Genomic DNA, 49,657 nt, shown 5'->3' with positions numbered 1-49,657 from the left:
TTCCTCTGTTTAATTTTCAAAGACCATTTGTTTGTTTCGTCCCCGCTATCTCGTGGGGACAAGTAGTATCTTACCACATATATTTCGTCATTTTTCTACAAAAAGTCTATTTTCTGCACCTCACCACTAAAATACTCTTAATTTCTATTACTTTCTAAGTTTTCTTACTATTGATACACCTGGTTATGTATACCGTAGTTTATAATCATTTATTATCTAATTAATGAATTTTCTGTAATTTCTCCTATAAATCAACCCCTTATTACGACAATAAAAAGAACTCCAACCGTAGTTAGAGTTCTTTTTATTTATATGACTTGTTTTAAAGTCTCCCCAATCTTCTCATTAATTACGACCTCTGCTGCTCCATCGTATTGAGTAGATGTTTTATTAATTAATATTAGATGCTTCCCACTAAAATATTTAATTAGTCCTGCTGCAGGATATACCATAAGAGAAGTTCCTCCAATGATTAAAGTATCTGCTTTAGCTATAGCTGAAACTGCTCCATTAATAGTATCTTCATCTAAACCTTCCTCATATAAAACCACGTCTGGTTTAACAGTTCCTCCACACTTAGTGCACGTAGGCACTCCTTTTGAATTAACTATAAAGTCTGCATCATAAAATGAATGACACTTCATACAATAATTTCTATGAACTGATCCATGAAGCTCAAAGACATTTTTACTTCCTGCCATTTGGTGAAGTCCATCTATATTTTGAGTGACTACAGCTTTTAGTTTCCCAATCTCCTCTAATTTTGCTAAAGCTTTGTGGGCATCGTTAGGCTTAGCATCTTGATATATTAGTTTCTCTTTATAAAAAGCAAAAAATTCTTCAGGGTATCTCATGAAAAATGTATGTGATACCAATTGTTCTGGTGTAAATGTTCTATTTAATTTTTCGTTAAACAAACCATTTGCACTTCTAAAATCAGGTATACCAGACTCAGTAGATACTCCTGCTCCTCCAAAGAATACTATGTTATTTGAATTTTTAATTATTTCTTTTAGTCTTTCAATACTCATAATTTCACCTCAAGTTTTGTATACTATTTAAATTATACCACTTACAACCAATCCTATCACGAAACTTAACATATATAAAATAAAAACCTTTGTAATTCATTTATATGAACTACAAAGGCTTTAAAACTCCTGAATTTATGCTCGAAGTTTAATAGCTTTATCCTTAAAGCTTATTCCATTATTATTAAATAGTGCTGAAGTTCCTAATACATATATATCTATATTTCTACTCTTCAAATGTTCCATTGTAATGCTATTTATACATCCATCCACTTCAACAATCGGTCTCTTGGCACATTTTTTTAATATTTCATTTAATTTATCTATTTTATCTAAAACTTCATATCTAAATTTTTGACCCGCAAAACCTGGATTAACTGTCATCATTAATATCATATCAATCATAGATAAATATTTTTCTATCTTTTCAATAGGTGTTTCTGGGCTAATTGCTAAAGCAGGCTTTATTCCGTATTTTCTTATTAATGATATATCTCTTTCAACATCTTCACTTGCTTCAATATGAAAAGATATATACTCGGGTTTTAAGTATCCATACATTTTTATATATTTTTCAGGATTCACTGTTGCTAAATGTATGTCTAAAGGTATATTTGTATACTTCTTTATAGCCTCTAAAACATACGGTCCCATAGCTAAGTTATTTACGAATATGCCATCCATTACATCGCAATGTAATAAGTCTATTTTTGCTTCTTCTAATTTCTTTAGTTCATTATATAGCTCTATCTGATTTGCACACATTATTGATGCTGCTAATTTCAATATAGTACACCTCCCTATAGATTTCATATGATCATCTTATGCTATCTACCCAATGTCTCAAGCTCATATCCATCTTTGTTAAACCTATCAACGCTGGCTACTACCAATTGTTTATTTAGCATTTGATTTAATATATCATAAGGTATTGTTACTGTATGTGCTCCTGAAAAAATTGCATCATTTACTTGATTTGGATTCTTAAAACTTGCTGCAACAATTTTAGTATCTGTTTTACTCTCATCAATGTACTTTCTTATTTTGTTAATTACCTCATAAGGATTAATGTTGTTACTCTCCATTCTATTTACATAAGGAGCAATATAATCACAACCTGCGAGTACACTAATTATTCCTTGTTCAACTGAACATACAGCAGTGGCCAAAATAGGAGTATACCTATTTTCTCTTTTTATAGAAGTTATTACTTTCATTCCTTCAACTGTTGCAGGAATTTTTAGTACAATTCGAGTAGAATCAATCTGTAGAATTCTTTTACAGTCATTATAAATTTCATCATGAGTTTCTCCTACCGCTTGTACAAAAAGCATTTTAGGATAAGCTTCAAATATTTCATTTATAATAACTTCCCTGTTCTTTTTTTCCTTTAGTAATAATGTAGGATTAGTCGTAACCCCTTTAAAAAATCCTAAAGCTGATATCTCTTTTATCTCGTTTATATTTGCTGTATCTAAGAACATTTTTTTCTTCTCCTTATATCAATGTTATATTCTATCCTATATCTTTCATGTCTGATGAATCTAACATCTCATACTTTTCTATAAAAGGATTCAATATTTTAAGTATATCTTTAATACCACCTTTAGAATCAGATTCAATATTTAAAGGTAATACAGGTTCATGTAATGAAAGTCTTAATAATAGCCATCCATCTCCATTATTCTTATCACAATTAACCTTTAATCCTTCGTAATTCTTTTCTTCAATACTCCATCCATCTATTGATGATGCATACTCTTTTAACTCATTAATAACTTTTTGCCCATAACCCTTAAAGTCTTCAGTTTTTATTTTCAATCTAACATCGGAACTTTCCAATGGATTCTTAAGCCTATCAATTAATGTTGCTATGTTTTCTCCTTCTTCTTTTAACTTAGCCATTTTAATCAATATCTTGGCTATTAAGTATGCTCCATCATCAAGGAAATAATTTTCTTTTAAGGCAGCATGTCCTGAAGTTTCGATAGCTAATTGACTATCTTTTCCCTCTTCATTTAGTCTTTTGGACTCATTTATTACATTTCTATATCCTCTTTTAAATCTATGATGAACTCCGCCTAAATCAGTTATAAAATCTCTTAATCCATTAGATGTTACTGAATCTGTAACTATAATTGACTTTGGATGTTCTTCCAAAACTATTGCTGATATTAGTGCAATTAGCGCATTTCTATTAATCTCAGTTCCATCTGCGCTAACAATTGCAGCTCTATCAACATCTGCATCAAATATTATCCCAAGATCTGCCTTGCTTTTTAAAACCGCTTCCTTAATTGCTTTCATAGCCTCATTATTCTCTGGATTAGGAATATGATTAGGGAACATGCCATCAGGATTTAAGAATTGGCTTCCTTCTATATCTGCTCCTAGTTCCTCTAATACTTTATTTGCAAAAAAGCCACCTGCTCCATTTCCAGCATCAACAATTATTTTAAAGTCTTGTAGTGGCTTGTTATAATTACTCTTTGATTTCACATCACTTCTTATTTTATTTACTAATATATTTGCATATTCATCTATAAAACGGACAATTCTCAATACGCCTCTTGATGTATACATCATTTCTGAATCACATGCTATTTCTAATATTTCACTGATATCTTCTTTTTCACATCCACCTTTAGGAGTAAAGAACTTAAGTCCATTATAGAAATAAGGTAAGTGACTTGCTGTAATCATTATGGCTCCATCACATTTATAGTCATCTAAAATTGTTGTCATAAACATAGCTGGAGTGGTACTCATTCCGCAATCATACACATCACATCCAACATTAATTAGTAAATCAATTAAAGCTTCTCGTATTTCTGGCCCTGATAATCTTGAATCCATTCCTATAGCAATCTTAATCTTTTCATCATTATTTTTATTTTTTTTAATCCATTTAATAAATCCATTCCCTATAAATCTTACAGTTGTAGGTGTAAGATTTACTTTATGTTCTGAAGTTTCAATAGCTATTCCTCTAATATCAGTACCATTTTGAAGCCTTTTAAGCTCTTCCATCATAATAATCCCTCCTAGCTATTAATTAATATTCACCCTGTTCTATTTTTTCTACTAAAGCTAATCTTTCGCTATGACGTCCCCCTTGGAACTCTGCATTTATCCATGTATCTACTATATCTAGTGCTAGCCCTTCCCCAGTTACTCTTTCTCCTAAACATAAAATGTTAGTATTATTATGTTCTCTTGTTGCTTTAGCTGAGAATGTATCACCAACAACTGCTGCTCTTATACCTTTAAATTTATTTGCAGCTATAGACATTCCTATTCCAGTACCACAACATAATATTCCAAGATCGCATTCCTTTGATGTTACTGCTTTCGATACTTTTATAGCATATTCAGGATAATTAACACTTTGTGCACTATTAGTTCCAAAATCTTCTACTTCTATATTTTTTCCTGCTAAATATTCTTTTATAGCATTTTTTAGTGTAAATCCGCCGTGATCGCAGCCAATAGCAATTTTCATATATATCAACCTTCCTATTCTTACTAAGTTATTTTTCATTGTAAATACTATTTTCACGTAGTATAATTTATAAAAGAATAGGAGAATACTCGCAATATTCTCCTACCTTTATATTTTCTGATGTGGGGGCTATGGGATATTCTTAATTTCACTTATTACATTTTCAAACAAGTCTATATTTTGAGACAAGTCTTGTTTAAATAATGATGACCCTATAACAATGTCTCTAGCTCCACAATCTATAACCTCTTTAATGTTATCTAATGTTATTCCCCCATCTACTTGAATAGTAAAATCATAGTTTCCTTTTTTCTTAATTTCATTAAGTTCTCTAATTTTATCTAACGCTAATGGGATGAATGATTGTCCGCCAAAACCTGGTTCAACTGACATTATTAATACTCTATTTACTAGAGGATAAATATGTTCTAAACAACTTATTGGTGTTGCTGGATTTACTGCTACTCCTGCTTTAATACCAAAACTTTTTAAGTAATGAATACTTTTATACATATGAGTTGCAACTTCAGCATGTATTGTTATGCTGTTTGCTCCAGCTTCCACAAGTGGTTCAACAAATTTATCAGGATCTGTTACCATCAAGTGAACATCAAATTCAATATCTGTTAACTTTCTTAATGCAGCTACTTGATCTAATCCAAAGGATAGATTTGGAACATAATGTCCATCCATAATATCGATGTGTATTGCTTTGATATTTTTTTCATTAAAAACTTTAAAATCTTCTCCATAATTACATACGTTTGCTGACAATAATGATGGTGAAATTATTACTTCCATAACTTACTCCCCCGTTTTATATTTTATATCTCTATATTTTTAATTAACCTAAAACTATCTTTTTAACTTCATCTTTTAAATGTTCTTTTGTAAGTCCGTAGAATTCCATTAAATCTTTTGGTTTTCCTGATTGACCGAATGTATCATTCATTCCAAGTCTTTTTACTTTTGCTAAGTTTTCTTCACTTACAACTTCGCATACTGCAGATCCAAGTCCGCCAATTATGCTATGCTCTTCTATAGTTATTATTTTTCCAGTCTTTTTAGCTTCCGCTACAATTAGTTCCTTATCTATAGGTTTAATTGTTGCCATGTTAACTACTGATACGTCAATACCTTCTGCTTCAAGTTCCTTACTAGCTTCAAGAGCCATCTCAACAGTAATTCCAGTTGCAATAATAGTAGCTTTGCTTCCTTCTTTAAGTAATTCACCTTTACCTATTTTGAAGTTGCAACCATTTGGATGAACATCTTCAACAGCCATTCTACCAACTCTAATATATACAGGTCCGTAATATTCAGCAGCTGCTTTTATAGCTTCTTTTGTTTCTGCTCCATCACTAGGATTTATAACTACCATTCCAGGTATACTTCTCATTAATGATAAATCTTCTATAGCTTGATGTGATGCTCCATCTTCTCCAACTGTTATACCAGCATGACTTGCAACCACCTTAACATTTAACTTAGGATAAGCCACTGAATTTCTTATTTGTTCAAAAGCTCTTCCTGCTGCAAACATTGCAAATGTTGATGCAAATGGTATTAATCCAGTAGTTGCTAAACCAGCAGCTGTTCCAATCATATTAGCTTCAGCTATTCCCATATTAAAGAATCTTTCTGGTGCAACCTTTTTGAAATCTGCACTTTTAGTTGATTTTGACAAATCCGCATCTAGTACTACTATATTTTCATTAGTTTTTCCTAATTCTGATATAGCTTGGCCATATGCTTCTCTTGTTGCCATTTTCATATTAATTACCTCCCTTGATTTCCTTTAATGCTACAACTAATTCTTCCTTGCTTGGTGCAACTCCATGCCATCCTGCATTATTCTCCATAAATGATACGCCTTTACCTTTTACAGTCTTAGCAATAATCATAGTTGGTTTTCCTTTAACTGTCTTTGCTTCATCTATTGCATTTCCTATTTGTTCGAAGTCATGTCCGTCTATAACTATTACATTCCATCCAAATGCCTTAAACTTCTCATCTATTGGATTAATATTCATTACGTCTGAGTTTTTACCATCAATTTGTAGTCCATTGAAATCAAGAAATGCTGTTAGGTTGTCTAGTTTGTAATGAGCTGCTGCCATAGCTGCTTCCCACACTTGTCCTTCTTGACATTCTCCATCTCCTAAAATTGCGTATACTCTATATTCCTTATTCTTAACTTTTCCAGCTAATGCCATTCCATTTGCAGCAGATAATCCTTGTCCTAATGAACCAGTTGACATATCTATTCCAGGAATTGCTTTCATATCTGGATGTCCTTGTAATATAGAATTTATTTGTCTTAGTTTACCAAGCCATTCTTCTCCGATAACACCTTTTTCCATTAATGTTGCATATAAACCAGGAGCTGCATGTCCTTTTGCTAGAACAAATCTATCTCTATTAGGATCCTTTAAATCATTAACATTTATATTCATCTTTTCAAAATACAATACTGTTAATATATCAGTTATTGATAGAGATCCACCTGGATGTCCTGATTGAGCTTCTGTTATCATCACTAATATTTTTTCTCTTATTTTTTGCGAATGTATTTTCAATAAATCAGCATTCATAACAACACTTCCTTCTATAAATTAAGATCTAATAACTACTTTTATTTCATTGCCTTGCATTGCTGCATCTATTCCGTCTCTCCAGTTATCTAGGTCTACTATCTTTGTAACTAAAGTTTCTGTATCAACCTTTTTGTTCTTTAAAAGATCTAAAGAAATTTCCCATGAGCTTGGTTTTTGTGATCTACAACCAATGTATCTAATTTCCCTTTGAATAATTAATTCTTGGTTCATTTCATTTAGAGTTTTAGCAAATATTCCAACTTGTACGAAATCTCCTTTTTTCTTAACAAGCTTTAATCCTTGATTTACTGCATGTATAACACCTGAGCAATCAAAAACCTTATTAACTCCGTAATTGTTTGTTTTCTCCATTACGATTTTCTCTAAATCTTCTTGTTGTAAATCTACAGCTCTGTCTATTCCTAATTTAGTTGCCAAATTTAATCTTTCTTTATCCTTTGTAACTCCTGCTATGATTACATAAGCTCCTTGAGATTTTGCTACTTGGCTTAAAAGTAATCCTATTGGTCCTGGACCAAATACTAAAACTACGTCTTCTTTAACTACAGTTGTCTTCTCTAAAGCGGCATGTACACAACAAGCAAGAGGTTCTGTTAATGCTGCAGAAAGTGATGTTACATTGTCTGGAAGAACATGTACACTTTCTTCTCTTGAGATAACATATTCTGCAAAACTTCCGTTAACTTGAGTTCCAATTCCTTTTCTTGATGAGCATAGATTATAGTCTTTACTCTTACAGAAATCACATGTTCCACAAGTTTCGAATGTTGTTTCGCTAGTTACTCTGTCACCTACTTTAACACTCTTTACATCTTCTCCAACTTCTACTACTACGCCTGCAAATTCATGACCTAATACAACTGGAGTTTTTATATTTCCATATTCACCTTTGAAGGAGTGAAGGTCTGATCCGCATATACCACTATACTCAACCTTAATCTTTACTAAGTTCTTCTCTGCCTTTGGTTCTTCAATGTCTAACAACTCCATGTTGTCATATCCAGGTTTAGTTTTTGTTAATGCTTTCACTTTAATTCCCCCTTTAGCTTTGTACTATCATTATCTTGTTATATTCTTCTTTTCTTTCTTTAATCATTTCAAAAGCTTTTGCTGTATCTTCTAAAGAGAATCTATGTGAAATAAGCTCTTTAAGTTTTATTTTCTTTTGTTTTACATATTCTATACTCTTAACCCATTCTTGACCTGGGAATGGAGCTGAATATGAATTCCAGAAACCTTGTAATGTCAATTCTTTTCTAAATATTCCTTCAAAAGCTTTTTCTGATAATTCTATACCAGCATGTCCAATGCCTTGAAATCCTATTTTTCCTTTTTTCTTTGTTACTAGTAAACATTGTTCTTGAGTGATTTTAGAACCTGCACTCTCAATACAAATATCTACTCCTAAACCATTAGTTAATTCTAATATTTTATCTACAGGATTTTCTTTTAATGCATTTATTCCAATATCTGCACCTAAACTGATTGCTTCTGATATCTTTTTATCTGAAATATCTACTGCAATAATCTTTTCAACTCCTGTAACCTTAAGCCATTGTATTGTAAGTTGTCCTATTGTACCTGCCCCTAATACTGCAACTACATCACCTAGTTGAGGTTTAATATTAAGTACTCCATGTAGTGCTACTGCTAGTGGCTCTATCATAGCTGCTTCTTCATAATCAATGTCACCAATCTTTAATACATTTGCTGCCTTAACATTAGCGTATTCAGCAAAGCCTCCAAAAGATTGAGCTCCTAACATACCATGATTTTCACAAAGTGAGAAATGTCCTTTTTTACAATATTCACATTCATAACAAGGCTCGAATGGAATTGCGACTACTCTATCGCCAACTTCAACATTTGTAACATTCTTACCCTTTTCCACTACATATCCTGAGAACTCATGTCCTAAGATTGCAGGTAGAGGATATTTCCAACTCTTTAGTGCTCTTGGAGGATCTGACCCGCATATTCCTGCCGCCATAACCTTTATTTTAACTTCATCATCTCCATAAGGCTTTATGTCAATGTCTTCATACCTTATATCTCCTACTGAGTGCAATACTGCTGCCTTCATAATTTCCTCCTCCTAAATTTTTATTATTTTATATATTTAAAATCCTAGAATATAGCCTTAGCTACTTCAGCAAATTTTAATATTAACCAGTTAAATAAGTTACCACCCATATCTAAACTTGAAATTTGAGTTGCTCCGTTTGGCATATGGAAGTTTGCATTTGCCATCATTGAAGTGTGAACATCTGCAAAGTTAGTTGCCATAAATAATGATATAGCTATCAATATAGTTCCTGTAATTACAGAGTGAACAATGTTTCCTTTTCTAAATCCAACGATAAATGCCATATAGAAAGGTATAGTTGCTAAATCTCCGAAAGGTAATACTTTATTTCCTGGTAATACAACTGCTAATAATAGAGTAATAGGAACTAGTATTAATGCTGTAGCCATAACTGATGGATGACCAACTGATACAGCTGCATCTATACCGATATATAATTCTCTTCCTGCATACTTCTTTTGAAGCATATTTTTAACTGCTTCTGATATAGGAATTAAACCTTCCATTAATATCTTTACCATTCTTGGCATTAAAAGCATAACTGCTGCCATTGATATACCTGTTTTGAATATTGCTCCACCATCTTGACCTGCAAGTGCTCCAAGTATACATCCTAATATTAAACCCATCATCATAGGTTCTCCGAATATACCAAATCTCTTTTGAATTGATTCAGGATCAGCATGTAATTTGTTTATTCCAGGTATTTTTTCTACTACTTTTCCAATTAAGTATCCTAAAGGTGCAAAAGCTGCAGTAGATCCAGTTGGAAGTGATATACCTTCAAGTTCATAGAAATCTCTAACCATTGGTGCAGTTTTATCTGCTACAACTAAAACAATAATTTCATATAATACTGCACAAAGTATTGCAAACCACCAGCTACCAGTTACTATATATCCAGTTGCTCCTGCTGCAACAAAGTGCCAATAGTTCCAGATATCAATATCAAGAGTATTTGTAAGTTTAAAGAAAATCATTATTAAGTTTACTACTAAACATATTGGTATAAGAATAGCTGCTACTGGTGAAGCCCAAGCTGCTGCCGCTGCTGCTGGCCATCCAGCATCTATTACTGTTAGGTTCAAGCCAAATCTTGCAACCATGTCTTGAGCTACAGGTCCTAATGTTCCTGTTAAAAGTCCAGCTACTAAATTAATTCCTACGAAACCAATACCAATTATTATTCCTGATTTAAATGCTTTTTTGAAACCTGTTCCAAATATTAATCCGATAATTAAGATTGCGATTGGCAATATTGCCGTTGGTCCGATTCCTAAAATGTACTGAACAATTCCCATAAGTTTATCCATTATAATTTACCTCCTAAATTTTTATTATTTTATTTAAACTGTCTTTCTACTTTTATATAAAAAGACAGATTTAAATCGTTTTACTTTAGTTGATCCAATATTTGTTGATCTAACTTTTCAGTACCGATTCCAGTTATATATGCTGTTGCTTTAATAGCTGGAATACTATAAGTTGTTGGTAAAATTGTAGTTGAAACTATTAAATCTGCCTGATCTTGTAGTGCTGCTACTTCAGCTATTTTACATTGTCTTACTTCTGCATCAATTTTATTTTCTTTTACTAATCTTTCTACTCTGTCACAAACCACTGTTGAAGTTGCAATACCTGCTCCACAAGCTACTAAAATACGTTTTTTCATAATTAATTCCTCCTAAAATTTTATTTATACGTTTTCTAAAGTGATGTTAGATAATAATTCTTTTACTTGTTCCTCATCCTTTGCAGATATTATTTCCTTTACAACATCCTCCTTTTGAATTAAACCCATTAATTCTTTTAATACTTCTAATTGGCTATGTGGTTTATTTAAACCCAACATGAATATTAAACTTACTTCAGTCTCCAATGTCTCATCATCCATTTGCTTAAATCTTATTGGATTTTCTGGTACAACTACTGATATAAATTGATTTTTAACATACTCTGCTTCAGTATGAGGAATGGCTACACTGTAGTTAGATAATTTAATTCCTGTTGGGAAAACTTCTTCTCTTGACAATAATCCTTCTAAGAAATCTTCTTCAACGTATCCATACTTATAAGCTTCTTGATGCATCATCTGAAACATTTCATTTCTGCTTTTACATGGTAGATTTAGTTTTATCAATTCTTTCTTAATATAATTGCTTATTTCCATCTCTATTCTCCTTTCTAATCCAGTCACTATATTATTTAGCAATCTCCGTGCCAAGTTTTTGGCATCTTTTGATTTTATGAAAACATTTTCTTTATTTCTTTATTCGAATCTTTTGAACCTAGCTCTATTAAAAGGTTTTCATCTCTAATCATAGAAAATAATTTTCTTATTTCATCTCTGTTATTTTCTTTAAGTGCCAACATAAAAACTAAATCTACCATTACATCCTTATCCCACTGTATTGGATTTTTTAGTTTTGCAATTGATATGGCAGGTTTTATAACATTCTCTGGCAATCCATGTGGAATAGCTACCTTATTATTAAATATTCCACTTCCCATGGCTTCTCTTTTATAAATACTTAATGCAAATTTCCCATTTACATATCCTTTATTCTCTAGTGCTTGTGTCATTGTATCTATTACATCTTCCTTAGATAATGCATCTAAATCCAAATAGATAAGTTCTTCATTAATTAAATCCACTAAACTTTCTGCCTTCTCTTCTTCTTTTTCTTCTTCAATATATAAATCCATTAATTTTTCAATTCTACTAATTCCCGTACCACTTAATAAGCTTTCATATGAAATAAATGGTACATTCGATACTTTTGGATTAATGGTTCCACATACTGCTACTATTTCATATTCATCAGATAGTCTACTTACTTCCTCTTCTATATCATGTTGATCTATAAAACCTATTGGGAATATTTTTATTCCTGTATTTTTTCTATCAAGATGATTCTCAATAAACTTTTTAATATTTAAGGCATTTCCTTGCCCAGTTAAGCAAACTGTTACCAATGCTTTTTTCTTATTCTTTAAGAACTCTTTATTTGCAATCTCATTTTTGAAGGTTCCTTTATATATTTTTGCTTCATTTAATTCTTTAACAATATTATCTAAATTATCTCCCTCAATTGATGCCTTTCTTACAGCTTCTAATGCTATAAGCGTATCCACTCTTCCAATAGTTTTTGTTCTTATTCCTGTCACTTCTTGAACTACTGATGCGAATCCCCCAAGTGAACCCATGTCAACAAGCAATAAACATCCTTTTCCTTCATCCACCTGCTTTACTACCTTTATAGTTCTTTCTAAAGCATCTTCTGGTGATTCATCTAGTTCAATCTCAATACCAATAGCATCATCTACACCCAGTAATTGGTTTGCAACTTCAGCCATACCTTCAGCTACGTGTCCATGAGTAATTATTATTACCCTTACCTTAGGCTCTAAAATTAGCTCATCTGAACAGAATTTCTTAATATATAAAGCAATGTATCCACATTCGTCTTCTGGAATTTTTAGTTTTGTTGCTTTTTCTATCATCTTTCTAATCTTTTCTGCTATTTCAAATTCTTGAACCAGTTCATTTCTATTCTTATTGATATTTGATTTGATGATTTTCTTGCCAGTTAATATTCTTTCAATTGTAAAGTTAATGTGTATTGCAAGTGCAATAAAGAAACTCTTGTTTATTACCTGATACTTCTCTCTTACTATCTTAAGTATTCCTTCAGTTATATCTATAACTTCTGGTCTAACTATTGTTTTTAACTCATTTATGTTTAAAAGCTTTGCTATATTTTTATTATTCATTATCTTTCCAAGCTTATTTTCAACCTTCTCATGAAGTATTTCATCGATTTCCTCTACCTTAAGCCCCTGCTTTTCAAGAGTCTGATATTCATTTTCTATATATTGATAGATTTCATTTTCATTTACATATTGATTTATTTCATTTCTATAGCCTTCCATGTTTTTAATATCAATATATAGATCATCTGTAACCAAATTCATTACTGTCTTATTAGCTGTTCCACCTTTTAAGAATGAGCTTTTAATGAAATTACTTAAATCCTCTAAATCTATAACTACCTCATCAGTATTTTTAGACATATACTTAACATAACTTTTAGCACATATTACTTGTACATCACTTTTTAATTGTCCAATATTTCCTTGACAGTTATATAACATAAGACTCATTAAAACATCTCTGCAAACTAAAAGGTTTTTATTAATTCTATTTGCCTCTCTTACCAAAAACATTATTAGTATTTCTAATCTTTCTGATAGAGGTCTATCTATTAATTTAGGTAATTCTATAAGCATTGGAATTCTACGTCTAAATGTTAATAATAGATTTGATTCGGGGTTTTCTGTTGTTGCTCCTAATATTAGAACGTTTACTTTTCTTTCTGTATTAGTTTCCCCTAATCTTCTATACTTGCCCTTATCTATTAAATAGAATAGTATTTCCTGCCCTTCCGGTGGAAGTCTATGAATTTCATCTAAGAACAATATTCCTCCGTTAGCCTTTTCAACCAATCCATCTCTATCAGCATTAGCACCTGTATACGCACCTTTAACTACACCAAACAATTGAGAAATTAACAGGTTAGGATTTTCAGCATAATCTGCGCAGTTAAAAATTATAAATGGTGCATCTTTTGACTTTACATTATTACTGACTGCAAACTCATACATACATTCAGCTAACTCACTCTTACCTACTCCTGTTCCTCCATAAATTAATGTATGGAGTCCATTTGGTGGATATAGTATAGCCGCCTTAGCTAAATCTATTTTGTTTTTTAAACTTCCATTAGCCCCAATTAATTTGTTGAAACCTGTATCTTGCGTATGCATTTTAGGAACTAAACTTTCCTCAATTTCACTTATTTCTTTTTCCTTTGGAAGAAAATCCTCCTCGAATTCCTTTAATACTCTGGAAATAATGTTTCTTGAAATTTTGTATCCTCTATCTATCATTAATTCTGTTAATTTTCTTTCTGATACATTGGGACTTAATGATAATATTTCTTTCAAATCCTTGAGTAAAATATCTTTTCTTCTATCCCTTGAGTCTGGAATATTTTGTTTGTTTCTTTCATTTATTACTTTTATCCTAGGCATTGATAACATATCAGCAAGTTCTTGATCTGTATATGGATTTTTCTTATCCTCGCTGCTAATAATCTCGCTTATTTCCCTCATTTATTACCCCTCCTTTATTCATAATCTATAGGGAACTTAAAATTAACCCTCCTCTAACCTATAATATTCGACCAATTACGACTTTTTTTTGGTGTACTATAATTTTATCAGTTCTTACGATTTTTGCATTAACTTTTTGTTCATTTCTTGTTCATAATTTTACCATGTGCTATAATTTGCATAACAATTTATGCCACACTAAAAAATCAAGCAACATTTATGCCAACATAATGCTAATTGATAATTAATCAATGATTTCTTTTGAACACTTTATTCCACTTTCACTCTTTTAAAGCTTTTTCCATGTATTTTAACTTTTTTGATTATATAATATCATCAAATTTAACTTATTAATATATTGGTAATTTATCTTTTGCAATATTCTGAAAACATTATTAGCTTTTCATAATTATTGTTATATTTTCAACATATATGTTTATTCTTTAAGAAGGTGCTTCGAAAGTAATAATAGGGTCAATAGATGAATACTCTTTAAATAAAAGAACCAGCCTAACAATAAAAAACTGTTATGCTGGTTCCTTGATTTATAAATCAACCTCTTAATTTATAGATTCTCTTCCATCTTAATTATATAATTATCTTTATTTATATCACCTAAAAGCTTATTTATTCTATTACCTACTTTTATTCTTTCTTCTTTTATCCATTCATTATCTATTTCTATATTGAAATTCTTACCGAAGGAATAATATATGCCAACTTTTTGATAATATAATTCCCAATCTGTTAATTCATTTATAAAATTTCTAGGCTTACTTAGTTCTTTCTTATTCCCTATAAATATTTCATCTATATAGTTTAGAAAGGTTACCATAAGTTCTCTTTCACTAACGTCAAATGGAATCTTCATCAATTTCCACTCATCCATTTGAGATAACTTATAATATTTTATATTTTCTAGCTTAATTATATATTCGCTTATATCCATCTTTCTATAGATCTTGCCTTCTACGTCTCTAATGCTCCAAAGTGCAAGTTTATCTTTAAGTGGTATATTTTTAATATTAATTATAGCCTCACTTGGACCTAAAACTACTTCCCAAATATCTTCATCTTTAGTTTCGATATTATATCTAATAAAATCTATGTTATCACCATACGCTGATACATACCCTTCATTATATATTCCTTTTCTTCCTGCTCTCCCTGCAATTTGTTTTATTTCCTGAGAAGTCAGATTTCTAACTTGATTACCATCAAATTTCCTTGTATCCATAAATACAATTCTTTTTAGTGGCAAATTTACTCCCATTCCTATGGCATCAGTAGTTACAAGCACTTTATTATCACCATCTATAAATGCCCGATATTGCTTCTTTCTAACTTCTGGAGGCAAATCTCCATAAATAACACTAGCATTTACCCCATTGTCTACTAAATACTTAGCTAACTCTAGGACCTTCTTCTTAGAAAATACTACTAGCCCATCTCCAGCTTTAACATTCTTAAGCTTAAAGGATTTGTCTTCTACGATTAGTGGTATATCTCTTTTATATTCATAAAATTCATACTCATCACCACAGGATTTAATTATTTTTATTAATATATCTTTTGTATTTAATGCCCCACAAACATGAACTTCTTTGGCCTTTACTCCTAATATAGCTCTAGTCCAAGCAAATCCCCTAAAATCATCAGCGATCATTTGAATTTCATCTATGACTGCCAAATCATATTCTTCATCTATATTAAGCTTTTCAATAGTACAAGATAGATGGGTTGCTCCATCAATAATTTCTTCTTCCTCACCTGTAACTAGATTAGTTTTGACTCCTTCAATATTTAATCTTGTGAAATTTTCCAAGGCTAAAATTCTGAGTGGCGAAAGATATACTCCTTTTGTAGAATTTTTTAAAGATTGTAATGCATTATAGGTTTTACCAGTATTCGTTTCACCCAAGTGCAAGTAAAACTTTCTCTTTATTTTCCTAGTTTCCTTATATTCATCTTTAGGATCCGTCGGGAAAGCTTTATCAAATTCTCTTTCTAATATCCTCGGAATATGCTTAGTTAAAAGAACACTTAATATTCCTGACTTTATAAATCCATCATAATCTTCACTTACAGTCTTTTCAAAGCTAAAGTCCGTTCCATTTTTTCTATTATAATCTTCTATTATTCTTTTTGACACATATTTATATATTTCCATGTAATCATAATATACATCTTTATAACCTCTAAAGCCGTTGTCTTTCATTGATTTCAATTGCTTAATTTTTTTCCTTAAAGTAACTTCTTGTTCCATTAGACTATTATTGTTTGAGTTTTTTACTAGTTCTTCTATATGAATAATTTGGTCTTTTAATCTTCTGAATTCTCTATCCTTACTTTTTTTCAAAATTAAGCCCCCTTTTACGCAAAATTAGTACTCTTCTTTAGTTATAGATGTACATCAAATTCCTCAAATCCCTTTCAGCAATTTAGCTAGATAGTTTACAATTGATGATATACTCGTATTTCCTATAATATTACTATACACATTATAAGCCAATATAATTATGAATAGTGTTAAAAGAATATATATTATAATTAAGTATATTAACTCTCTCACGCTATTATATCTATTTTTAGCTTTATAGCTCCCCATAATAATCCCCCATTGTTTCGTTAATAATTTCAATAAACCTATTATAAGTTTATTTATACCTCATAACAAACTCATTAACTGGTTATTATAGGTTGCTCTTAACCATTTATTACCTTTTTATCTTTATTTACTATAAAATCCTTTGCTTTTCTTTCATTATTAGCATTCTTTTGCAATAACAAAAAAGTCCAACTATAATATTGGACTTTTTTGTTATATTATTCTTAATATCAATTTGTGTACATTATAAATCATTTAATAAATTAATTCCACTTTTCTTAATTAATGGCTTTAATACGATTGACACAGGTATTGTTATCACAATTGCTATTGATGTAGTAATTAATGAACTACCTAATCTCATAATTGCTCCACCATATCCATATAGAAATAGATTTAATATGAAATATCCACCTAATGATACTGCTCCTCCTAAAATAAATCCAATTACATTTACTAAATGATTATCTCCTTTTCTCCCCCCAGAAAAAGCAATAGCTCCAGCTAACAAACCCGTTAATCCTTTAATAGCAAAAGTAAATATTGATATACTTGCATATGCTGGATCTAATAAATCAAAAAGTCCTGAGCCAATTCCTCCCGCTAATCCTGCACCCTTTCCTAAAAAAATTGCTCCGATAAAAATTGCAGTGGTTCCTAAATGTATCATAGTCTTTCCACCTGGATAATAAATCGGAATGTTAATATATGTTCCAGCAAAGACTAAAGCTGCAAACATTCCTACTAGCACGATTCTTTTTGTTTTATTTTTCATTAAAATACCCCCTTTAAATTAATATACATTATATTCCAACTACCTATAAAAGCAAATGTATGGGTTCATTTGCAGCGACTACTTATATTATAAAAAAAAGATGAATCTTTCGATTCATCTTTTATCTTGTATGATCATAGTCTGTATCAATACTAATGTCAAAACTACCCTCTTCATTAATATTGTTAATCTTAACTAATATTTCTCTATTTTCCCCTGCAAATAATCTTTCATATATCTTATATTCATGTTTGTTCCCATTTGCGTCCAGGTGATACATCATTAAAGAAGTCTCATCTTCAATACCTGAAGTATTTATACCTGCACTATTTCCAAACCCTGCAACTATTTTTTTAATTCTAGGATCTTTCCACTTATATCCCTCATATGTGAAATATAAATCCTTCACAGCACTTTTAGTATTGTTATCTACAAATATTCTGATTTCTCCAACCTTCAAAAACACTTTTACCCCTCCATCTTTACACCTTTGTATACTTAATTATATATCATCTAATATATTCTGCATATAAACTAGTTAACATTTCATATGCACTATTAACTTCTTCTGGTATATCCACATGTCCTATAAATCCACTTCCTTTAGGACCATATCCCTTTTCATCATCTCTTAACCTTGGTATCTCTCCCATAATAAGAGATATAAATCTTTCCATATCCCAAAGTCCATAAATATTCTTATCTTCAAATTCAAGTTTTCCTTGAGTTTCCTTTATTAAAGGTATAAATGCTGCATAATTTATTAAAGTTACTCCTTCATCTTTCCATGCTTTTTTAAAACATTCACAAGTTCTTAACTGCATTGTTGGATCTTGCATTAGCAAAATTGTTTTTGGATTTAATTTCTTTCTTTTCAAAACTTCATAAGCTTCATCTGCATTGGCTCCACAATTAGTCGACTTATTTTCAATTATTATCGTTTCCTCTTCAATCTCTTGATATTTAACAATTATATCCTTTAATATGTCTGCCTCTGAACGATTTTCACTGTGTATATCTTTATATTTTTGGCTGTTTTTTATATTGTTTACTAAATACTTAGTAGAATGCCCCACTCCCCCTACTATCATTATTTCATCTGCTAAGTTATTTTTAAATGCTCTTGCACCCTCTTCTGCTATAAATGGAATTGCATTTCCTAAAATAATTAGTAAATCAACTTTTTTAGTCCCATACTTTTTTATCAGTTCGGCAGCTGATAATTCCTCTATATCTTTTGAGGCTAAAAACTTTATTATGGTATTAAATGCTTCGGCTATTTCTCTAACATCTTTACTGGACATACTTTCACCTTCTATTATTTAAGCTTCTCGAGATAATTCACTAATTCGTTCATTAACATTTTTTTCATAAAGCCCACCATGATAGCATATCACTTTTTCAATATCATACTTTTTAAGTTTCTCCAATGATTTATCGCTTAGATTTGTATCATAATTTATATTTGGAGATGCCTTAGATAAAACCCCATCATTTACAGTCAACAAATCTCCTGCAATAAGAACCTTATTTTTTTTGATATATAAACAAATATGCCCTGGCGTATGTCCCGGTGTATAGATTACTTCAGTACCTCCTACAAAAGTAAGCTCTTCTCCATCTTTTAATGTTTTATCTACCCTTACTTTACTCAAACTAAATCCTGCCTTAAGTTTTTCATACATACCTTTCATCTCATTTGGCATCGAACTTAAACTTTTCTCTAATTTAGCTAATTTAACTGGAGTTTCATCTCCTTGAATATACTTTTTCTCTTCTTCATGACATAAAACCTTTATTTCATTTTCTGAATTCTTAACTAAGCTTAAAGCACTTCCTATATGATCAATGTCTTGGTGAGTAAGTATTATAGTATTCAATCTATCAATATCAATTCCTGCTGATTCAATGGCTTCATTTATCTCCTTCATCTGACCAGGAAATCCAGTATCAACTAATATAACATTTTCTTCATCCCATATAAGTACTGGGTTAATACTACTTTCTCTTCCCATAACATTTGCTTTTATTTCTAACATCTCAATTCCATTTGCTATTTTCATTTAATCCCCTCCAGTTTCTCTTAAGCTAAAAAGTGAAATAATCTTAATACTTCATAGTAATCATTAGTAGTAAACTCTATAACCTTTGGGCTAACTAATTTTACTCCTGGATAAAAAGAATTTCTATATGCAGTTTCATGTTTCTGATATGCTATTTCAACTTTAAAATTACTCGGCAAAGTAATTCTACACAGGTTATAATCCTCTTTTAATGCTTTTTTGACTAAGCTTTTTGTAGCTTCTATTGCCTTTCTAGGATGAATACTTACGGCACTTCCTCCTATTCCCTCTTTAACAGCTAAAGTTTTGATATTTCCATTAGTTAAACTTACTTCTTCAATCAATCCTTTATCTCCACTAACAAAAACTACTGGAACATCATATAAGGCAGCTGCATATGCATTAATTAAAAATTCACTTACATAAATGTCATTTAATTTTATATGTGATATTGACGTATTTAGTGTATGTGCTAAGGGACTAGTCCCGCTACCCGCCCTTGAATGGTATCCTATAAACATGGTTGCATCAAAGCTGCTATCTAATCCACTTACCATACTCATAGGATCACCAGTCCATCCACTAGAAAGTTTTACATACTCGGGAAGTTCATTAATGTCAATATTTCTAGCACTATCATGTGCATCTTTTACATAGATTTCACTAGCTCCTGCTTCAAAAGCTCCTTCACATGCTGCCTTAACTTCTTTAGTCATTTGGTTTGCAAATCTTTCAAAATCACTATGATTTTTTTCTGTTTCACTCCAGCTAGTAACACCTGTTATACCCTCGATATCTACACTTATATAAATCTTCATATTTTACCTTCCTTATAAAAATGAATATTAGAAATCTGCTTTTAATATAGAGTAGTATTTGCAATCTACCAATATCCCTTTATTATTTTTATTTATCTTTCTTAAAACACCTTCAAATTGCAAACTGCATTTCTCCATAACCTTCCCTGAGGCTATGTTTTCTATAGCATGTCTTCCTGTTATTCTTTCAAAACCTACTTCATTAAATGCAAATTTAATTACTTCCTTAAAGGCTTCTGTTGTTATTCCCTGTCCCCATAGTCTTCTGCTTATACAATAACCAATCTCACAATTTTCATTTCGGTTATCTATGTTCATAAGGCTCATAGAACCTATTACCCTACAAGTTTCTTTTAATTCTATCGCCCAGTTATAATTCTGATTATTAGTATAATCATTTACCCAACTCTCAATAGTTCTTTTTGTAGTTTCTATAGTTTTATGAGTTGGCCAAGTTAAATATTTAGTTACCTCCTCATCAGACGCCCAGTTATTATACATGTCCTCAGCATCCCATACCTTAAAGGGCCTCAGTCTCAGCCTTTCAGTTTCTATTACCTTGGTACCTACGTGATTTAGCAAAACACCCATCCCCCACTTTTTAAAGTAACTTAATCTTTGAAATTATTTTTGAATATACTTTTTTCATATGTGGTTCATTACTAGCATCAACTACCTCATCAATTGGAATCCACTTAACTCCACTATTTTCATCTTCCTTAATTATCAGTTCCTCTTCTTCATCTGCTTCAAGTAAATAGGTTACTGATAAATGCAGATGGGCAGACACATAATTTCCATTTTTCACATGACCTGCTACAGGTAATACATCTAACGAAAATATTTCAGTAGTTATAGGGCTTGCTATCTTTATTCCGGTTTCCTCTCTTGCTTCTCTTATAGCTACTGCTAATAGATCCTTTTCTCCATCTGAATGTCCTCCTGTCCATCCCCAAGAATCATATATATTATGATAAATCATAAGAACTTTATCTCTTTCCTTATTTAATACAAATGCTGAACTTGTCATATGGGCAATTTCATTCTCTCTTGTTAAGACATTTTCAAATGCATTTATATAATAGAGCATCATTTCCTTGTCTTTTTTTTCTTGTTCATTATAAGGATTATATCTTTCGATATCATTTACCCAACTCATATTTTTCCCTTCTTTCTGGCTAGGTTAATAATTATTATAAATTCCTAAAGAGTAAAAAAAGCACTCTTCGTTATATATTAAACGCCAGTGCTTTCATCCAAAATTGTAATATGTTTATTATACTTCGTAATCTGCCACAACTCTTTCACTTACAACGCTTCTTACAAATCCAGCAACTTTTAAGTGTTCAGGATGATTTTGATATATATCTAGTCCTTCTACTGTATCGAATTCTGAATAAAGCACTATATCAAAAGCTTGTGCAGTTTCATTTATGTTTATGCCTACTTCTATAGCTTTTATTGTATCTATTTTATTTTTTAAGCTTTCTAATCCTTCTTTTATTTTTTTAGCATTCTCTTCTTTACTATTTCCTTCTGCAATATCTTTCAATTTCCACATTACTATATGTTTAACCATAAACTCACCTCTATATAAGATTATATTATTGAATATTTTACCACACTTTAAGTTTTTTATATATATTCTTTATGTAAATAAAAAGAGAAGGTAATAAAATTAACTAATCCCTTCTCTTTACTAACTTAAATATTATCTTACTTATAAAGCTAATCTTTTTTATGTGTTTTCTTGCTATGTTTAGTACCTTTATTATTAGCTTTCTTTTCTTTTTGCTGTTGACTTGAGACCGATGCATCCTTTTTTTCTCCCATAACATTTTTTCCTCCTAGCATAGTAAGTTTATATTATTATTTTCTTCAAAATAGGAATTATAATGTTATGAAATTTATAGAAAAAGTAACTTATTTATTTATTCCAAACAAAAATCGCGTAATAGATATTCTTTTTAAAATTTCATAAGCTAGTATTGTTAGTAGAAAACTAGCTACTATTATAACAACCACTTGTATACTAATTGAGGATATGTTTTTTAATGCATAATACCCCACTAATACTACAAAAGATTGATGGAAAACATAAAATGGGAATGATGCCTTAGTGAAATATTTGGTAATTCCATTTGTAAAGTTTAAATAATGTTTTCCCATACCAAGAATCGCTAGAATGCCAATCCAAGTTAGAAATCCTTCAAAAATATCATATATAGTTCCATAGGAACATTTTAATACATTTTGAAATACCAAATTCAAAACTGTTAAGAATATTAACGCTATAAATAACATCCATCTATTTTTTTCAAGTTTCTCTTGAACTCTATCTTCAGATAGTACTAAATAGCCAAGCATAAATAACGCAAAATATTCACCTAAGCTCTTTCCACTTATATCTAAAATCAATTTCATAATTAGAAAAATCAAAAACATAGGAAGTATCTTTAGTAAAGAAAGCTTGTCTATAGGCATCTTTCTATTACTTTTTCGATATCTTATTATAATTGGTAGCGATATTAAAGAAATAACATACAAATACAAAATAAACCACAAATGTGCTGGTGTTAATCCTCCAGTATATCCTGTTAAATCATTTATTTTTGTAAAAAACAATATATATTGATGAAAATATCCCCCACTATATCCGTTATGAAATTTTTCGGCATAAAAAGTTTGTATTGGAACTAATAATAAAATACCAGATATTAATGGGATCAATAATTTTGATTTTCTTTCATTAATGTATTCTTTAGGAGATCTTTTGGTAAGTGCATAACAAGAACTCATTCCTGCAATAACGAATAATATAGGCATAAACCATGGATATGTTATTTGTATAAATCCAGTAAGTAAAGGCACTCCATCACTTTTCACATAGAAGTTCTCTCCAAAGTTATTATAAATCATACAAGTATGGAAAGGTATGAGCAGTAAAATACACATCCATCTAATATTATCTAAAAAATATTTTCTCATTGATTAATTCCTTTCATGCCATTATTATTTCAATTATATACCAAATACCATTATTTTAAAATACTCCTGAACCAAGCTATTTATATAAAAAAGAAGATGCATTTTCACTGCATCTTCTTTTCTATTCCTTTAAATTTCTATATATTAATTCATCCTCGTTTATATTATCAAGTCCTTTAGGTATCTTAGTATTGGGATCATCTGTAGTTCCCTCCATACTAGTAATTATTTTCTTAGCATCTTCTATATTTCTATCACTCACTTCAGCCACTACCTTGCAATTTATACTAGCTATTTCATCAAAACCACCCATTCCACTTGCCATTGGACTTGCTGCTGCAAGTGGAGAATTAGCTCCCTCTTCTCTATTACCTATTCCACCAGAAACAGCCTGCGATAAACTTGGTATCACATCTGAACCCACAAGACCACTTTGGGAATATGCATCATTCCTATGTTCATTTATATCTACGAATGCACCTTTAAATCCTGCGTTTCTAAGCTTTTCAACTGCCTCATTTGCATTTTTTATACTTTCAAAGTAACCTTCTATTTTCATTAGCCCACTTCCTTTATTATTTTATATGATTATTGCTTATCTTATTATCCCAAAGGAAGTAGAAATTTATCCTTAAATCTCTATAGTTGCGCCTGCTTCTATTTTAATAATTTTCTCTGAGTGTTCAAACCAAACTGTTATACTTGATGGATTTTTTACTCTTTTACCATCAACGCTAAATTGTAATCTGTTATAAGCATCAATATAGTCATAAATCTCTATATTAGTTGCATACCAAATATCATTTCTATTTCCAACATATTTAGCAAAATCTTCGATTAAGCCCCAATTATTATTAGCTTCAAATTCATAACTATGACCCCATAAATAAAATAAATATGGTCCTTGAGTTACTTTATCCTCAATAAACTTCTTTGTAAGCTTTTCAAAATCTGGTGCTGTATGATGACAAGTTGCAGATAACCTAAGCCAATCTTTTGGAATTTTAAAATCTTTTGAAGGAATTACAGTTCTTGCATACGCTATACCACATAATCTAAGTGCCTCTACTACATCATCACTAAAAGTACCATATGGATATGCCATTCCACGCACAATTGTACCAAATTGCTTTTCTAGATTCTCCCTATCTTTTATTATTTCATTTACAGCCATATGAGCAGGTAACTGTTCTAGAAATGGATGTGTTAAGGAATGTACTGCAATTTCATGACCTGAATTCATAAAAGTTTCCTTAATCTGTTTTTCTGTCATTCTACGATGAACTTGTCCTTCTGGATAAACCGTTCCTTCTTCAGCATATAGTCCACTATTTAAGTTAAAGGTTCCTTTTAATCCATACTTATTCATAATCTCCACAAGCTTTATATCTTGTTCGACACCATCATCATAACTTAACGTAAGTGCCTTTTTCTTACCTTCTGGAAATCTTAAAAAAATATTTGCCATAATAATTCTCCTTAATTAGATTTTTTATTTTCAAGAGATTTAATATATTTATCTCCCCAAATTTTAAACTGCTCTAATACAGGCTTAAATTCATGCCCTAAATCCGTAAGTGAATATTCTACCTTCGGTGGTATTTCTGAATAAATATATCTGCTAACTAATCCAAAGTCTTCAAGCATTCTCAATTGCTTTGTTAATGTAGCTTGTGTGATATCTCCAATTCTTCTTTGTAATTCTCCATAACGAACAGCTCCATCACTTAAGTGATACATAATAAGAATCGACCATTTCCCTGAAAATACTTTCTGTGCTGTAGTATATGGACACTTTCCAAAAAGACATTTTGAGTTTTCCATTTCATCTTCCTCCTTAGTATCTTTTAGATACTAACATTATATAAAAATCGTACTTGTTATTTCAGTTGTACATGTTATTATTATTGCATAACTAATTTTAACACATATAAATAGGGGGAGCAATAATATGGAAAAAGCATTAGAATTTTTAAAGGAATGTGGTACTTTTTATATCGCCACAACTGAAGGGGATCAACCAAGAGTTAGACCTTTTGGTGCTGTATTTGAAAATGAAGGAAAGTTATACATTGTTACAAACAATACAAAAAAATGTTTTAATCAAATGTTAGAAAATCCTAAAGTTGAAATATCAGGAATGAATAAGGGTCAATGGATTCGTTTAGCTGGAGAAGTTAAGCATGATGATAGACGTGAAGTTAAAGAACTAGCTCTAGAAACTATTCCATCTTTAAAAAATATGTACAGTATTGATGATGGTATTTTTGCAGTTTTATACTTCACTAAAGGAACTGCTACTATTTACTCATTTAAAGGCGAACCAGAAACATTTTCACTATAATATAGTTCTATTTTAGAATTTTTCTCATAGTTAAAAAGGATAGGAAAACCTATCCTTTTTTATATATGAAAGAATCTTATATATATTTTTTACATAGTTCTTCCACTTCTTTTATAATTCCTGATAATTGCTCTATCAGGTTTTCTATATCTTCTGGTTCAGCTGTTAATGAGCAAAATAACTTTTCAATTCTGCCCTCAAAATTTCGTGGTGTAATTTTAAAAGCACATGCATTGGTTAATGCACCTTTTTCATTCATGATGTATGTTTCATTTAGTGCATATACAACTTGAGTAAGGCATGAAACTGCACGATAAAAGCATCCATAAGCATATACGATATCTTTTTTTGCTACGCTTTTACTAGCTATTGAGCATGAAAAACCTGCTTCCCATAAAAACTTTTCTACTATTCCTCTTTTTATAGCATGAGGATATGGAGTAATTTTATCTTTTAGTTTAGCTATATTATTATTTTCATCCAAAAGTATTTTACAGTAAAATATTTCTGCTACATAAATAGAATTCACAAATCCATGCGGGTGTCCTGCTTGATAATCAATTGTAATCTTACCATTTAAACATTCATCTATAACAGAACCTACCTTATTTAAATCTCTTAATAAAAAGTCTACTGTAATTCCATCAATATTTAGCCAGCCTCCACCATTTATCCATGGTCCCCATTCCCCTATTTTTGTTATAAGGTTTGAACGATGCGTATCATCTAATTCAGTAGCTATTCTACTCATGCTTTCTAAATCTAATTTTGAACGGTCAGAATAATATATTCCAATATCTATATCTGATTTTTCTGAAAAACTCCCCTTTGCTCTTGAACCTCCAAGGACAACACACTCAATACCTCTCACTTTCTTTAGAGCATTCTTTATTTTATCAATAGTCATTTCAATTTCCAAAACAAATCCCGCCTCTCCATAGCTATTTAAATTTACATTCTATGAGCCACTTTTTCTAGTTTTCATCATTAAATGCTCTGTTATTCCATCCCTATACAGACTAGGTATTGCCCCTACTTCAATATACCCAATTTTCTCGTATAATCTTTTTGCATCTGGGTTGAAATCTGCTACTACCAAGAACAATTTTGAATAGTCTTTAAAACAAGTATCTTCAAAGAATTGTAGTAACATTTTTCCTATTCCTAGGTTACGACTATCTTCTTTTACTGCAATTATATGCAGGTATGGAAATGAGTGAAATACGCCATTTAAAATAAACCAAATGAATCCTCTACAGTTATTGTCATTATCTATAGCAATATATATTTCTTCTTTTTTAAAGCCGTCTTCCAATGCTTTTCTGGCACTTCCTAGCTTTGAAAAATATCTTTTTCCTAATTCAGAATTTACTAAAGCTTCTTCACAATCCTTTAGGTAATCACAGTTCCCTTTTACAACTTCCATCTCCACTTTCTCCCTTCATTTAAACCTTCTATTTCTTTAAGCTTTTTTTACAAGCCTCACTCCCATTTCAAATGATTCTTTACAATCAATAGGGAACTGTTCATCTCTTTGCTTCTCCTTTGCTTCTTTTGAGAAAATAGAAGATTCATACTTATCATAATCAGTAAATTGATATGTGTCATAGCAATATAAAAGTTCTAGTTGTCTTCCTAGCATTCTTTCAATATGCTTCTGGTGTGTTTTTAAGACTCCTTTAATTCCAGACTCATTACTTAGTTTTTCGTTTATATTCATGGTATAAATAAAACCTGCTTGGACTTTTCTTGGAAAAACCGTTGGTATTTCTGTACTATATATACTATGAGAAAATAGAAAGCGTTCTAAAAGAGCTAGCATTGATGATGTAATATTCATATAGTAAATTGGAGACCCAAAAATAATAGCATCTGCTGTTTCTAACTTTTCAAGAATAGGTGTTAAATCATCATTCATCGCACATTTGCCATGCACTCCATCTTTTCTTTTACATGCAAAGCAACTTATGCATCCCTTGTATTCTATATCATATAAATTTATAATTTCAGTTTCTGCCCCTTGAGACTCCGCTCCCTCAAGCGCTTTATTTAGCAAAGTTGCTGTATTCCATCTTTTTCGTGGACTTCCGTTAACTGCAATAATTTTCATAGTTATCCTACTCCTTTTCATTTTAACCATTATGTACTAATATAATTATATAACCAACTATTATGGATTTTAAAATATAACTTTAAATATATTCTCATATTAAAGGGTAGATTACTTATATAGTCGATTTGTTTTTATGTTAATACTAAATTATTAGTCATAAAAGAGGTGTGCTATGATATCAGAAAAGAAGCTTGCAAGAAAAAGATTAACGGAAGCTTATAATAATGCAAAAATTGAATACTTTGATAACAACTCTAAATATATATTTTTTAGTGACTGCCATAGAGGAGATTGTACACCATCTGATGAATTTGCAAAGAATCAAAATATCTTTCTATTCGCATTAGAATATTATTATAATAACGGATACACTTACGTAGAAGTTGGGGATGGAGATGAACTTTGGGAACACTCTAATTTTAAACATATAAGACTTGCACATGATGAAGTATATACCCAATTAAAAAAATTCTTTGATTCTGATAGATTTATTATGTTATATGGTAATCACAATATACAACTACAATATAAAGATTATGTGGAGAAGAATTTTTATAAATTCTACGACGATTATAATGAGGAAGATATAGAATTATTTCCTGGAATTACTCCACATGAAGCAGTAGTGTTTAGGCATAAAGATACTGGTCAAGAAATATTAACTGTTCATGGTCATCAAGGAGACAGAATGAATGATGAATTCTGGAAATTCACTTTGCTTACGGTTAGATATTTTTGGAGATTTCTTCACTCAATAGGGTTTATAAATCCTGCGAGCCCCGTAAAAAGCGCTGAAAAGATTCATAAAATTGAACGTATTTATAGTAGTTGGATTGAAATGAACAAAATTATGATCATCTGTGGACATACTCATAGGCCTCATTTTCCTAAAATCAATGAATTACCATATTTCAATGACGGATCCTGCGTTAGAGCAAGCGGAATACAAGGAATTGAAATATCTGATGGGCAAATAGCACTTATTGAATGGAGAATAAGAACTGATTCATCAGGAGATCTCCATATTAAAAGAAGAGTCTTAAGAGGTCCTGAACCAATCGAAGCCTTTGATTTAAGAAAAAATAAAACAAATGACTCAATATAAATGTATTCAAAAAAACAGCAGTAATATATATAAATATTACTGCTGTTTTTCTTCTTACTTTATTCTATAAGATAACCATCTAAAAAATCTTCCTATATTTCTAAAAGAAACTACATCACAAATTAGTTCTGTAAGCTTTCCAAACTTTCTATAAAATAAGTTAAATGCTAGAAAAGGAATCCATTGCTTTTTAGATTTTGGTAATCTTTTTATTATATTTTTAAAGGTGTACACCTCTTTATATATCCATAAATAGCCCTCATACAATTCTTCTGCAGTCATATTTTTAGGTTTGTACACCACATGTGCAGTATTATACCTGGATAAGTTAAAGTCTACAATTCTATTTTGCTCTAACAATGTTGAGTATAACTTTGTACCTGGATATGGAGTAAGAATATGTGAGGTTACCGTTTCGATCTTATTTTCAACTATCCATTCTAATGTATTCTTAAATACAGAAGAATCATCTTCATCTAATCCAAAGACGAAACTTGCATTTATCATTATTCCTCTTTTATGAATTTCATCCACAAGCTTCTCATATTTCTTCACACTATTTTGCACCTTATGCACACTATCTATTGACTTACTATTTATACTTTCAAATCCTATAAACAAACTTTGACAACCAGAAGCCTTCATTTCATCTAACAATTCTGGCATGTCCACTATATTGGATGTAACCGCTGCATTCCACTTTAGTTTAAGAGGCTTTATTTTCTCTAATAATTCTTTTGTCCATTTAGGATTTCCAATGAAATTATCATCAATAAACATTATGTGCCTTGTTTTTAATGCATTAATATCTCTAATTACATCGTCTATCGGTCTATTAATATAAGTTTTAAGAGAATTTGTGCAACTATTATAGCAGAAATCGCATTGAAATGGGCACCCTCTACTTGTGCTGATTATATTAGTATATAAATATTTATTGTCATCAATCATATCATATTTAGGTGATACTATTTCCGCTCCTGTTATATTCTCCATGTCGTAATATATCTTCTTAAGTGAATTATTTTCTTTATCCTCCAGGATTTTCTCCCAAACGCTCTCCGCCATTCCTACAGATATTGCATCAAAACTATTAATAGCACTCTCAGGATCTGCTGTAATATGTATACCTCCTGCAATTACAGTTACTCCACGTTTTCTAAACTCCTTTGATATCTCCACTGCTCTATTCATAACATCAACAGTTACAGTTATTGATACCAAATCTACAGGCTCATCAAAGTTTATTCTTTCAATATTTTCATTTTCAATAATAACTTCATGCTCTTTAGGAGTTAGATTTGCTATAGTCAGTAAAGCTAGTGAAGGAGACATTCTTGTTTTTAATTTTGTATCCATAGGTCTTGGTAACATTGCTGGTTGAATCAATTTAATCTTCATAACTTACCTCATAAAATAAATACTGCTTATTCTTAACCAATAGCAACAAACTAAAATTCGTCATTCACTACATTCATGTCCACTTCAAGTTAAGAAATATCTTTTAAGCTGAATTTTCTTATTGCCATAAGAACTAATCCCGGAATATATGCAAGTATATATATAATCATCCATATACTTGGAGTTGTACTTGTCATTCCACCTACTGCCATAAAAGGATTCCTAATGCTAATGCCCTCGAACATTGCTGAAAGCATTTGCCTGTATATTATATCAAAAGGAGAAATTAAGCTTGAAATGATTCCTAAGTTCACAAGGCTTTGATTTTGTAACATTGAGCCGATTACTTCCATTACTCCACCTATAAGACCCAGAATATATATTGAAATAATAAATATTCCGTTGCTTAATGTTTTAAATGAAGCACTTCCAAAAATAGAAAGGGATAGAATTGCTATGGGTTCAAGCGTAAAGAATAAAAGGCCCTTTATTATATTAAGAGGTTCTATTGTATTGACTATGGGAAGCTTAAATATTGTACTGATTGAAATTATGGCTACGAAGAGAAAAATCCCGTATAATACTGCCAGAATTCCCATCCCAATATATTTCCCAAGTACATAACTAGAACGTTTAATTGGACGGGTTATTATGGAATGTATCACACCGCTTTCAACTTCAGAAGAGATTGAACCTACAGAAACCATAATAGTGAGAAACGCTACAAGCATGCTTGAAAAGTAAAAACCCAGAAAGGATACTATATTTGAAGCTACATCAAGAGCATTTACTGTGTTTAATGTCCCCGTTCTGGTAAGGTCTTCTACGGCAAAATGGGTAATTAGCCCGAATAAAGTAAGATAAACAAAAGTAAAGGCTGCTACAAGTATTAGTATTTTTTTTCTTAAAGCTTCCTTGAAGGTTGCTGCTGCGATTGAAATCACTTCTTATCACCGCCCTCTATTAAACTTATAAACACATCTTCCAGTGAGCCCTTCTTTGGCGAAAGTTCAAATAATTTCCCTCCGCCGTTAATAATTATTGATGCTACATGGTGTATTGCTGCCTTGTCCTCAATCTCCATTTGTATCCTGTTATTTGAATAGTTAAGGCCGCTGTCGATATCTCTAAGCATATTTAAGACTTCTCTATTTAAGTCTTCCGCATGTATCTCAAGAATTAACTTACTTTGGAGTATATCATTCATTTTTCCATACTTAATTATAGATCCTTTTTTAATTATTGCTGCACTATCACAGACCGTCTCAACCTCACTGAGCAGATGGCTGTTAAGTAAAACAGTTTTACCGCTTGCCTTTAGACTAGTCATTATTTCTCTTACTTCTTTCCTGCCTACAGGGTCAAGAGCAGAAGTGGGTTCATCTAAAAAAAGAAGATCAGGGTCTGGTAAAAGGGCACAGGCTAAACCTATACGCTGCTGCATGCCCTTACTGTATGTGCCTACGCGATACTTCTCATGTCCTTTGAGCTTGACTAAGTCTAGTACCTCTTCCATCTTTAATTTAGCGCTCTTTTTGTCCAATTTATACAAGGAAGCATGAAAGGATAGTAGGTCTTTTCCTGTCATCCACTCCTGGTATTTGAAGTTTTCTGGCAGGTATCCTATTTTCTTTCTTACATCTATATCTCCCAGAGGCTTTCCTAGTACGAATGCCTTTCCACTGGTAGGGAACAAAAGCCCTACTAGCATTTTTATAAATGTGCTTTTACCAGCCCCATTAGGGCCGAGGAATCCAAAAATCTCACCTTGGTCTACAGATACCGTAATATCCTTGCAGCCAGTTTTATCTCCATAATTCTTCGTCAGATTTTCAGTCTCTATTACCATTATTACACCTCATCATCACAGTATTATATAGCTAACTTAATCTATTAATCTAAACTAACAGATTTTGGGTTGAAGCATCTAAGAAGAAGCAAGTTTAAATTAGCTTTCCTATTGATTATCCTTACCTCATAGACCTTGCAATATTTAAAATTTCTCCATTTTCTATTTCTCCTGATACAACATAAATAACACCCTTATCATACCAGATGACTGCAGATTCATGAGTACCTTCTGAATTACCATAATCCTTAGTCATATATCCCTTTGCACCGTTTATATCAACCTGTGTCATTTTTGAATCTACTACAGGAATGTAAAGTGCATTTTTCCAATCCTTTATAGACTTTAACTGTGACTGCAGATCCTGCGGAATTATAGGCATGTCTATAATAGCATTATATAACTCATCAACATTAACATCCTTAGGAACTATTATCTCAGGTGACTTTGTCTGTGTAATATTTATTAGCTTGTCATTTATTCTGTAGTTCATGGTTACCTGTGAAGTAAAATTCACCTTGAAGGTTTTTCCGTCTATATTTTCTGGAAGAAGCTTTGTAGATCCATAAGACTTCATTATCTGATTTACATTCTTCGCATTAAGTGTAAAATCCACGGATCTAGGTTCAACTATATTAATGCTTGGTATTGCACTGCCAAGATGGGATGGAAACTCTACGTCAATATCAGGAAGGTTCTTCACATCCTCCTGTGATGCTGACCTATTATCGCCCCCCTGCATCTTTATACTTCCTATTTTGTCAAGGCTTATCTCACCTTTGCCACTTGAAAGCTTCTGCTGTATCTGCTGTATGTCTTCAAGAGTTACAGTTATTCCTTTCATTTTCTCAACTCTGAAAATAGACAGCGTACTTGAAATTGCTGCTTTAACTGGTTGAACGGTTATACCTGCTGTGACTAACAATGCTGCACAGACTGCAATCACAAACTTTTTTTGCCTTAACATATAATTAAACACTCCCTTTTTCCATCATTAAATATCTCTATTTTTCAACACTCTTCGTTTATGTATCACTTCTATATTCTAAAATATCACCAGGTTGGCAGTCCAAAACCTTGCATATAGCTTCTAAAGTTGAAAATCTAATGGCTTTTGCCTTTCCATTCTTTAGTATAGAGAGGTTCGCCATGGTTATTCCAACTTTCTCTGAAAGTTCAGTTACACTCATTTTTCTTTTAGCCAGCATTACGTCAATATTAACTATAATCGCCATGTTATTTCCCTCCTGTATTCCTTACACTGTTAAATCATTTTCTTCTTTTAAGTCTATTGCCTCTTTTAAAAGTCTTTGAAGAACAGCTGCAAAGACCCCAATCACTGCCGAAGCAAAAATAATGATTAGTGGGAAGGCTACAAGTCCTGGTGCATCATCTGCATCTGCTACGGGATATAAGAACGGTACTATTACTGCAAATATAAGACTTATAGTAACTGCACAATATTTTATATTTTTTAAAGCATTTACAGATAGTTCCGAGAAGGCTTTGTTCTTATCAATATAACTTAAAAGTTTTAAAGCTTGATATAGTGCGATGAAATAAGTTATTGCTGTTACATACACTCCCATTATAATTGCTAAGTTGATATAATTTACAAATCCAGGCACCCAAAATATACAAAGTGCAAGAACTGGAATCCCAATAAGGATAACTGCTATCTTTAAGAAAATTGTTGAATATCGTTTCATGAGAAAACCTCCTGTATTCCTTATAATGTATGCAAAGAGTATTAATCTTTGTATATATGATAGCATTATATTTATCGTTTATCAATAAATTTTTATTGAATTTAGTTATGTTTTTATTGATTTAAGTTAATTGAAAGGCGAGATGCCACTTTGTAAAATGAAAAACCATATTAGAAAATGAGTATGAAAAATGAGCAAACAAAAAGACGCTAATGAAAACATATAGCGTCTTTTAATATCATCAACACTTGTTATTTAATAAGTTTGCTTAATCTATCTCTTAAAGTTATATCCTTCTCTATAAGCCAGCCTTCTTCCTCACAGATATTTCCCCATTGAACTATATTGTCTACCTCTTCTTTCGTAAGTTCAACAGATATTTTATCTATAATTTCTAAGTCTTCTTCATAATATCCATTGTACATTTTCAATGCATTAGTTTCACCTTTCAATCCTAAGGAATAAATAGGTTTATCATTTGCATCCTTATGATGTGCCACTACATAGAGCCTTACACCATGATTCTTTTTGTCAGCTTCTGAATTAATATGCTTTACCTTTACTAAAGTTCCTAACGATATATTATATTTGACCATAAAACCCACATCCTCTCAAATATATGAATTCTACTTAAACACTTTATATCCTTCTATTTCCATAATATTCTGATATAACCAATTCTTTTTCTTAATATATGGTTTAATTACCTTTTATAATACAGTTACTATAAACTTACAGCAATGTGCCCCTGAAAGTATTGATATTATTATGAAAATTATTCTAACTTGAATTATACAATAACGTCTTAGCACACCCATGAAACATAGAAATTAATCTGAACCCTATATATAAAAGTAGATTATGAGTGCTTTTTCTGTTAAAATGCTTCTTATCTGTACTTTACTTTATTATTGCTGCTACTATTTATAAAATAACTTATATCCCTAACTTTCAACTTAGTCCAGATTATTTAATAGTACTTAAAACAATTATAGAACATAAAAAAAATGATCACTACAAAAACGTTAATCTATTTAACTTGCTTGATTGGTAGTGTTATTACGTAGGAGGTTTTTGAATTGAATATAAATATATACTCAGATGGATGTTGTATTAATAATGGTTTAGAAAACGCAGTTGCTTCATGGAGTTATGTGGCAGTTGATGAAAATCGTGAAATAATTAGAACAAGTGTTGGTAAAGTTGAGGGAGCCCAAAATAATAATAGAGCAGAGTTAACAGCTTTTATAAATGCACTTCAATATGTTCGTAATGAACGTAATGAATCATTTACTATTCATGTTGATTATGAGGCTCTTTACCTATACTGCAATGGTAAGGCTAGACCTAAATCAAATCTTGACTTGTATCGCCAAATAAATTATTTAATGAATATGTGTGGTGATAGGATTACAGTTGAAAAAGTCAAAGCTCATAAAACACGAGATAGTTTTTCCAATTTTATCAACGGCGTAGTTGATACTCTAGCTAAAAAGTTTCTCGAATTTATCGCTAACGAAGACTTTAAAGGTTAATTTAACTTAATATTTAATCAACAATATATCCAATAAAAAGCTGTCAACTTTCTCGACGGCTTTTTTATTTTGAAATTTTATTAATTAAATTTTCTATGTACATAATTCTTGCGCGTACTCTTCATTATATAAAACCCTATTTCACGCAAAGTTTTTTTGTGAAATTGGCTCTATTAAACGATTTTGAGCATTTTTTTAATTTAATTTAATTTTATTTCACGCAAAGTTAAAAAAATAGTATTTTTTGTATTTTAACAGAAAAGTAGGGAGGGTTTTTTATATTTTTGTAGAATTATACTTTATACGCTTATTGCTTCCTATCAAAAATTATGTTTTTTACTCTAATATAAAAAAATGAAAATTGTTATTAAACATATAATTTAATATATCAAGAAAGGATTAAACTATTATGAAAAATAATTATAGCATTGGATTTAAAATTGATGCAGTACAAAGATTTATGGAAACTAATGAACCTTTGAACAAAATAGCAAAAGAAATAGGAGTGCATACAGCGACTCTTAATAACTGGATAAAAACTTATCCAGAATTAGTAGCAGATATTAGCACCAAACCAAAAGATAAAAATTTTAGGAAACTATCAACTAGTGTAGAACTCGACGCCAATGATTTTACCAAAAGTAATCTAATCGAAAACGATGACTCATCTATCGATGATTTGTTATCTTCATATATAGAAGAAGCTGGGAAAAACATCTCTGTTTATTTGAGTAGTAAGACACTTAAGCTCTTAAATGAATATAAAAAAAAGAAGAATCTAAACAGTAGATCCCGTATAATTGATGCTATAGTTTACGATTATCTATCAAAATACAAATAATAATTTTGCTACAAAGGAAAGACCATACTATTAGGTATGACATGAGGTTATGAAAATGAAAAAAATAGTCATATACTCAGATGCATCTATTAAAATAAAAAAACAAGCAAATGCTACTATAATCTTTGATAAATCTAATGAAAATGAAAAAACTCTAATATATAGAACTGGTGGTGGAAATAACTCTCAAGAAGCAGAACTATATAGCGTTCTATATGGATTAGAATATGTTAAAGAATTTATTCAAATTGAAGATGAGGAATTATTTATAGAAGTAAGAACTGATGAATTATTTATTGTAACATTTATAAATAATAAATTACACATTGAATGGGACAAAATATCCTGGAGAAAAGGAACAAGTACAAAACCATTAAGAAAAGATGCTCTACTATGGTATAGCCTCACGCTCCTTATTAAACATTTTGGTATTGATAATATATCTGCTACAAAAGTGACAACAAAAGAAGATAAAACACATAGACTTGCAGATAGAGTAGCTAATAACATGTTGCCTATAGCCTCATTAAAATTCAGACAATTTTATAAGGTCTCTCCAAACCCATTTACAAACATAAAAGATTTAATCAATTTATCTGAAATGATTGAAATTCCTGAATTAGAATTGGATTTATCTGATCTACCTTGGCGTAAAGCAAAAAAGAAACATAGCAAAAAAAAAGAAAAGAAAACTAACATCATTTCATGGATTGGTAAAGTAACTGATTCTATTGTTAATATACCTACAAAAGACATTATGCTAGAGGAAGAAATACACTTAAACTGCCATAAACTTAACTTTAATGGAAAATTGAAAGAATATAGTAAACAAGAAAAAATAGAAAACCCTATAGCAGTTAGAAAAATATCTGATAACAAATATGCTTTAGTAATGGGAATTCAACGATATTTCGCTGCTAAAATCTTAGATATTGAAGTTATACCTGCTATCATCACTGATCTTAATTATGCTGACTTTAGTACAAAAATGGATGAATTGATTAATAATTAACTTATCATAGTTTTTACTTAATCACACACAATATTTTTATTCAAAAGGGTGTCGTGTTTCGCGACTCCCTTTTAAACTTTTATGGTTATTTATATAATTCATAATTTAAAAATTAATTAAACTAAGAAATGAAGGGGCATCTTATAAAGACTTGCCTTAAGCTATGAATTACATTTTTCAATCTCTCACAACGCATAAAATATTCCGAAAACAGCTTAATTGATAAAATTATATACTCAGACGGAAGTTGTATTAATAATGGTTTAAAAAATGCAGTTGCTTCATGGAGTTTCAAGGTTTTTAATTCCAAATTCTAACTCCTTTCATGTCTAAGTTATTCTAGCTACTTTACTTTATTATTATAATTTCATTAATAACAATTATTGTTTTTTTATAAAGTATATGATATCGTATGTATAGACAAGTATAGTTAAGTATAGTTAAGTATATAAATCTATATTTGTATTTGCACCTATCTATACACTATTTTTATAAATGCTTAAGGAAAGGGAAGATATTATGGATAAAACTTTATTATCTATTAGACCTAATAAACAAATAAGCGCATTATTTATGGAAATACAACAATATCATGAAATTGCTAATAGAAATGAAATAGTCAATTGGGCAATAGAAAAAGCTATCGATCACAATATTGATTGGAGAACAATATCAAAATTTAAAATAGATGAAGATGTAGATGAACTCAAGCAACCTGATTTTATGCAAATTAGAGTTGAAAAAAATAAGTATAATGCCATTTCTGAAGAAATAAAAGAATTCTTTGGATTAGAACGAGTAACAGCGCCTTATTTAATTCGTTTAGTACTTGCAAATTACTTATCATCTTTGAAAAACATTGAAAAAAACAAAATGTTTACTACATCTGAAAAAATGATAGATTTCGGAATAGATTGTATGGTATTTAAAAATGAATATGATACATCTAATTACCAAAAGAAAGAAATTCTACTAGAACTCTGCCGTAAATATTTAGAAAATTGTAATCTTGAAATGAATGAAAGCATTCGCAAGCAAATAAATCTCAAAATAGAAGCATTTTCTGATTATTTTAACGTAAACAAGTATTACCCTCCCCGTCGTAGTACACTAGGAAAATGCAACATTATATATGTTTCAAAGGTTCTAGCTGGACTCTTTCTAGTAGTCGCAGAAATAGATGGTTATGATATTGGCCAGCTAATGGAATCATTTCAACAAAAAATAGAAAATGAAAAATCTAAGATATAGGTTTGTATATCGTACATTTAGGCACCTCATTAGTAGGTGCTTATCTTATATTTATTTTTAGTAGCAAAAGAAGACTTTTAAAATCTAATTTTGAAGCATGCTACTTTAAGACCTACTAGAATTTAAAATATTGTTTAGTATATTTTTCAACTTAGCTTCTTTAAAGTATCTTTTACTCTTTTCATTTATATTTTGTTCTATTATTAGTTGTATAGGGAAAGCTCAAGCCCTTGTAAATTAAAGGCTTGAGCTATCTTAATTCTTAGTAATCTTATTTTGTGAGACCGCATATTTTAGTTGTCCAACTCACACAAGTAACATAATCTCACATTAGTAATTATCATTGCTCTTATTAACTGCACTATTGTATATTTCTTCAGTAATTTTTAAATAGTCAATTATAAAATCTTTTGGTACATTGTTGGCTACAAGCTCTTTTATTTGCAATACAAGTTTATTGTATGTTTCTAATCCTTCCTTAACAGGATCAGTTTCCTTCTCTTGTTGTCGTTTCTCATCAATGCAATACAATTCATTTATTGAAAACCCTAATTTAAATATTTCATCACTATCTCTCTCAAAAATATTGTCACAGATATACTGACTTAAAGAAGTTTGGACTAATTCATAAGGTCTGTCAAAAGGTATCTTTGAATATTGTCTTAAAATATTATTTTTCATATTCGTATAAATAGCCTTATGTACTTTCTCAATTTCAACATCATATTCTACTTTAAAGTTCGAAGCATAATTTACTGATTTATAAATAATATTAATAACTATTCCAAGAGAATATTCCATAAGAATATCTTCTAAAAAACTATAAATATCCTTTTTTATAACATTATCTATTACGCCTAGATTCATAGCAACAGTCCTTATGTCTAAATACTTCATGCATTCATCTATACAAATTTCTAACCAACATGCTTCTATATCTTCATACTGAAATCTTTTAATCAATTCTTTTTTCACATCAATATTCCTAATATCACTGTTTAAATTTAAAGAATATGATAATGAGTAAGGATAATAACTAATAGATTTATCCTCTTCTAATATAAAATAATTTAAATCACTTTCATCAACATTAACTTTAATCGTCCCATTTTCCAGCATTGCCTTAAGAAATTCCATACTATCTTCTATATATGAATGAGTATTTTTAAAATAGTCTTTTTCTGCTAATACTCCAATGTTATATCCTATTCCTCTATCCTTTAGTAATCCAATAAAGATTAATTCTTTAATACTTACCTCATCTAGAGTAACTGGTTTTGTAGTAAATAATTCTCTTACTATTTTTCGCTTTTCTTCTTGTTTTTTTTCCATCTCAACTCTTCTATACTCTATACATGCCTTGCAATGACAATTCTTAGTTCCATCATGTCCGCAGGAGGAACAGATTCTTTTTAAATTATTTACTGAATCACAATACGTCCTACTTTCTAATTTATATTTTATTTTACTACCACATAATTCACACTCTTCATCAGTGTATAACGTGACACTCTGTATAAAATTAGAAGTATACACCACTCCATGCTTTTCCAATAACGCTTTAACTGTAATATTGTTTTCGTAATACTCTTCAATTATTTCTCTTAACTCATCGTTACTTAAATCTTTAACCTTCATAGTTCACCCTCCCCCTTTTATGATTGCCAATATCTATATACCATATATTTAAAAGGTTACTATTACTAGCAATTCTCTGTTTTGTATTATCTGCTTACCTTTTGTGAAAATACATATCTTAGTTTTGCAACAAAGAGTACATATTAGCAAGTTACAGATAATTAGTTATTCCATCGTCTAACTGAAATTCGTTTACAACCACTTTTTTATTTTGGAGTATACTTTCAAAAGCATCATAGTTATCCTTTAAAGAAGGAAATATTTCATCTATCAATTCTATTTTTGCTTCACTACATATAAATACTATTTTAGTAATTAAAATTGCTAAATAGTCATATAAGTGTTCGATATAACTCACCAAATCGTATGATAGTTTTCATTATTCTTTTATATAAGTTATCAATAACTTTAAATTTCTTGAATACTTTCAAAATTAGCTTCGCTTTCTTCTATCTTTAAATCTAGATAATATTTAATAGCTTCATTCACTTCACCAATACTTCTAATCAATTCTATATCACTACTTAGATTTTCTTTATAAAAATTAAAATATCTTTTCATTTTCGATTCCTTTTTTTCTGGCCTAGTTACTTCTTCAAGTATTGATGGTATTAAATATGTTTTTATACTATTGTCCAGATCTCCTTTTAGATTATCTGTATATAGAATTAAATGATAATTTTGGAACCAGTATTTTTCATCGCTTTTTTGGCTCAAAAATTCAACTTTTTCATTACTAAATAATCTTTCTTTCAAGTAATATGAGATTAATATTTGGTTCTCAGAATTAATAACTAAATCAGTAGTCTCTCTCAAAACTTCATTAAATCCAAGTTTCTTTATAGCATAATAATAATATAGTTGTTCATCATTAAAAGGCTCCTTTAGTGATTCTTTATATCTTACTATAAAAAATTTTCTGATTTTATTTTTATCAAATCCCTGTAACTGTAAAAACTTATCTATACAATACAATAAACATTCTGGTGATGTTTTAAATAAGAAGCATAATTGATGATAGTCATAATTCTTAATTTGATATTTATCAGACTCTAAATCTCTAAAAAACCTAGTTTTAAAGAAATTATTTATAAATACCTTTTTTAACTTATCATCTTGTAATTTTGACATTCTATAAACCAACTGATTAATAAAATATAATTTATTATTTCTTTTAATTTCTCTATTAGTATCATCAGTATACTTCTTAAACCTTGTATTAGAATGAGCTATAACCTTTTTCCAATAACGTGCTACCATATTATAATTATTGAATGTTTCATATGTCCATATCTCTTCCTTAGAATCATTTCTCTCAAGCTGATATCTTTCTAAGACTTTATCAAAAATATTAATTATTTTTTTATTATATTTTCTATTACAGAAAAAATAGAAATCATCTGAAAAGTATGAGAAATCACATTCACTACCTATTGAACTTGATAATTCTCTTTTTAAATCATCGCTTATCTTTGTTAGATATAATTCAGCAAAATATAAGGATATATAATTACCCATTATTAGACCATTTGTTGCTCCAAGATTCATATTGGTCAGAAAATTTTCTTTTTCTCTTCCCAATCCTAAATAATGAGTGTATATCCTACCGTAAAACTCCTTAATATCTATTTTTATCATATTATCATATACTGATAATCTCTCAAAATCCTCTTCTAGCTGCCTCTCATATTCACCTTCAACAAAATCTCCTGTGTCAGTGTTGGCTGACAATCTTTTAAATCCCTCATCCATACCTTGGATAAATTCAAAGTTATCCAGGTTCTTAAACTCTTCATAAGCCCTTCGAAAATTTAATATATTAGGTAGCTTCAATACTCTATATTTATCATCCTTTTTCCTTATTCTAAAATTAATAGGATAGGTCCTATCAATTTCAATTTTATTAAAACTAGAAATGTCTTCAGGAAACATAACTGTATCAATATTAACAAAATGCTTAATTGGATTTTTAAAATTATATATATTGTTTAGTCTCATTATATCCCTCCCATACCCATTAGCTAAATTATACCATAAACTTACATATAAAAAGAGAAGCTAATTTTCAGCTTCTCTTTCCATAATATTTAGTACTCTTATTTTGTGGGACCGCATATTTTAGTTGTCCAATCCTCACAATTCCATATTTCTGTTACCACATCTCTATAGAATTCTGGTTCATGGGATACTAGTAATATTGAACCCTTATATTCTTTTAAGGCTCTTTTTAATTCTTCTTTAGCTTCTACATCCAAATGGTTTGTAGGCTCGTCTAGGATTAATATATTTGTTTCAGTATTTAGAATCTTACATAGTCTTACTTTTGCAGCTTCTCCTCCAGATAAAACCATGATTTTTGATTCTAACTGTTTTGTTGTTAATCCACATTTAGCTAAGGCTGCTCTAATTTCATATTGAGTCTTGCTTGGGAACTCTTGCCATACTTCTTCTATACAAGTATTAGTGTTTCCTGATCTATCTTCTTGTTCAAAATAACCTATATATTGATAATCTCCAAGTTCTACTTCTCCACTTAAAGGCTTAACTTTACCAAGTAGGCTCTTTAGAAGTGTAGATTTACCTAATCCATTTGCTCCAACTAAAGCAATCTTTTGTCCTCTTTCCATATAAAGATTTAATGGTTTAGTTAATGGTGAATCATATCCTATTACTAAATCTCTAGTTTCAAATATTGCTTTTCCTGAAGCTCTAGCTGCTTTGAAGTTAAACTCTGGCTTTGGTTTTTCTTTTGAAAGCTCTATAACTTCCATCTTATCAAGTTTCTTTTGTCTTGATTTAGCCATATTTGCAGTAGCAACATTTGCTTTATTTCTTGCAACGAAGTCTTCTAGTCTAGCTATTTCTTTTTGTTGCTTTTCATATGCTGCTTCTAATCTCTTCTTACTTTCATCATATAATCTTCTAAACTCATCATAGTCTCCTACATATCTTGTTAACTTTCTTTCTTCTACATGATAAATTAGGTTAACTACTGAATTTAAAAATGGAATATCATGGGATATTAGTATAAAAGCATTTTCATAATTATTTAAATATCTCTTAAGCCACTCTATATGTTCTTCATCTAAGTAGTTAGTAGGCTCGTCTAAAAGTAGTATTTCTGAATTTTGTAATAATAGCTTTCCAAGTAAAATCTTTGTTCTTTGTCCACCTGATAAGTCATCTACATCTCTATCTAGTCCTAAATCTAAAAGTCCAAGACCTTTAGCAACTTCTTCCACCTTCGCATCTATTACATAAAATCCATTGTGATCTAATAAATCTTGAATAGTTGCAGTTCTTTCAAGCATCTTTTCTAGTTCTTCTGGTTCAACTTCTCCCATTTTTCCATAAAGAGAATTCATTTCTTCTTCTAAGTCAAATAAATATTTAAATGCATCTCTAAGTGCATCTCTTATGGATATTCCTTTTTCTAATACTGCATGCTGGTCCATGTATCCAACTCTAACATTATTTGACCAAATTACTTTACCTTCATCTGGCATAAGTTTATTGGTAACTATATTCATAAATGTAGATTTTCCTTCTCCATTAGCTCCAATTAAACCTACGTGTTCTCCTTTTAATAATCTAAAAGAAACATCTTCAAATATAGCTCTATCACCAAATCCATGGCTCATATCTTTAACTGTTAAAACACTCATTTTCTTCTCTCCTTAGTAATACTTCGCTAGGATAATTTTAATAGATGGTACGACTTATTACAAGAGTATTTATTCTTATAATTTTATCCAACACTTCAATTCTTTTTATAGAATTTAAAAACTTAATTAGTTAAAAATATAATCGTAGAGTTTTAAAATATTTAATTATATTTTTATGGCTCTATAAAGAAGGGAGGTTTTGAAGATGAATAATAAAGAAAAATCAGCTACAGATAATCAGTGGGCTTCTCCAGCTGGAGATCCTACTCAAAACAGCTGTACTTGCAACGGTGAGAAAAAGCAAAAATCTGCAACTGACAATCAATGGACCTCTACCTTAAAAAAATAATTTAGTAAAATGTGTGCTATCAACTTATTGATGGCGCACTTTTTTATTTTAATTGTAAACCAAGTTTCAAATTTCAAGTTGACAATTATATTTTATCTTATTATACTATGGTATATATTTACCATATACTTTTTTAAAAAGGAGATTAACATGAAAAACACTTTATCAATTAGAGATATAACATTTATAGGTATGGGGGCTGCAATTTTAGCTGTTCTTTCTCAATTTTCTATTCCGCTGCCATTTTCAGCTGTTCCATTAACCCTACAAGTACCCGCAGTTATATTAATTTCAATTATTTTTAAACCTAAGCAATCATTTTTGTCTGTTTTAGTTTTTCTTTTATTAGGAGCAATAGGATTACCTGTTTTTGCAAGCTTTCATGGTGGCTTTAATATTATCGTAGGGCCTACTGGTGGATACCTTCTTGGATTTCTTATAATGCCTTTAATAATTTCTAATGTAGCTTCAAGCACTAATACAATTTTAATCTTCATATTAACTTATATAGCTCTTGCTTTTGATTATTTAGTTGGAGTTCTACAATTATCACTAGTAGCTCATTTATCTGTTACTGCTGCATTAGCTGCTGGACTTTATCCTTTTATCGTTAAAGATATAATTGTTGTATTTATTACTATACTATTAGGCTTAAATATAAAAAGAAGACTTAACATAGGAACTAGTTCCAATGCTATATCTTAGGCCACATCATTTATTATGCCTAAGATGGTTTGTAGGTAAAGGCTATAGTTCTGATTTTACTAAGAATATGCATGAAATACTTTTTAAGCTAAATAATACTGAGCAAAATTTCACACTTACCCTTGAAAATGATAATATTTGCTTAAAATGCCCTAACTTGAATTCATCCAATATCTGCACTAGTGCTGATAAAGTTTCTATTATGGATGTAAAAGTAATTAAACATTTCTCATTAACTCCAGATAAAACATATAATTATATTGATATTAAGAAAAAATTTGAAGATTCTATTCCAACAGAAGTAATTAATGATATTTGTGGAAATTGTGAATGGTTTTCCTTAAATCTATGTTGGAGATAGCTTAAGGAAAATTTAATTCTTTACTAAAGTGTGATAAAATAATTAGTATTACTTAGTAAATGAATGGGGGCATGTAGTATGATTTCAGATAAAATGCAGGAACTTGTTTCAACTAGCTCTTTAATACGTGCTATGTTTGAAGAAGGAAAAAGACTATCTGCAATCTATGGAGAAGATAATGTTTTTGATTTCAGCTTAGGAAATCCAAACCTTGAACCTCCTGAAAATATTAAAAATTCCATAATAGAAATATTAAATGATGAGTCACCAAACTATGTTCACGGCTATATGAACAATTCTGGTTATGAAGATGTTAGAGAAGCTATTGCAAGCTTTCTTAATAAAAAGCACTCATTAAATTTATCTCATGATAATATAGTAATGACTTGTGGGGCAGCAGGCGGACTTAATATCATTTTTAAAACATTATTAAATCCTTGCGATGAAGTTATAGTCTTTGCGCCATACTTTGGGGAATATAATAACTATGTAGAAAATTTTCAAGGAAATTTGGTAGTTGTCTCAGCTGACTTAACTACCTTTGAGCCTAATTTGGCTGAGTTAGAAATGAAAATAACTTCAAAAACAAAAGCTATTATAATTAATACTCCAAATAATCCAACTGGAGTTGTTTATTCTGAAGACTTAATAAAAAGACTTTCTGCTCTTCTAGAAAAGAAACAGCAGGAATTTAATACAAGCATTTACTTGATTTCAGATGAACCTTATAGAGAAATTGTATATGATGGAGTAAATGTACCATGTATTCTAAATTATTATAAGAATTGTCTTATAGGCTATTCTTATAGTAAGTCCCTATCCCTTCCTGGAGAGAGAATAGGATATATAGTAGCAAATAGTGATATGGATGATTTCTCTGATTTTATGGCAGCTCTAAATGTTGCTAACAGAATACTTGGGTTTGTAAATGCTCCTTCTCTTTTCCAAAGAGTTGTTGCTAAAGCACTAGATTCAGAGGTAGATGTAAACTTATATAAGAAAAATAGAGATTTATTATACAATCATCTTGTTAAAATAGGTTTTGAATGTATAAAGCCTCAAGGAGCGTTCTATTTATTCCCTAAAGCTTTAATTGAAGATGATGTTAAATTTGCAGATGAAGCTAAAAAATTCAATTTGCTTATAGTACCTGGTTCTTCCTTTGGCTGTCCAGGATACTTTAGACTTTCTTATTGTATTTCCTATGATAAAATTGAAAAATCTTTGGATGCATTTACTAAGTTAGCTAATATGTATTTAAAATAAATCAAAAAGATATTTTAAATTATAAAGAGTAACTTTTGAAAAATAATATTGGTAACATAGTATGTTAAGTTAAAAAGTCCAGCAAATTTGCTGGACTTTATTTTGTATCATATTAAAGTTATGAAATATATATTCTATTTATACTTTTTCTCTATAAACATATTTATTAATCCTATAGAAAATATTAAAGCACCAATTATCTCTATTGATTGTATAAAACCATTTAATACAGTAGTATACTCACCTACTAAATTTTTATTTGCGTAGATTGTGTTAATCATAAACCGCCCCATAGATGAGCTAAATAATATTATATTGACTTTATTTTATTATTACTATCATTGCAAATAAATAAAATACTATTATTCCAATCATCGGAAGATTTATTACTCTCTCTTTAATAAGCTCAGTCCTTAAAGCCATCTCTGTTTCCATAGAAAGACTTTCATAACAATCGTAAATCCCTTTACTCTTGCAATTCTTCTCAATCTTTCTAATTATAATTATTGAAAGTGCACCAAACAATATAGCTAATGCTCCATAAGATATAAGCGCACCGATTTTGGCATCCATTCCTAGGGAGGCAATGTCTGGAGTTGAGTTATTCTTCACAAATGGCGCAAGTATCTTTTGCAGAGAAACTTGTATTCCATTAATCATAAAATGTAATAACGAAGAGGCAAATATGCTATTAGTTACTCTAACTAAATATGCTAATACCATTCCAAGTACGGCTGCATAAAGAAATTGCTGTGCATTTAAATGAAAAATCCCAAATAATATTCCAGTAGCAATAGCTGCTATCCATTTATTTTTAAAATTATAACCTGATAGCACTACTCCTCTTAATGTAACCTCTTCTGTTATAGCTGGTGTTACTGCTATTAGTAGTAACATTACTGGATACGGAGTATCACTTATAGAGTTTATAAAATTTGAAATATCATTACTAAAAAAGAAACTTGTTATGAGAGAAAAAAGCATCATAACAGGTTGAATAGCAAAACCTAAACCAATTATTAACAAAACATTCTTTAAACTTAGTGGATTAAGCCTAAACGTCTTCTTAAAAGATGATTTAGTTACAAATATATATATTATTGCAGGTACTAAAAATAATAAAATATGATTTGCCTCTAATACGACCCTAACATCCCTAAGTCCTATTGATACTAAAAATGGATTTATAACTTCTGGTCCAAAAACACTAAGAACTAATATGATTAAAAAATATAAATTTGCTCTAAAAACTTTTTTCATAAAATTCCTACTTTCTACATGTCATTTCAAAAAGATTACCAATCTATTATTAAAATATTTTTCTTATCTCTAAATATTATACTGTATAAAAATTTATAAATATGTCTACACTATTATTGAAGCAAAATTGCTTTATACAATTTAGCCTCTCCCCCATTTAAATATAACAATTAACTGCCCTCTAGATCTTGCTACTGCATTCTAGAGGGTATGTTATTTTAATCATAGACAATGTATCTGTTCTTTATTCTTCACTTATAGTTTTTCTAATTATATTTAATGCATTCATTGTAGTTCTTATCCTAACCTTATTTCTATCTCCTTGAAACTCAAATCTTTTTGCTATTGTTTTTCCCTTATAGCTTATACCTACATAAACAAGTCCCACTGGTTTCTCCTTAGTTCCGCCTGTAGGTCCTGCAATTCCAGTAGTTGAAACACCTATATCCGTTCCAGAAGTCTTTGCTACCCCTTCAGCCATTTCTTTTGCTGTCTCTTCACTAACTGCACCATATCTTTCTAAGGTTTCTTTCTTAACACCTAATCTATTTGCTTTTGCTTCATTTGAATAAGTTACTGCACCTTCGAGAAAACATTCACTTATTCCTCCATAATTTATTAACTTTGAAGCTATCATTCCACCAGTGCAGCTTTCTGCTGTAGAAATAGTTATCTTCTTATCCACTAGCATCTTCGCAACTACTTCTTCTAATGTGGTCTCCCCTTCACCATAAATAAATTCTCCAAGCTTATCTCTAACCTTCTTCTCCATTGGGATTATAAGCTTCCTTGCATCTTCTTCATTTTTTCCTTTAGCTGTAATTCTTAATGTTACATCCACATCTTTTGCATATGGTGCAATGGTTGGATTGGTTTGAGCATCTATAATCTCTTTTATTTCTTCTGCCATATGACTTTCGCCTATTCCAAATAATCTTAGTGTTTTTGAGACTAACACATTGTCAGTAAACTTTTTTAAATATGGAATAACCTGTTCATCAAACATAGGCTTCATTTCCTTAGGCGGTCCTGGTAAAATAATTATTTTCTTACCTTTCTCGCCTTCTAATATTGCTCCTGGAGCAGTTCCATGGTTATTTTTTAGAATAATAGCTTCCTTTGGGAAATATGCCTGCTTTTTATTGCTTTCGGTAACCCCTCTACCATTATTTTTAAAATAACTTTCTAACTTTTTATAAGATTCTTCATGAAGTACTAGTTCTTGCTTAAAATATTTTGCTGCAACTTCCTTTGTTAAATCATCTGGAGTGGGTCCAAGCCCACCAGTTGTGACTATAATATCACTATTTTCAAAAGCTCTCTCAAAGCTTTCTAATATTCTTTCCTCATTATCTCCAACAACAGTCTGTCTATATACATTAATTCCTAGATTAGCTAATTCTCTTGATAAATACTGAGCGTTAGTATTGACTATATCTCCGAGCAATAGTTCTGTTCCTACTGATATAATTTCTGCATTCATTTTCTTCACCTTCTTAGAAATAGATTAATTAACTATAATAATAACACTAAATTTTGGTATTTTCTATATGGACTTCATTTCTAAAAATTCAAACTCATAAAGATTA

53 protein-coding genes are annotated in these 49,657 nt (G+C 30.3%); 10 read left to right on the top strand and 43 right to left on the bottom strand.

The window, feature by feature from the left end; all coding sequences use genetic code 11:
• Window positions 1–308: 308 nt before the first annotated feature.
• The 27 genes from PTZ02_RS19100 to PTZ02_RS18970 form a co-directional block, all read right to left on the bottom strand.
• Window positions 309–1,031, bottom strand: coding sequence for an NAD-dependent protein deacylase (locus PTZ02_RS19100; protein WP_274229331.1), 723 nt, complete (start codon window positions 1,029–1,031; stop codon window positions 309–311).
• A 135-nt stretch (window positions 1,032–1,166) separates the two neighbouring features.
• Window positions 1,167–1,817 carry a ribulose-phosphate 3-epimerase gene (locus tag PTZ02_RS19095; RefSeq protein WP_274229330.1) on the bottom strand — a complete coding sequence of 217 codons (651 nt, stop codon included), beginning with the start codon at window positions 1,815–1,817 and terminating at the stop codon, window positions 1,167–1,169.
• Between the two features lie 41 nt (window positions 1,818–1,858).
• Window positions 1,859–2,515, bottom strand: a complete 657-nt coding sequence (locus tag PTZ02_RS19090) for a transaldolase family protein (RefSeq protein ID WP_274229329.1) — start codon at window positions 2,513–2,515, stop codon at window positions 1,859–1,861.
• A 31-nt stretch (window positions 2,516–2,546) separates the two neighbouring features.
• A complete protein-coding gene (locus PTZ02_RS19085; protein ID WP_274229328.1) occupies window positions 2,547–4,064 on the bottom strand; it encodes a phosphomannomutase/phosphoglucomutase in 1,518 nt (505 codons plus the stop codon).
• 22 nt (window positions 4,065–4,086) lie between these two features.
• Window positions 4,087–4,533 (bottom strand): ribose 5-phosphate isomerase B, encoded by a 447-nt coding sequence (gene rpiB, locus PTZ02_RS19080; protein WP_274229327.1) that lies wholly within the window; start codon window positions 4,531–4,533, stop codon window positions 4,087–4,089.
• A gap of 129 nt (window positions 4,534–4,662) precedes the next feature.
• Window positions 4,663–5,334, bottom strand: a complete 672-nt coding sequence (gene rpe, locus PTZ02_RS19075; RefSeq protein WP_274229326.1) for a ribulose-phosphate 3-epimerase — start codon at window positions 5,332–5,334, stop codon at window positions 4,663–4,665.
• 43 nt (window positions 5,335–5,377) lie between these two features.
• A complete protein-coding gene (locus tag PTZ02_RS19070) occupies window positions 5,378–6,313 on the bottom strand; it encodes a transketolase family protein (RefSeq protein WP_274229333.1) in 936 nt (311 codons plus the stop codon).
• On the bottom strand, window positions 6,309–7,127 hold the full coding sequence (locus PTZ02_RS19065; RefSeq protein ID WP_274229325.1) for a transketolase: 819 nt from the start codon (window positions 7,125–7,127) through the stop codon (window positions 6,309–6,311). The genes PTZ02_RS19070 and PTZ02_RS19065 overlap by 5 nt, the downstream gene beginning before the upstream one ends.
• A gap of 21 nt (window positions 7,128–7,148) precedes the next feature.
• On the bottom strand, window positions 7,149–8,180 hold the full coding sequence (locus PTZ02_RS19060) for a zinc-binding dehydrogenase (RefSeq protein WP_274229324.1): 1,032 nt from the start codon (window positions 8,178–8,180) through the stop codon (window positions 7,149–7,151).
• Window positions 8,181–8,193: 13 nt separating this feature from the next.
• The gene (locus PTZ02_RS19055) at window positions 8,194–9,234 is read right to left on the bottom strand and encodes a galactitol-1-phosphate 5-dehydrogenase (RefSeq protein ID WP_202765847.1); all 1,041 of its coding nucleotides are present in this window, start codon (window positions 9,232–9,234) and stop codon (window positions 8,194–8,196) included.
• A gap of 44 nt (window positions 9,235–9,278) precedes the next feature.
• A complete protein-coding gene (locus tag PTZ02_RS19050) occupies window positions 9,279–10,550 on the bottom strand; it encodes a PTS galactitol transporter subunit IIC (protein WP_274229323.1) in 1,272 nt (423 codons plus the stop codon).
• 80 nt (window positions 10,551–10,630) lie between these two features.
• The gene (locus PTZ02_RS19045) at window positions 10,631–10,909 is read right to left on the bottom strand and encodes a PTS sugar transporter subunit IIB (protein ID WP_274229322.1); all 279 of its coding nucleotides are present in this window, start codon (window positions 10,907–10,909) and stop codon (window positions 10,631–10,633) included.
• Window positions 10,910–10,933: 24 nt separating this feature from the next.
• On the bottom strand, window positions 10,934–11,407 hold the full coding sequence (locus PTZ02_RS19040; RefSeq protein WP_274229321.1) for a PTS sugar transporter subunit IIA: 474 nt from the start codon (window positions 11,405–11,407) through the stop codon (window positions 10,934–10,936).
• A 74-nt stretch (window positions 11,408–11,481) separates the two neighbouring features.
• Window positions 11,482–14,412: a sigma 54-interacting transcriptional regulator gene (locus PTZ02_RS19035; RefSeq protein WP_274229320.1), complete on the bottom strand. Its 2,931-nt coding sequence runs from the start codon at window positions 14,410–14,412 to the stop codon at window positions 11,482–11,484.
• Window positions 14,413–14,977: 565 nt separating this feature from the next.
• Window positions 14,978–16,774 carry a helicase-related protein gene (locus PTZ02_RS19030; RefSeq protein WP_274229332.1) on the bottom strand — a complete coding sequence of 599 codons (1,797 nt, stop codon included), beginning with the start codon at window positions 16,772–16,774 and terminating at the stop codon, window positions 14,978–14,980.
• A gap of 490 nt (window positions 16,775–17,264) precedes the next feature.
• A complete protein-coding gene (locus PTZ02_RS19025; RefSeq protein WP_274229319.1) occupies window positions 17,265–17,795 on the bottom strand; it encodes an ECF transporter S component in 531 nt (176 codons plus the stop codon).
• Between the two features lie 121 nt (window positions 17,796–17,916).
• Window positions 17,917–18,261 (bottom strand): hypothetical protein, encoded by a 345-nt coding sequence (locus tag PTZ02_RS19020; RefSeq protein WP_274229318.1) that lies wholly within the window; start codon window positions 18,259–18,261, stop codon window positions 17,917–17,919.
• A gap of 43 nt (window positions 18,262–18,304) precedes the next feature.
• On the bottom strand, window positions 18,305–19,099 hold the full coding sequence (locus PTZ02_RS19015; RefSeq protein WP_274229317.1) for an ElyC/SanA/YdcF family protein: 795 nt from the start codon (window positions 19,097–19,099) through the stop codon (window positions 18,305–18,307).
• A gap of 18 nt (window positions 19,100–19,117) precedes the next feature.
• Window positions 19,118–19,858, bottom strand: a complete 741-nt coding sequence (locus PTZ02_RS19010; protein WP_274229316.1) for an MBL fold metallo-hydrolase — start codon at window positions 19,856–19,858, stop codon at window positions 19,118–19,120.
• Window positions 19,859–19,878: 20 nt separating this feature from the next.
• Entirely contained in the window at window positions 19,879–20,676 is a 798-nt protein-coding gene (locus tag PTZ02_RS19005; RefSeq protein ID WP_274229315.1) for a M55 family metallopeptidase, read from the bottom strand.
• Window positions 20,677–20,703: 27 nt separating this feature from the next.
• The gene (locus PTZ02_RS19000; protein WP_274229314.1) at window positions 20,704–21,258 is read right to left on the bottom strand and encodes a GNAT family N-acetyltransferase; all 555 of its coding nucleotides are present in this window, start codon (window positions 21,256–21,258) and stop codon (window positions 20,704–20,706) included.
• Between the two features lie 19 nt (window positions 21,259–21,277).
• The gene (locus PTZ02_RS18995; RefSeq protein WP_274229313.1) at window positions 21,278–21,835 is read right to left on the bottom strand and encodes an NUDIX hydrolase; all 558 of its coding nucleotides are present in this window, start codon (window positions 21,833–21,835) and stop codon (window positions 21,278–21,280) included.
• Window positions 21,836–21,952: 117 nt separating this feature from the next.
• Window positions 21,953–22,255: a Dabb family protein gene (locus PTZ02_RS18990; protein ID WP_274229312.1), complete on the bottom strand. Its 303-nt coding sequence runs from the start codon at window positions 22,253–22,255 to the stop codon at window positions 21,953–21,955.
• A 344-nt stretch (window positions 22,256–22,599) separates the two neighbouring features.
• Complete coding sequence (locus PTZ02_RS18985; RefSeq protein ID WP_274229311.1) at window positions 22,600–23,664, bottom strand: acyltransferase family protein; 1,065 nt, start codon at window positions 23,662–23,664, stop codon at window positions 22,600–22,602.
• Window positions 23,665–23,785: 121 nt separating this feature from the next.
• Window positions 23,786–24,223 carry a hypothetical protein gene (locus PTZ02_RS18980; protein ID WP_274229310.1) on the bottom strand — a complete coding sequence of 146 codons (438 nt, stop codon included), beginning with the start codon at window positions 24,221–24,223 and terminating at the stop codon, window positions 23,786–23,788.
• A 72-nt stretch (window positions 24,224–24,295) separates the two neighbouring features.
• The gene (locus PTZ02_RS18975; protein ID WP_274229309.1) at window positions 24,296–25,132 is read right to left on the bottom strand and encodes a polysaccharide deacetylase family protein; all 837 of its coding nucleotides are present in this window, start codon (window positions 25,130–25,132) and stop codon (window positions 24,296–24,298) included.
• A gap of 11 nt (window positions 25,133–25,143) precedes the next feature.
• The gene (locus PTZ02_RS18970) at window positions 25,144–25,488 is read right to left on the bottom strand and encodes a winged helix-turn-helix transcriptional regulator (protein ID WP_274229308.1); all 345 of its coding nucleotides are present in this window, start codon (window positions 25,486–25,488) and stop codon (window positions 25,144–25,146) included.
• Between the two features lie 127 nt (window positions 25,489–25,615).
• Between PTZ02_RS18970 and PTZ02_RS18965 the strand changes: the two genes are divergently transcribed.
• Entirely contained in the window at window positions 25,616–26,008 is a 393-nt protein-coding gene (locus PTZ02_RS18965) for a pyridoxamine 5'-phosphate oxidase family protein (RefSeq protein ID WP_274229307.1), read from the top strand.
• A gap of 76 nt (window positions 26,009–26,084) precedes the next feature.
• Here PTZ02_RS18965 and PTZ02_RS18960 read toward each other — a convergent pair whose 3' ends face one another.
• The 3 genes from PTZ02_RS18960 to PTZ02_RS18950 are packed head-to-tail and all read right to left on the bottom strand — an operon-like array spanning window position 26,085 to window position 28,118.
• The gene (locus tag PTZ02_RS18960) at window positions 26,085–26,927 is read right to left on the bottom strand and encodes a nucleotidyltransferase domain-containing protein (protein ID WP_274229306.1); all 843 of its coding nucleotides are present in this window, start codon (window positions 26,925–26,927) and stop codon (window positions 26,085–26,087) included.
• 39 nt (window positions 26,928–26,966) lie between these two features.
• Window positions 26,967–27,434: a GNAT family N-acetyltransferase gene (locus PTZ02_RS18955; RefSeq protein ID WP_337993002.1), complete on the bottom strand. Its 468-nt coding sequence runs from the start codon at window positions 27,432–27,434 to the stop codon at window positions 26,967–26,969.
• A gap of 36 nt (window positions 27,435–27,470) precedes the next feature.
• The gene (locus tag PTZ02_RS18950) at window positions 27,471–28,118 is read right to left on the bottom strand and encodes a flavodoxin family protein (protein WP_274229304.1); all 648 of its coding nucleotides are present in this window, start codon (window positions 28,116–28,118) and stop codon (window positions 27,471–27,473) included.
• Between the two features lie 175 nt (window positions 28,119–28,293).
• Here PTZ02_RS18950 and PTZ02_RS18945 point away from each other — a divergent pair, with 175 nt between their 5' ends.
• Entirely contained in the window at window positions 28,294–29,226 is a 933-nt protein-coding gene (locus PTZ02_RS18945) for a metallophosphoesterase (RefSeq protein ID WP_274229303.1), read from the top strand.
• 54 nt (window positions 29,227–29,280) lie between these two features.
• On the opposite strand, the gene PTZ02_RS18940 is transcribed toward PTZ02_RS18945, so the two are convergent.
• The 7 genes from PTZ02_RS18940 to PTZ02_RS18910 form a co-directional block, all read right to left on the bottom strand.
• Entirely contained in the window at window positions 29,281–30,627 is a 1,347-nt protein-coding gene (locus tag PTZ02_RS18940) for a B12-binding domain-containing radical SAM protein (RefSeq protein ID WP_274229302.1), read from the bottom strand.
• Between the two features lie 89 nt (window positions 30,628–30,716).
• Window positions 30,717–31,571 carry an ABC transporter permease gene (locus tag PTZ02_RS18935; RefSeq protein ID WP_274229301.1) on the bottom strand — a complete coding sequence of 285 codons (855 nt, stop codon included), beginning with the start codon at window positions 31,569–31,571 and terminating at the stop codon, window positions 30,717–30,719.
• Window positions 31,568–32,476 (bottom strand): ABC transporter ATP-binding protein, encoded by a 909-nt coding sequence (locus tag PTZ02_RS18930; RefSeq protein ID WP_274229300.1) that lies wholly within the window; start codon window positions 32,474–32,476, stop codon window positions 31,568–31,570. The genes PTZ02_RS18935 and PTZ02_RS18930 overlap by 4 nt, the downstream gene beginning before the upstream one ends.
• Window positions 32,477–32,597: 121 nt before the next feature.
• Complete coding sequence (locus tag PTZ02_RS18925) at window positions 32,598–33,443, bottom strand: DUF4367 domain-containing protein (RefSeq protein WP_274229299.1); 846 nt, start codon at window positions 33,441–33,443, stop codon at window positions 32,598–32,600.
• Window positions 33,444–33,501: 58 nt separating this feature from the next.
• A complete protein-coding gene (locus PTZ02_RS18920; RefSeq protein ID WP_202765822.1) occupies window positions 33,502–33,711 on the bottom strand; it encodes a helix-turn-helix domain-containing protein in 210 nt (69 codons plus the stop codon).
• A 21-nt stretch (window positions 33,712–33,732) separates the two neighbouring features.
• On the bottom strand, window positions 33,733–34,185 hold the full coding sequence (locus PTZ02_RS18915) for a DUF2975 domain-containing protein (RefSeq protein ID WP_274229298.1): 453 nt from the start codon (window positions 34,183–34,185) through the stop codon (window positions 33,733–33,735).
• Between the two features lie 251 nt (window positions 34,186–34,436).
• Window positions 34,437–34,781 (bottom strand): hypothetical protein, encoded by a 345-nt coding sequence (locus PTZ02_RS18910; RefSeq protein WP_274229297.1) that lies wholly within the window; start codon window positions 34,779–34,781, stop codon window positions 34,437–34,439.
• A gap of 483 nt (window positions 34,782–35,264) precedes the next feature.
• Between PTZ02_RS18910 and PTZ02_RS18905 the strand changes: the two genes are divergently transcribed.
• From PTZ02_RS18905 to PTZ02_RS18890, 4 genes are all read left to right on the top strand, one after another.
• A complete protein-coding gene (locus tag PTZ02_RS18905) occupies window positions 35,265–35,720 on the top strand; it encodes an RNase H family protein (RefSeq protein ID WP_274229296.1) in 456 nt (151 codons plus the stop codon).
• Between the two features lie 409 nt (window positions 35,721–36,129).
• The gene (locus PTZ02_RS18900; RefSeq protein ID WP_274229295.1) at window positions 36,130–36,561 is read left to right on the top strand and encodes a transposase; all 432 of its coding nucleotides are present in this window, start codon (window positions 36,130–36,132) and stop codon (window positions 36,559–36,561) included.
• A gap of 55 nt (window positions 36,562–36,616) precedes the next feature.
• Window positions 36,617–37,573, top strand: coding sequence for a ParB N-terminal domain-containing protein (locus PTZ02_RS18895; RefSeq protein ID WP_274229294.1), 957 nt, complete (start codon window positions 36,617–36,619; stop codon window positions 37,571–37,573).
• Between the two features lie 495 nt (window positions 37,574–38,068).
• Window positions 38,069–38,824, top strand: a complete 756-nt coding sequence (locus PTZ02_RS18890; RefSeq protein ID WP_274229293.1) for a hypothetical protein — start codon at window positions 38,069–38,071, stop codon at window positions 38,822–38,824.
• Window positions 38,825–39,154: 330 nt separating this feature from the next.
• On the opposite strand, the gene PTZ02_RS18885 is transcribed toward PTZ02_RS18890, so the two are convergent.
• From PTZ02_RS18885 to PTZ02_RS18875, 3 genes are all read right to left on the bottom strand, one after another.
• Window positions 39,155–40,462 (bottom strand): hypothetical protein, encoded by a 1,308-nt coding sequence (locus PTZ02_RS18885; RefSeq protein ID WP_274229292.1) that lies wholly within the window; start codon window positions 40,460–40,462, stop codon window positions 39,155–39,157.
• 408 nt (window positions 40,463–40,870) lie between these two features.
• On the bottom strand, window positions 40,871–42,460 hold the full coding sequence (locus tag PTZ02_RS18880) for a hypothetical protein (protein WP_274229291.1): 1,590 nt from the start codon (window positions 42,458–42,460) through the stop codon (window positions 40,871–40,873).
• 98 nt (window positions 42,461–42,558) lie between these two features.
• Window positions 42,559–44,127, bottom strand: coding sequence for an ABC-F family ATP-binding cassette domain-containing protein (locus PTZ02_RS18875; protein WP_274229290.1), 1,569 nt, complete (start codon window positions 44,125–44,127; stop codon window positions 42,559–42,561).
• A gap of 205 nt (window positions 44,128–44,332) precedes the next feature.
• On the opposite strand from PTZ02_RS18875, the gene PTZ02_RS18870 reads away from it, so the two are divergent.
• From PTZ02_RS18870 to PTZ02_RS18855, 4 genes are all read left to right on the top strand, one after another.
• Window positions 44,333–44,476 (top strand): hypothetical protein, encoded by a 144-nt coding sequence (locus PTZ02_RS18870; RefSeq protein ID WP_274229289.1) that lies wholly within the window; start codon window positions 44,333–44,335, stop codon window positions 44,474–44,476.
• 150 nt (window positions 44,477–44,626) lie between these two features.
• Window positions 44,627–45,181, top strand: coding sequence for a biotin transporter BioY (locus PTZ02_RS18865; protein ID WP_274229288.1), 555 nt, complete (start codon window positions 44,627–44,629; stop codon window positions 45,179–45,181).
• Window positions 45,168–45,542 (top strand): DUF1284 domain-containing protein, encoded by a 375-nt coding sequence (locus tag PTZ02_RS18860; RefSeq protein ID WP_274229287.1) that lies wholly within the window; start codon window positions 45,168–45,170, stop codon window positions 45,540–45,542. Before PTZ02_RS18865 ends, PTZ02_RS18860 begins: the two co-directional genes overlap by 14 nt.
• A 78-nt stretch (window positions 45,543–45,620) precedes the next feature.
• The gene (locus PTZ02_RS18855) at window positions 45,621–46,808 is read left to right on the top strand and encodes a pyridoxal phosphate-dependent aminotransferase (protein ID WP_274229286.1); all 1,188 of its coding nucleotides are present in this window, start codon (window positions 45,621–45,623) and stop codon (window positions 46,806–46,808) included.
• A 134-nt stretch (window positions 46,809–46,942) separates the two neighbouring features.
• Here the strand turns inward: PTZ02_RS18855 and PTZ02_RS18850 are convergent, their stop codons facing one another.
• The 3 genes from PTZ02_RS18850 to PTZ02_RS18840 all read right to left on the bottom strand — a co-directional run bounded on the left by PTZ02_RS18850 (window position 46,943) and on the right by PTZ02_RS18840 (window position 49,551).
• A complete protein-coding gene (locus PTZ02_RS18850) occupies window positions 46,943–47,089 on the bottom strand; it encodes a hypothetical protein (RefSeq protein ID WP_274229285.1) in 147 nt (48 codons plus the stop codon).
• A gap of 40 nt (window positions 47,090–47,129) precedes the next feature.
• A complete protein-coding gene (locus tag PTZ02_RS18845; RefSeq protein ID WP_274229284.1) occupies window positions 47,130–48,068 on the bottom strand; it encodes a CPBP family intramembrane glutamic endopeptidase in 939 nt (312 codons plus the stop codon).
• A 244-nt stretch (window positions 48,069–48,312) separates the two neighbouring features.
• Window positions 48,313–49,551 (bottom strand): competence/damage-inducible protein A, encoded by a 1,239-nt coding sequence (locus PTZ02_RS18840; protein ID WP_274229283.1) that lies wholly within the window; start codon window positions 49,549–49,551, stop codon window positions 48,313–48,315.
• Between the last annotated feature and the right edge of the window lie 106 nt (window positions 49,552–49,657).

It is taken from the genome of Clostridium sp. 'White wine YQ' (genome assembly GCF_028728205.1).
In the GTDB taxonomy this organism is placed as follows: Bacteria; Bacillota; Clostridia; order Clostridiales; family Clostridiaceae; genus Clostridium_T.
Note: the sequence above shows the minus strand (reverse complement) of the source record. Positions and strands in the feature narration are given on the sequence as shown.

Excerpts from the sequence above, each read along its gene's own strand:
- PTZ02_RS18900 (WP_274229295.1), top strand. The coding sequence starts at position 36,130 with ATGAAAAATAATTATAGCATTGGATTTAAAATTGATGCAGTACAAAGA.
- PTZ02_RS19005 (WP_274229315.1), bottom strand. The coding sequence starts at position 20,676 with ATGAAGATTTATATAAGTGTAGATATCGAGGGTATAACAGGTGTTACT.
- rpiB (WP_274229327.1), bottom strand. The coding sequence starts at position 4,533 with ATGAAAATTGCTATTGGCTGCGATCACGGCGGATTTACACTAAAAAAT.
- PTZ02_RS19015 (WP_274229317.1), bottom strand. The coding sequence starts at position 19,099 with ATGTCCAGTAAAGATGTTAGAGAAATAGCCGAAGCATTTAATACCATA.
- PTZ02_RS18940 (WP_274229302.1), bottom strand. The coding sequence starts at position 30,627 with ATGAAGATTAAATTGATTCAACCAGCAATGTTACCAAGACCTATGGAT.
- PTZ02_RS18945 (WP_274229303.1), top strand. The coding sequence starts at position 28,294 with ATGATATCAGAAAAGAAGCTTGCAAGAAAAAGATTAACGGAAGCTTAT.
- PTZ02_RS19010 (WP_274229316.1), bottom strand. The coding sequence starts at position 19,858 with ATGAAAATAGCAAATGGAATTGAGATGTTAGAAATAAAAGCAAATGTT.
- PTZ02_RS18950 (WP_274229304.1), bottom strand. The coding sequence starts at position 28,118 with ATGAAAATTATTGCAGTTAACGGAAGTCCACGAAAAAGATGGAATACA.
- PTZ02_RS18910 (WP_274229297.1), bottom strand. The coding sequence starts at position 34,781 with ATGGTCAAATATAATATATCGTTAGGAACTTTAGTAAAGGTAAAGCAT.
- PTZ02_RS18980 (WP_274229310.1), bottom strand. The coding sequence starts at position 24,223 with ATGAAAATAGAAGGTTACTTTGAAAGTATAAAAAATGCAAATGAGGCA.
- PTZ02_RS18955 (WP_337993002.1), bottom strand. The coding sequence starts at position 27,434 with ATGGAAGTTGTAAAAGGGAACTGTGATTACCTAAAGGATTGTGAAGAA.
- PTZ02_RS18925 (WP_274229299.1), bottom strand. The coding sequence starts at position 33,443 with ATGTTAAGGCAAAAAAAGTTTGTGATTGCAGTCTGTGCAGCATTGTTA.
- PTZ02_RS19100 (WP_274229331.1), bottom strand. The coding sequence starts at position 1,031 with ATGAGTATTGAAAGACTAAAAGAAATAATTAAAAATTCAAATAACATA.
- PTZ02_RS19040 (WP_274229321.1), bottom strand. The coding sequence starts at position 11,407 with ATGGAAATAAGCAATTATATTAAGAAAGAATTGATAAAACTAAATCTA.
- PTZ02_RS18915 (WP_274229298.1), bottom strand. The coding sequence starts at position 34,185 with ATGAAACGATATTCAACAATTTTCTTAAAGATAGCAGTTATCCTTATT.
- PTZ02_RS19035 (WP_274229320.1), bottom strand. The coding sequence starts at position 14,412 with ATGAGGGAAATAAGCGAGATTATTAGCAGCGAGGATAAGAAAAATCCA.
- PTZ02_RS18885 (WP_274229292.1), bottom strand. The coding sequence starts at position 40,462 with ATGAAGGTTAAAGATTTAAGTAACGATGAGTTAAGAGAAATAATTGAA.
- PTZ02_RS19045 (WP_274229322.1), bottom strand. The coding sequence starts at position 10,909 with ATGAAAAAACGTATTTTAGTAGCTTGTGGAGCAGGTATTGCAACTTCA.
- PTZ02_RS18845 (WP_274229284.1), bottom strand. The coding sequence starts at position 48,068 with ATGAAAAAAGTTTTTAGAGCAAATTTATATTTTTTAATCATATTAGTT.
- PTZ02_RS19055 (WP_202765847.1), bottom strand. The coding sequence starts at position 9,234 with ATGAAGGCAGCAGTATTGCACTCAGTAGGAGATATAAGGTATGAAGAC.
- PTZ02_RS18975 (WP_274229309.1), bottom strand. The coding sequence starts at position 25,132 with ATGGCAAATATTTTTTTAAGATTTCCAGAAGGTAAGAAAAAGGCACTT.
- PTZ02_RS18920 (WP_202765822.1), bottom strand. The coding sequence starts at position 33,711 with ATGGCGATTATAGTTAATATTGACGTAATGCTGGCTAAAAGAAAAATG.
- PTZ02_RS19025 (WP_274229319.1), bottom strand. The coding sequence starts at position 17,795 with ATGAAAAATAAAACAAAAAGAATCGTGCTAGTAGGAATGTTTGCAGCT.
- PTZ02_RS18895 (WP_274229294.1), top strand. The coding sequence starts at position 36,617 with ATGAAAAAAATAGTCATATACTCAGATGCATCTATTAAAATAAAAAAA.
- PTZ02_RS18970 (WP_274229308.1), bottom strand. The coding sequence starts at position 25,488 with ATGGAAAACTCAAAATGTCTTTTTGGAAAGTGTCCATATACTACAGCA.
- PTZ02_RS18890 (WP_274229293.1), top strand. The coding sequence starts at position 38,069 with ATGCTTAAGGAAAGGGAAGATATTATGGATAAAACTTTATTATCTATT.
- PTZ02_RS19050 (WP_274229323.1), bottom strand. The coding sequence starts at position 10,550 with ATGGATAAACTTATGGGAATTGTTCAGTACATTTTAGGAATCGGACCA.
- PTZ02_RS19085 (WP_274229328.1), bottom strand. The coding sequence starts at position 4,064 with ATGATGGAAGAGCTTAAAAGGCTTCAAAATGGTACTGATATTAGAGGA.
- PTZ02_RS18840 (WP_274229283.1), bottom strand. The coding sequence starts at position 49,551 with ATGAATGCAGAAATTATATCAGTAGGAACAGAACTATTGCTCGGAGAT.
- PTZ02_RS18860 (WP_274229287.1), top strand. The coding sequence starts at position 45,168 with ATGCTATATCTTAGGCCACATCATTTATTATGCCTAAGATGGTTTGTA.
- PTZ02_RS18965 (WP_274229307.1), top strand. The coding sequence starts at position 25,616 with ATGGAAAAAGCATTAGAATTTTTAAAGGAATGTGGTACTTTTTATATC.
- PTZ02_RS18875 (WP_274229290.1), bottom strand. The coding sequence starts at position 44,127 with ATGAGTGTTTTAACAGTTAAAGATATGAGCCATGGATTTGGTGATAGA.
- PTZ02_RS18855 (WP_274229286.1), top strand. The coding sequence starts at position 45,621 with ATGATTTCAGATAAAATGCAGGAACTTGTTTCAACTAGCTCTTTAATA.
- PTZ02_RS18930 (WP_274229300.1), bottom strand. The coding sequence starts at position 32,476 with ATGGTAATAGAGACTGAAAATCTGACGAAGAATTATGGAGATAAAACT.
- PTZ02_RS18985 (WP_274229311.1), bottom strand. The coding sequence starts at position 23,664 with ATGAGAAAATATTTTTTAGATAATATTAGATGGATGTGTATTTTACTG.
- rpe (WP_274229326.1), bottom strand. The coding sequence starts at position 5,334 with ATGGAAGTAATAATTTCACCATCATTATTGTCAGCAAACGTATGTAAT.
- PTZ02_RS18995 (WP_274229313.1), bottom strand. The coding sequence starts at position 21,835 with ATGAGTTGGGTAAATGATATCGAAAGATATAATCCTTATAATGAACAA.
- PTZ02_RS19090 (WP_274229329.1), bottom strand. The coding sequence starts at position 2,515 with ATGTTCTTAGATACAGCAAATATAAACGAGATAAAAGAGATATCAGCT.
- PTZ02_RS18865 (WP_274229288.1), top strand. The coding sequence starts at position 44,627 with ATGAAAAACACTTTATCAATTAGAGATATAACATTTATAGGTATGGGG.
- PTZ02_RS18880 (WP_274229291.1), bottom strand. The coding sequence starts at position 42,460 with ATGAGACTAAACAATATATATAATTTTAAAAATCCAATTAAGCATTTT.
- PTZ02_RS18870 (WP_274229289.1), top strand. The coding sequence starts at position 44,333 with ATGAATAATAAAGAAAAATCAGCTACAGATAATCAGTGGGCTTCTCCA.
- PTZ02_RS18990 (WP_274229312.1), bottom strand. The coding sequence starts at position 22,255 with ATGGTTAAACATATAGTAATGTGGAAATTGAAAGATATTGCAGAAGGA.
- PTZ02_RS19065 (WP_274229325.1), bottom strand. The coding sequence starts at position 7,127 with ATGAATGCTGATTTATTGAAAATACATTCGCAAAAAATAAGAGAAAAA.
- PTZ02_RS18850 (WP_274229285.1), bottom strand. The coding sequence starts at position 47,089 with ATGATTAACACAATCTACGCAAATAAAAATTTAGTAGGTGAGTATACT.